General features: G+C 62.1%; 53 protein-coding genes and 1 pseudogene (1 of these 54 only partly in view). 24 read left to right on the forward strand and 30 right to left on the reverse strand.

The window, feature by feature from the left end; translation table 11 throughout:
* Nucleotides 1-68 precede the first annotated feature (68 nt).
* The 3 genes from F759_RS0115335 to F759_RS0115345 are packed head-to-tail and all read left to right on the forward strand — an operon-like array spanning nt 69 to nt 2,747.
* Nucleotides 69-1,490, forward strand: a complete 1,422-nt coding sequence (locus tag F759_RS0115335; protein WP_027800628.1) for a cache domain-containing protein — start codon at nt 69-71, stop codon at nt 1,488-1,490.
* The gene (locus F759_RS0115340; protein ID WP_027800629.1) at nt 1,487-2,134 is read left to right on the forward strand and encodes a response regulator; all 648 of its coding nucleotides are present in this window, start codon (nt 1,487-1,489) and stop codon (nt 2,132-2,134) included. The genes F759_RS0115335 and F759_RS0115340 overlap by 4 nt, the downstream gene beginning before the upstream one ends.
* Before the next feature lie 55 nt (nt 2,135-2,189).
* On the forward strand, nt 2,190-2,747 hold the full coding sequence (locus tag F759_RS0115345; RefSeq protein ID WP_027800630.1) for a hypothetical protein: 558 nt from the start codon (nt 2,190-2,192) through the stop codon (nt 2,745-2,747).
* A 56-nt stretch (nt 2,748-2,803) separates the two neighbouring features.
* Here the strand turns inward: F759_RS0115345 and F759_RS0115350 are convergent, their stop codons facing one another.
* The 6 genes from F759_RS0115350 to F759_RS0115375 all read right to left on the reverse strand — a co-directional run bounded on the left by F759_RS0115350 (nt 2,804) and on the right by F759_RS0115375 (nt 7,604).
* Entirely contained in the window at nt 2,804-3,289 is a 486-nt protein-coding gene (locus tag F759_RS0115350; RefSeq protein WP_027800631.1) for a hypothetical protein, read from the reverse strand.
* A 22-nt stretch (nt 3,290-3,311) separates the two neighbouring features.
* Nucleotides 3,312-4,187: an H-NS family nucleoid-associated regulatory protein gene (locus F759_RS0115355; RefSeq protein ID WP_027800632.1), complete on the reverse strand. Its 876-nt coding sequence runs from the start codon at nt 4,185-4,187 to the stop codon at nt 3,312-3,314.
* A 262-nt stretch (nt 4,188-4,449) separates the two neighbouring features.
* A complete protein-coding gene (locus F759_RS0115360) occupies nt 4,450-4,713 on the reverse strand; it encodes a hypothetical protein (RefSeq protein ID WP_244438834.1) in 264 nt (87 codons plus the stop codon).
* Nucleotides 4,714-5,009: 296 nt separating this feature from the next.
* On the reverse strand, nt 5,010-6,083 hold the full coding sequence (locus tag F759_RS0115365; RefSeq protein ID WP_027800634.1) for a DUF6765 family protein: 1,074 nt from the start codon (nt 6,081-6,083) through the stop codon (nt 5,010-5,012).
* Nucleotides 6,084-6,284: 201 nt separating this feature from the next.
* Nucleotides 6,285-6,686, reverse strand: a complete 402-nt coding sequence (locus F759_RS0115370; RefSeq protein WP_027800635.1) for an FKBP-type peptidyl-prolyl cis-trans isomerase — start codon at nt 6,684-6,686, stop codon at nt 6,285-6,287.
* Nucleotides 6,687-6,746: 60 nt separating this feature from the next.
* A complete protein-coding gene (locus F759_RS0115375; RefSeq protein ID WP_027800636.1) occupies nt 6,747-7,604 on the reverse strand; it encodes a carbon-nitrogen hydrolase family protein in 858 nt (285 codons plus the stop codon).
* 219 nt (nt 7,605-7,823) lie between these two features.
* Here F759_RS0115375 and F759_RS0115380 point away from each other — a divergent pair, with 219 nt between their 5' ends.
* The 5 genes from F759_RS0115380 (at nt 7,824) to F759_RS0115410 (ending at nt 15,397) form a co-directional block, all read left to right on the forward strand.
* A complete protein-coding gene (locus F759_RS0115380) occupies nt 7,824-10,505 on the forward strand; it encodes a ligase-associated DNA damage response DEXH box helicase (protein WP_027800637.1) in 2,682 nt (893 codons plus the stop codon).
* On the forward strand, nt 10,502-11,164 hold the full coding sequence (gene pdeM / locus F759_RS0115385; protein WP_027800638.1) for a ligase-associated DNA damage response endonuclease PdeM: 663 nt from the start codon (nt 10,502-10,504) through the stop codon (nt 11,162-11,164). Before F759_RS0115380 ends, pdeM begins: the two co-directional genes overlap by 4 nt.
* Before the next feature lie 329 nt (nt 11,165-11,493).
* Nucleotides 11,494-12,882 carry an FAD-binding oxidoreductase gene (locus F759_RS0115395; RefSeq protein WP_027800639.1) on the forward strand — a complete coding sequence of 463 codons (1,389 nt, stop codon included), beginning with the start codon at nt 11,494-11,496 and terminating at the stop codon, nt 12,880-12,882.
* A gap of 200 nt (nt 12,883-13,082) precedes the next feature.
* Entirely contained in the window at nt 13,083-13,673 is a 591-nt protein-coding gene (locus F759_RS0115400; RefSeq protein WP_027800640.1) for a BPSL1445 family SYLF domain-containing lipoprotein, read from the forward strand.
* 236 nt (nt 13,674-13,909) lie between these two features.
* Nucleotides 13,910-15,397 (forward strand): SulP family inorganic anion transporter, encoded by a 1,488-nt coding sequence (locus F759_RS0115410; RefSeq protein ID WP_027800641.1) that lies wholly within the window; start codon nt 13,910-13,912, stop codon nt 15,395-15,397.
* 69 nt (nt 15,398-15,466) lie between these two features.
* Here the strand turns inward: F759_RS0115410 and F759_RS0115415 are convergent, their stop codons facing one another.
* Nucleotides 15,467-16,006 carry a YbaK/EbsC family protein gene (locus F759_RS0115415; RefSeq protein WP_027800642.1) on the reverse strand — a complete coding sequence of 180 codons (540 nt, stop codon included), beginning with the start codon at nt 16,004-16,006 and terminating at the stop codon, nt 15,467-15,469.
* Nucleotides 16,007-16,208: 202 nt separating this feature from the next.
* Here F759_RS0115415 and F759_RS0115420 point away from each other — a divergent pair, with 202 nt between their 5' ends.
* Entirely contained in the window at nt 16,209-17,534 is a 1,326-nt protein-coding gene (locus F759_RS0115420) for a YihY/virulence factor BrkB family protein (RefSeq protein ID WP_027800643.1), read from the forward strand.
* Between the two features lie 402 nt (nt 17,535-17,936).
* Nucleotides 17,937-19,130 (forward strand): porin, encoded by a 1,194-nt coding sequence (locus F759_RS0115425; protein WP_027800644.1) that lies wholly within the window; start codon nt 17,937-17,939, stop codon nt 19,128-19,130.
* Nucleotides 19,131-19,370: 240 nt separating this feature from the next.
* Here the strand turns inward: F759_RS0115425 and F759_RS0115430 are convergent, their stop codons facing one another.
* A complete protein-coding gene (locus F759_RS0115430; RefSeq protein WP_027800645.1) occupies nt 19,371-20,243 on the reverse strand; it encodes a proteasome-type protease in 873 nt (290 codons plus the stop codon).
* 174 nt (nt 20,244-20,417) lie between these two features.
* On the opposite strand from F759_RS0115430, the gene F759_RS44085 reads away from it, so the two are divergent.
* From F759_RS44085 to F759_RS0115450, 4 genes are all read left to right on the forward strand, one after another.
* Complete coding sequence (locus F759_RS44085; RefSeq protein ID WP_244438835.1) at nt 20,418-20,669, forward strand: Arm DNA-binding domain-containing protein; 252 nt, start codon at nt 20,418-20,420, stop codon at nt 20,667-20,669.
* Nucleotides 20,670-20,871: 202 nt separating this feature from the next.
* Nucleotides 20,872-21,240 carry a hypothetical protein gene (locus F759_RS44090; RefSeq protein ID WP_244438836.1) on the forward strand — a complete coding sequence of 123 codons (369 nt, stop codon included), beginning with the start codon at nt 20,872-20,874 and terminating at the stop codon, nt 21,238-21,240.
* The gene (locus F759_RS44095; RefSeq protein WP_244438837.1) at nt 21,173-21,751 is read left to right on the forward strand and encodes a tyrosine-type recombinase/integrase; all 579 of its coding nucleotides are present in this window, start codon (nt 21,173-21,175) and stop codon (nt 21,749-21,751) included. Before F759_RS44090 ends, F759_RS44095 begins: the two co-directional genes overlap by 68 nt.
* A 922-nt stretch (nt 21,752-22,673) precedes the next feature.
* A complete protein-coding gene (locus F759_RS0115450) occupies nt 22,674-23,291 on the forward strand; it encodes a helix-turn-helix domain-containing protein (protein WP_036024491.1) in 618 nt (205 codons plus the stop codon).
* Between the two features lie 72 nt (nt 23,292-23,363).
* On the opposite strand, the gene F759_RS0115455 is transcribed toward F759_RS0115450, so the two are convergent.
* The 4 genes from F759_RS0115455 to F759_RS0115470 all read right to left on the reverse strand — a co-directional run bounded on the left by F759_RS0115455 (nt 23,364) and on the right by F759_RS0115470 (nt 28,018).
* Complete coding sequence (locus F759_RS0115455; RefSeq protein ID WP_152530649.1) at nt 23,364-24,503, reverse strand: branched-chain amino acid ABC transporter substrate-binding protein; 1,140 nt, start codon at nt 24,501-24,503, stop codon at nt 23,364-23,366.
* A gap of 95 nt (nt 24,504-24,598) precedes the next feature.
* Entirely contained in the window at nt 24,599-25,543 is a 945-nt protein-coding gene (lhpI, locus tag F759_RS0115460; protein WP_027800651.1) for a bifunctional Delta(1)-pyrroline-2-carboxylate/Delta(1)-piperideine-2-carboxylate reductase, read from the reverse strand.
* 28 nt (nt 25,544-25,571) lie between these two features.
* The gene (locus tag F759_RS37825) at nt 25,572-26,855 is read right to left on the reverse strand and encodes an NAD(P)/FAD-dependent oxidoreductase (RefSeq protein ID WP_051377290.1); all 1,284 of its coding nucleotides are present in this window, start codon (nt 26,853-26,855) and stop codon (nt 25,572-25,574) included.
* Between the two features lie 449 nt (nt 26,856-27,304).
* Nucleotides 27,305-28,018, reverse strand: a complete 714-nt coding sequence (locus tag F759_RS0115470) for a TonB family protein (RefSeq protein WP_027800652.1) — start codon at nt 28,016-28,018, stop codon at nt 27,305-27,307.
* 390 nt (nt 28,019-28,408) lie between these two features.
* Here F759_RS0115470 and F759_RS0115475 point away from each other — a divergent pair, with 390 nt between their 5' ends.
* From F759_RS0115475 to F759_RS0115485, 3 genes are all read left to right on the forward strand, one after another.
* Nucleotides 28,409-29,005 (forward strand): hypothetical protein, encoded by a 597-nt coding sequence (locus tag F759_RS0115475; RefSeq protein WP_027800653.1) that lies wholly within the window; start codon nt 28,409-28,411, stop codon nt 29,003-29,005.
* Complete coding sequence (locus F759_RS0115480; protein WP_027800654.1) at nt 29,005-29,874, forward strand: hypothetical protein; 870 nt, start codon at nt 29,005-29,007, stop codon at nt 29,872-29,874. The genes F759_RS0115475 and F759_RS0115480 overlap by 1 nt, the downstream gene beginning before the upstream one ends.
* 157 nt (nt 29,875-30,031) lie before the next feature.
* The gene (locus F759_RS0115485; protein WP_244438838.1) at nt 30,032-30,895 is read left to right on the forward strand and encodes a CAP domain-containing protein; all 864 of its coding nucleotides are present in this window, start codon (nt 30,032-30,034) and stop codon (nt 30,893-30,895) included.
* A gap of 241 nt (nt 30,896-31,136) precedes the next feature.
* Here the strand turns inward: F759_RS0115485 and F759_RS0115495 are convergent.
* The 12 genes and pseudogenes from F759_RS0115495 to F759_RS0115550 all read right to left on the reverse strand — a co-directional run.
* Nucleotides 31,137-31,364, reverse strand: a pseudogene (locus tag F759_RS0115495) (NAD(P)(+) transhydrogenase (Re/Si-specific) subunit beta); the annotation flags it as partial.
* Nucleotides 31,365-31,592: 228 nt separating this feature from the next.
* A complete protein-coding gene (locus F759_RS0115500) occupies nt 31,593-32,297 on the reverse strand; it encodes a transcriptional regulator NanR (RefSeq protein WP_027800657.1) in 705 nt (234 codons plus the stop codon).
* Nucleotides 32,298-32,379: 82 nt separating this feature from the next.
* Nucleotides 32,380-33,768, reverse strand: coding sequence for a 3-oxo-isoapionate kinase OiaK (gene oiaK, locus F759_RS0115505; RefSeq protein WP_027800658.1), 1,389 nt, complete (start codon nt 33,766-33,768; stop codon nt 32,380-32,382).
* Between the two features lie 8 nt (nt 33,769-33,776).
* A complete protein-coding gene (locus F759_RS0115510) occupies nt 33,777-35,021 on the reverse strand; it encodes a ribulose-bisphosphate carboxylase large subunit family protein (RefSeq protein ID WP_027800659.1) in 1,245 nt (414 codons plus the stop codon).
* Nucleotides 35,022-35,064: 43 nt separating this feature from the next.
* A complete protein-coding gene (locus F759_RS0115515; RefSeq protein ID WP_027800660.1) occupies nt 35,065-35,895 on the reverse strand; it encodes a phosphogluconate dehydrogenase C-terminal domain-containing protein in 831 nt (276 codons plus the stop codon).
* Nucleotides 35,896-35,978: 83 nt separating this feature from the next.
* The gene (locus F759_RS0115520; RefSeq protein ID WP_027800661.1) at nt 35,979-37,352 is read right to left on the reverse strand and encodes an MFS transporter; all 1,374 of its coding nucleotides are present in this window, start codon (nt 37,350-37,352) and stop codon (nt 35,979-35,981) included.
* 136 nt (nt 37,353-37,488) lie between these two features.
* Nucleotides 37,489-39,495, reverse strand: a complete 2,007-nt coding sequence (apnL, locus tag F759_RS37835; RefSeq protein ID WP_051377292.1) for a D-apionate lactonase — start codon at nt 39,493-39,495, stop codon at nt 37,489-37,491.
* Nucleotides 39,492-40,601: a Gfo/Idh/MocA family protein gene (locus F759_RS0115530; RefSeq protein ID WP_027800662.1), complete on the reverse strand. Its 1,110-nt coding sequence runs from the start codon at nt 40,599-40,601 to the stop codon at nt 39,492-39,494. The genes apnL and F759_RS0115530 overlap by 4 nt, the downstream gene beginning before the upstream one ends.
* 3 nt (nt 40,602-40,604) lie before the next feature.
* Complete coding sequence (locus F759_RS0115535) at nt 40,605-41,672, reverse strand: ABC transporter permease (protein ID WP_027800663.1); 1,068 nt, start codon at nt 41,670-41,672, stop codon at nt 40,605-40,607.
* Between the two features lie 75 nt (nt 41,673-41,747).
* A complete protein-coding gene (locus tag F759_RS0115540; protein WP_051377293.1) occupies nt 41,748-43,340 on the reverse strand; it encodes a sugar ABC transporter ATP-binding protein in 1,593 nt (530 codons plus the stop codon).
* On the reverse strand, nt 43,337-43,996 hold the full coding sequence (locus F759_RS0115545; protein ID WP_027800665.1) for a DUF2291 family protein: 660 nt from the start codon (nt 43,994-43,996) through the stop codon (nt 43,337-43,339). Before F759_RS0115545 ends, F759_RS0115540 begins: the two co-directional genes overlap by 4 nt.
* 99 nt (nt 43,997-44,095) lie before the next feature.
* A complete protein-coding gene (locus F759_RS0115550) occupies nt 44,096-45,034 on the reverse strand; it encodes a D-ribose ABC transporter substrate-binding protein (protein WP_027800666.1) in 939 nt (312 codons plus the stop codon).
* Between the two features lie 446 nt (nt 45,035-45,480).
* Here F759_RS0115550 and F759_RS40140 point away from each other — a divergent pair, with 446 nt between their 5' ends.
* A complete protein-coding gene (locus F759_RS40140; protein ID WP_152530643.1) occupies nt 45,481-45,939 on the forward strand; it encodes a hypothetical protein in 459 nt (152 codons plus the stop codon).
* A 706-nt stretch (nt 45,940-46,645) separates the two neighbouring features.
* On the opposite strand, the gene ccmI is transcribed toward F759_RS40140, so the two are convergent.
* The 5 genes from ccmI to F759_RS37850 form a co-directional block, all read right to left on the reverse strand.
* The gene (gene ccmI / locus F759_RS0115560) at nt 46,646-47,917 is read right to left on the reverse strand and encodes a c-type cytochrome biogenesis protein CcmI (protein ID WP_027800668.1); all 1,272 of its coding nucleotides are present in this window, start codon (nt 47,915-47,917) and stop codon (nt 46,646-46,648) included.
* The gene (locus F759_RS0115565) at nt 47,914-48,396 is read right to left on the reverse strand and encodes a cytochrome c-type biogenesis protein (RefSeq protein WP_051377295.1); all 483 of its coding nucleotides are present in this window, start codon (nt 48,394-48,396) and stop codon (nt 47,914-47,916) included. The genes ccmI and F759_RS0115565 overlap by 4 nt, the downstream gene beginning before the upstream one ends.
* Nucleotides 48,389-48,928, reverse strand: coding sequence for a DsbE family thiol:disulfide interchange protein (locus F759_RS0115570; RefSeq protein WP_027800670.1), 540 nt, complete (start codon nt 48,926-48,928; stop codon nt 48,389-48,391). Before F759_RS0115570 ends, F759_RS0115565 begins: the two co-directional genes overlap by 8 nt.
* A complete protein-coding gene (locus F759_RS37845) occupies nt 48,925-50,595 on the reverse strand; it encodes a heme lyase CcmF/NrfE family subunit (RefSeq protein ID WP_244438839.1) in 1,671 nt (556 codons plus the stop codon). Before F759_RS37845 ends, F759_RS0115570 begins: the two co-directional genes overlap by 4 nt.
* A gap of 209 nt (nt 50,596-50,804) precedes the next feature.
* Entirely contained in the window at nt 50,805-51,725 is a 921-nt protein-coding gene (locus F759_RS37850) for a carbohydrate porin (protein WP_274533478.1), read from the reverse strand.
* Between F759_RS37850 and F759_RS0115585 the strand changes: the two genes are divergently transcribed.
* The 6 genes from F759_RS0115585 (at nt 51,675) to F759_RS0115610 (ending at nt 56,773) form a co-directional block, all read left to right on the forward strand.
* On the forward strand, nt 51,675-52,562 hold the full coding sequence (locus tag F759_RS0115585) for a VOC family protein (protein ID WP_051377299.1): 888 nt from the start codon (nt 51,675-51,677) through the stop codon (nt 52,560-52,562). The genes F759_RS37850 and F759_RS0115585 overlap by 51 nt on opposite strands.
* A 12-nt stretch (nt 52,563-52,574) precedes the next feature.
* Nucleotides 52,575-52,928, forward strand: coding sequence for a Rieske (2Fe-2S) protein (locus tag F759_RS0115590; RefSeq protein WP_027800671.1), 354 nt, complete (start codon nt 52,575-52,577; stop codon nt 52,926-52,928).
* Nucleotides 52,929-52,974: 46 nt separating this feature from the next.
* A complete protein-coding gene (locus tag F759_RS0115595) occupies nt 52,975-54,138 on the forward strand; it encodes an alpha/beta hydrolase family protein (protein ID WP_027800672.1) in 1,164 nt (387 codons plus the stop codon).
* Nucleotides 54,139-54,172: 34 nt separating this feature from the next.
* Nucleotides 54,173-55,306, forward strand: a complete 1,134-nt coding sequence (locus F759_RS0115600) for an FAD-dependent oxidoreductase (RefSeq protein ID WP_027800673.1) — start codon at nt 54,173-54,175, stop codon at nt 55,304-55,306.
* Between the two features lie 37 nt (nt 55,307-55,343).
* A complete protein-coding gene (locus tag F759_RS0115605; RefSeq protein ID WP_027800674.1) occupies nt 55,344-56,096 on the forward strand; it encodes an SDR family NAD(P)-dependent oxidoreductase in 753 nt (250 codons plus the stop codon).
* Between the two features lie 494 nt (nt 56,097-56,590).
* Complete coding sequence (locus F759_RS0115610; RefSeq protein ID WP_027800675.1) at nt 56,591-56,773, forward strand: hypothetical protein; 183 nt, start codon at nt 56,591-56,593, stop codon at nt 56,771-56,773.
* 60 nt (nt 56,774-56,833) lie between these two features.
* Here the strand turns inward: F759_RS0115610 and F759_RS0115615 are convergent, their stop codons facing one another.
* On the reverse strand, nt 56,834-57,671 hold the 3' portion of the coding sequence (locus F759_RS0115615; protein WP_027800676.1) for an ATP-binding protein. Its footprint extends 410 nt past the window's final position; the window shows 838 of its 1,248 coding nt (coding positions 411-1,248); its start codon lies off the right edge, out of view — the gene reads right to left on this strand; the stop codon is at nt 56,834-56,836.

Consider the following 57,671-nt stretch of genomic DNA (forward strand, 5'->3'; position numbering starts at 1 on the left):
CTCACAAGCGCGCAACTACGTAAGTCGGCTACGTATTACTACGTAGCCGACCGGCCGTCTTTTCAACGATGAAACTCAAAGCCAAGATTGTTTTGCTGGCAATCGTGCCATTTCTCGCGGCTATCGCCAGCATCGAAATCGGTGTGCGCAGGGAAGCGACTGCACTCGCGCAAACGCAGCACGCAACCACTCAGGCTGCGTACCTGGCGAGCAAGGAAATCGAACTCAAGCATTACGTCGAACTGGCTACTTCAGCGATCGCACCGCTTTACGAAGCGGGCCACGACAACGCACGCGACGATGCGCTGCGCCGCACGCGCGCGCTCGACGTCCTCGAAAAGATGGATTTTGGCAAGGACGGTTATTTCTTTGTCTACGATATGCACGGCCGCTCGCTGATGCATCCGCGCGAGCCGGATCTGGTGGGGCGCGATCTGTCGGAGTTGCGCGATCCGCAGGGCGTGCCGACCATCCAGAGGCTGCTCGCCGCAGCCTCACGAGGCGGCGGCTATGTGCGTTACCTATGGCATCGGCCGTCAACGGGCAAGGTCGCTTCGAAGCTTGGCTACGTGGTGCCGCTCGAACGCTGGGGCTGGATGATTGGCACAGGCATTTATCTGGACGACGTCGACACGACGCTCGCGCATATCGACGAACGGGCGGCGATCAATATCGACCGCACGATGATGTGGATCGACGCGATTGCGCTGGCGGGGCTCGCCGCGATTGCATTGTGCGCGCTCGTGCTCAACGTCACCGAGTATCGCAGTGCGGATGCGAAACTGAAGCGGCTCGCGCAGCAGGTAGTCGAGTCGCAGGAGAACGAACGCGCGCGGCTGTCGCGAGAATTGCATGACGGCATCAGTCAGATGATGGTGTCCGTAAAACTGCTGCTCGAATCGGCGCTCGCGCGCTTCGAGCACAGCGAAACACGTGTGCCCGCCGCCGAGGCGGCGCTCGCCACGAGCCTTACGCGTCTCAGCGATACGTTGCGCGAAGTGCGCCGCATTTCTCATGCACTGCGCCCGTCGATGCTCGACGACCTCGGTGTTGCGGCGGCAATCGAACAGCTCACGCGCGAACTGAGTGAGCAGTCGGGTATTGAAATCGGCTTCACGCAGATCGCGCATACTCATGCCGCGTCTTTGCCCGATGCGGTCAACACAGTGCTGTTTCGCATTGCGCAGGAAGCGCTGACGAACATCGTGCGCCACGCGCACGCGTCGAACGCTGCGCTCGCACTTGAAGTCTCCAACGATGCAGTCACGCTGACAATCGCGGACAACGGTTCGGGTTTCGACGTCACGCACGCCTTTGTCGGCCGCCGCTCGGGCGTGGGCCTGCGCAACATGCGCGAGCGCGTGGAAGCGCTAGGCGGTACCCTCGCGCTCAATTCGCAGCCCGGCCATACGCTCGTCACGGCGCGCGTGCCGCTCGGCTTCGGCACAACGGAGCTCAACACGCAGGGTTTGCAGGAAACCTCTTCATGAACGACATATCGCACGCAACTGCCCGCCTGATTCTAGTCGACGACCACCCGCTCGTTCGCGACGGTTTGCGTGCGCGGCTCGAAGCTGTGCGCAATATCGAGGTTGTCGGTGAAGCAGGCAATGCACAGGAAGCGCTTGCGCTCGCGGCAAGCCATGAACCCCACCTGGTGTTGATGGATGTCGGCATGAACGGAATGAACGGCATTGCGCTCGCCGGCATGTTCCATGAGCGCTTTCCGGCAATCCGAGTACTGATGCTGTCGATGCACGACAATCTCGAATACGTCACTCAGGCGGTGCGCGCAGGCGCCAGCGGCTACATACTGAAGGATTCACCGGCAACGGAAATCATTCAGGCCATTGGCGCAGTGCTCGACGGCAGGACGTATTTCAGCGCGGGACTCGGCGCGCGGCTGATTCATGCGTCGGCCATGCAATCGCCGGTCGAACGGCTCACGCCGCGCGAACGAGATATTCTCGATGCGCTCGCCGAGGGCTTGTCGAGCAAGCAGATCGCTCAACGCAACGATCTGTCGGTGCGTACTGTGGAGACGCATCGCCTGAATCTGAAGCGCAAGCTCGATATCGAAGGCCAGGCTGAATTGATCAAGTTCGCGGTTGAGAACCGGCGCACGAGCCGCTAGTACGAAAGAACGTCTCGCTGCGCATCGAGTGGAGACAATGACAATGAAACTTTTAATGCGGCGGCCGGTAAGTGCATTGCAATGTGCCGCCATATGTTTAGCTGTGTCGTTGGCTTCAGCATCACCTCGCGCTCATAGCGAAGAACCGCGCATTAATCGTGGACATGATCCGTTCTTCCAGATATCCAAAGCGATCGAGGGATGCCCCGTACCGCTGGGGCCGCTCGAAACCGAACAGGAATGGCTGGCGGACAGCCATTACCGCATTGAACGCGGCAACAGTTGCTGGATAGAAGGCCGTTGCCGTTTATCGAACGCCTATTTGTACGACGCCGAGATCGCCGAGGCCGTGCAGCGCCGACTCGCCAATATCAATGCCACGACGCACTGGCGCGAACGGTCGACGCTGTGGCTCACGTTGCAACGCCGCTTTATCTATGTGCAGGGTTGCGTTGCGCGAGGCTTTGACAAACAGTCGTTCATCACGGAACTCGCGAAAACCGCAGACGTCGAACGTGTAATCGACGACACGACGACTAACCCACATGCCGCGCGACTGCCGTATAAAACGCTTGCGGAACCAGACCGGCCTGTCGTCGATCCGGGCAACTAGCGCGCTAGCAAAAAGTGAATGGCAGCAGCAGCGAAATGATGCCGCCGCTGATTGGCTTACCGCACCAATGCAAACGCTTCGCGGCTGGCGATCTCCGCTGCGCCATACACGCCGACCACGGTGTAATCGGACGCTACGCACTCAAAGGTCGATTCCTGAAACGTAATGACGAAATGGCGCCTCGCGACCTCCGGCAGTGAGATTGCGGAAAGCTCTTCGGCAAGAGACGAGTTGACGACTTCGTGGACCGAATAAGCCACGAGACCTTGTGTTGCAAGCGGATGAATTTCCATATCGCGCTCGCCTGGCGGCCCGAGTCGATGAAACAATGTGTCGGGAAATAGCACCGCGCAGAACGGGTCGTCGTCCGGATCGAATGGGCCGAACCGCTCGAAATCGGACTCCGCAATCGGATAAGCGAGAATCACGCGGCGGTCGCTTGCGACAATGAACGGTTCCGCAGCATCTGCTGCCGGTTGAGGAACTGAGTCCAGCAGAAGAACCTGGTCCTCCTGCTGGGATGATTCAAGTGCACTGGTCATGTACTTCGCTGTTCCAGTACGCTTACACGCCAGCTTGAACGGCCGAAGCGAGCGGTGCGGGCGTGCTCACTACTGCGGCATCGGCTTTTGCGGCCCTCTTGCGGCCCGGCGCCTTGCCGACGGCTTTCGTTACCGCTTTCGTTCCAGCCGTTTTCGCGGCTGCCTTTCGCGCGGTGACCTTCTTCGCAGCGGGTTTCGCCGCGGCTTTTTTAGCCACTACCGATTGCGCTCCCGTCTTTGCCTTTTTCGCCACAACTTTTTTCGCGGCGGCCTTTTTGCTTACCGCGCCACTCGTGGCTGCCGACTTCAGCTTGCCTGCCTTGCCCGCCGTTTTCTGACCGGCGCCGCTGGCCGCGGCTGTTGCACCGCTATCGATAAGGAACCTCGTGCGATCCTTCACCGATGCGAGCCATGCAGGCGCCGGGCCGCGTCCGCTCCACGTCGCGCCGGTGGTGGGGTGCCGATACTTGGGCGGTTGCGCGCCTTTCGGCTGACCTTTGCCTTGCGCGTGAGTAGCGCCAGTAGCAACGAGCCTGGGCGAGCCGACCGCTTCGCTTGCGCCGTCGATCAGAAACACACTCCGGTCTTTCGCACCGGCAATCCAGCCGGGCGCGCGGCCGTGTCCGGTCCAGGTCGCGCCTGTTTTATGGTCGCGGTACTTGGCTATTTTCTGACCGGGAGCGGCAAGCTTTGCCTTGCCGCTCCCGGCATAACCGTTAAGACCATTGGCTGCGCGCCGTGCTTTTGCTTTGGCTTCGATATCTGCGGTGGTCAGGCCGTGCTTGAGCATCAACTCGCGAATCTGGTCGATTGCGACTTGTGCTTTCCTTGCAATCAGGATGTCAGCTTGCGCCTGGAGCTTCTTGAGCTTTGCTTGGATCTGCTCTAACGTGGGCATTGAATTGCTCCTTATGTGGTAATCGATCGAACTATGCCATGAATAGCGTCAGAAAGGCATAGTCGAGTGGCCGTGAAAACCCCAGTCTATTTCCGCTACGCGTGCCGGAGTACGAAACTTTCTTTGATTCACTCCATAGACGCCTTTTGCGTGCCTTCGTTCTTGGCTTCCGACTTATTTTCGCCTTTGCTTATCCCGGCGCCCCCACTTCTCCCTGCTTTATTCGCCTTCTCTTTTATCTTTCCAATTGTTGCAGGACAGATCAGGTTGGTGTAAATACGACAACCTGGCGGTCGGCAATGTATCTCACACTGCGCAAAAAGCGGTACTGCTGGTCGTCCGCGGTGATCCGGTTAAGTCCTATTCTGGTCAACGCCAGGATCTCGTCGGCCTGCTGGGCAGGGATGACGCCTTCGTCGCGCAGATCCTCCAAAGCGCCTGACGGATCGCCGACATAAACGCTGCGCACGTGCGTGCCGATTCGCATCAGGACCACGCTTTCGCCCTCGTCGAGCGCCAGTTCCAAGTAGTCCGCCAGCGTTCGCAACGACTCGGGCGTAGAGGTCTGGGACTGATAGATCGCAGCATTCGATGGCGTCATGTCGGTTCCCCGTCACCCATATCAAGAAAAGGCCGCCGCCGCGCGTCGCAGCAATAGCCGCTTCTACTATAGGCAAGCATTCGAAGATTCAAAGGCTCCCAGTTCACTTTTTGACGCCGCTTTGGCCGGTAACCGTGCGTTACCGATCCTGAAGTGCTGTTTCATCTCTTTCCGGGACACCGGTCGACCAAGCGAATGCCACCAATTCGCACGCGAATGCGTCACGCAATCCGCAGGCCATAGGCCGGCAGCACTTCCTGGGTCGTCACGAAACGGTGTTGCTTTACCGCGTCGTGAAAGAGCCGGTAATCGCTCTTCTCAAATGCCTCGGTCCACATCGGTTTATCGCCAGAGTCGTCTTCGCCGCGAAGGCCGGTGGCTTTGTACTTCCATGAGCCGATTCCCTTCGGCACGTAGTCCGGAATCGACTCATTCAAGCCGGGAATGCCGCCGTTGTTCACCACTTCGCAAATAGCGCGCAACCGCTCGCCGTCGTCCATGATCCGATTCGTATCGAGCAATTCGGTGACCGCTTCTTTCACGTTTTCCGGCATCCCCGCTTCGTTTTCGAAATCTTCACGGCCGGCCAGATACGCGCGCACGGCGCGGCACGCCATTTCCGCGGCCTCCACGAACTCGGGCAAGTTGTGGCGCTGTATCAGCACGTTCCTGCCGTCGATGTAGTGCCACTTTGCCCAAGGCTGATCGGGATAGTGCAAGGCGGCGCCGTGTCCGACGGGTAGCGCGAGCGTAAGCACGTCTTCCTCGACGTGCTCGATCAGGTGCTGCATGGCGAGCGTCAGGTTGGCAAGCCAGCCAGTGCGCGTGCAATCTTGTGCCTCCAGGGAATGAACCCGGTTCCCCGGGCTTTCGATACCCGCGAATCCCTGGTGCGCCCACGTATCGACATACGTATGAAGCGTCACGCCGAGCCGATGCAAACCGGTCTCGGTGCCGCGCTGACGGATTGCACGCCGCACGATGTCGCGCGCGACTGCGCTGTCCGCACGGCATACTGCTTTCTCCTCGAGCGTTGCGCCCTCTCCTGCCGGCAGAAAATGAAACGGCGCCCACACGAGCCGGTTCTGGTCGTTCTCCGTGTTCGCGTAGTCGAACATCTTATGTGCAGTGGCGAAGCGCTCGAACGTTTCTCCGCCCTGGAAGCGGAGAATGCCCGGCGTCGTTGCGTCGTCGACATACTGACATGCGTGGGCGACTGTCAGCGCCTGGCTGGGCGTCATTCCGCCAACTCGCGCGACGATATAGACCACGCCATAGTGAAAGTCGATATTCATGCAGACGCTCCCCATGCACGATGAATGAGAACAACAGCATTGGTAAACGAGCGAGCGGCCGGGGACTTAAAAAGATGCCGCTATTTGCTGTTATTTTTCCTCTTTCGTCGGCCCGACTGCCATTGGGCCAATGCCACGCCAATAAAAAAACCCCGCTGCGTTATCCGTAGCGGGGCTGGTTTCAGCGCATTTTGCGCCGCCCTATTTGACGATGTCGACCAGTTCGACTTCGAACGTCAAGTCGCTGTTCGGCGGAATGGTGCCCACGCCCCGGCTACCGTAAGCGGTGGCGGCCGGGCACGTCAGCTTGGCCTTGCCGCCCACTTTCATGGTCTGAACGCCCTGGGTCCAGCACGGAATCACGCGATTGAGCGGGAATGTTGCGGGACCGCCGTGCTTCGCGGACGCGTCGAATTCAGTGCCGTTGGCAAGCGTGCCGCGATAGTTGACCTTGACGACATCGGTGGCCGCGGGCTGCGCGCCGGTACCCTGCACGAGGTGCTCGACGATCACGCCTGAAGGCAGCTTCTCCGTAGTGGGAGCGGCAGCCATTGCCGTGGACGAAAGTACAGAGGCAGCGAGCAGAGCAACGATAGCTTTCAAAACGAATCTCCAGATGGGTAGTACAGCGGTTCATTCTAGCGCAACGATCCTTGTGCGCCGCTAATCTATCCGCCGTATCGCATGGTCGCCGGCCGGCGCATCGCCATGCGCGACGAAGTCCGCGAGTGCTGTTTCGCATTCGCGGACGTTAGCGAGCGTTGCGGGATCGAGCAGCGCGGTGATCACTTCTTCGCGTTCGCGGCTGGCTTCTGCAATCACGTCGCCATACGGACTCCAGATCGCGCTCGCGCCGCAGGTGTTCCAGCCGCCGGTCGTGCCGATATGATTGGACAGAAGCACGTACAGCGTGTTGTCGAACGCGCGTGCTGGGAACCAGATACGCGACTGGTGATAGCCGGACTTGACGCTGAATAGCCCGCTCACCAGATAGGCATGCGCACCGTTCACAGCCGCGAGACGCGCATGCTCGGGAAAGCCCGAGTCGTAGCACACGCCGAGCGCGAGCCGCCAACCGTCGAGTTCCAGCATGCAGCCCTGCGTGCCTGGCCGGTAGATCCCGGCTTCGCTTCTATATAGGTATTGCTTGTGGTACGGCTCGCCATCTTCGCCGCGACGATCGAACACGAGCGACGAAATATGCAGACCGTCTGCACCGCGCGTGGCCGCACCGACAATGGCCGCAATGGCGCGCCGGCTGCACACTTCGCGAATCGGATCGAGCCGCGAATCCGCTGGATCGAACGCGTACTGTGCGGGGTCGCCGGCAATCAGGCCAGGCTCGTAGCCGCTCAGGAACTTCTCGGGAAAAACCACCAGTCTTGCTCCGCGATCAGCGGCAAGACCGGTCAATTCGACCGTCTTCGCGATGTTCGCCGCCACATCTGCGCAAACCGGTTGCGTCTGAGCAGCCGCGATTTGCAATGGCACTCTCGGCAACGACGCCAGCTTGTTATCCACCGTAAACTCCGTTATGAATCGAACCGCAGGTTGAGCGCCGGCGCGATTGCCGGCGGGGTTGGGACAAGGCGCGTGTAGAGCCCCGGCATTTAAACACGGACGGTTGCGGCGTGTCAGTGCGAGGATGTCGTGAACCAGCGCAGTGCGCGCGCGGTCCACATAGGACATGCATTGCGAGCAATCGCCGCGATGCGAACCTGATGCTACTGAGCGCTTTCGATGAACGAACCCGTCGATCCCGACAACCATGACCTTCCGTCGCCTTCGGTTGTACCGGAGCGGCGCCGCGCGCCGCGGCCGCGGCGCATTCCGCGCAGCCGCGAGCAGCAGGCGCGGCTCGATGCGCGCGAGCCGGCATTCGAGCCGCTGCCGTTCGCCATCGACGAAGATGCGATGCGCCGGCCTTTCGCCGACAAGCTTCAGGCGTGGTTCGAAGCGCGCCGCTGGCTGCCATTCGATTTTCAGCGCGAGGTCTGGCGCGAAATGGAACGAGGCGCGAGCGGCTTGCTGCACGCAACCACCGGGGCAGGTAAGACGTGGGCCGTATGGTTCGGCGCCCTCGCCGCATCGGCGGCAGGCTCGAGGTCAACGTCTGCATCCACGTCCACGCCCACATCTGCACTCACCAGCAAGCGCGCGGCACGCACGCAACCCGAGCCGCTCACCCTCCTCTGGATCACGCCGATGCGCGCACTCGCGGCCGATACCGCACGCGCATTGCAAGGCTCGGCGAACGAGCTGGCCGTGCCGTGGACAGTAGGCTTGCGAACCGGCGACACATCCAGTGCCGAACGCGCGCGGCAAAACCGGCGCATGCCGTCCGCGCTGATCACCACGCCCGAGAGCCTGTCGCTCGTCCTCACAAGGCCGGACGCACGCGAAGTACTGTCGCATGTGAGATTTGCAATCGTCGACGAATGGCATGAACTGCTTGGCAACAAGCGCGGCACGCAGACGCAACTCGCACTTGCGCGGCTCGCGCATTGGCGCCCGGAATTGCAGGTGTGGGGTTTGTCGGCGACGCTCGGCAACCTTGCGTTCGCGGCCGATGTACTGCTCGCAGCGGTCAGCACGCCGCGCGTGAGCGTTCATGGCAACCTGCCGAAAGCATTGATCGTGGATACGGTCATTCCAGAGACCATCGAGCGATTTCCGTGGGGCGGCCATATGGGAATGCGGCAGGTCGAAGCAGTGGCCGATGCAATCGGACAAGCGCGTACATCGCTCGTATTTACGAACACGCGCTCGCAATGCGAGGTCTGGTATCAGGCATTGCTCGAAGTGCGGCCCGAATGGGCCGGCGCGATCGCACTGCATCACGGTTCGCTCGACCAGGAAGTCCGCGAGTGGGTCGAGCGCGGCTTGAAGAGCGGCCTGTTGAAAGTGGTTGTATGCACATCGAGCTTGGACCTCGGCGTCGACTTTCTGCCGGTGGAGCGTGTATTCCAGATCGGCTCGCCCAAAGGCGTCGCGCGTTTGATGCAGCGAGCAGGACGCTCCGGCCATGCGCCGGGGCGTCCATCACGCGTGACGATCGTACCCACGCATGCACTCGAACTCGTCGAAGCAGCAGCGGCGCGCGAAGCGGTTGAAAAGCGGCAAATAGAAGGCCGCGAAACGCCGGAGAAACCGTTCGATGTTCTGGTTCAGCACCTGGTGACAGTGGCGATAGGCGGCGGCTTCAACGCGCACGACCTGTACGACGAAATTCGCAGCGCGTACGCGTACCGGTATCTCGCGCAGAATGAATTTGATTGGGCATTAGGCTTCGTGGAAGGCGGCGGCACCGCGCTGCGCGCGTATCCGGACTACCATCGCGTGGTGCGCGAAAGCGACGGTCTATACCGTGTGTCACGTGAGGATCTGGTGCGGCGGCATCGCAATAACGTCGGCACGATCGTCGCGAACGGCACGCTGAATGTCGCTTATCTGGCGGGTGGACGCATTGGCGCAATAGAAGAGTCGTTTATTTCGCGGCTCAAACCGGGCGATATCTTCACGTTCGGCGGACGCGCGCTGGAATTGATTCGCGTGCAGGACATGACTGCATGGGTCAAGCGCGCGACGTCCGTGCGCGGTGCCATGCCGCAATGGGCGGGCAGCCGCATGCCGCTCTCATCAGAACTCGCCGACGCGACATTGACGATGCTCGCGCGCGCCGCCGGCGGCATTTACAACGAACCGGAAATGCGCGCGGTTCGGCCGCTGCTCGAATTGCAGCAGAAGTGGTCGGCGTTGCCGCAGCCTGGTGTCCTGGTCGCGGAAGTACTCAAATCGCGCGAGGGTCACCATTTCTTCTGCTATCCATTTGCAGGGCGTACTGCGCATATCGGTCTGGGCGCATTGCTCGCATGGCGGGTCGCGCGTGAAAAGCCGGGCACTTTTTCTATTTCGATGAACGACTATGGTTTTGAGCTGTTGTCCGCGCAACCATTCGACTGGGCCGCGGAACTGGAGACCGGTTTGCTGTCGCCCGAAGAACTGGATCACGACATTCTCGCGAGCCTTAATTCGTCGGAGTTGTCGAGACGACGTTTCCGCGAGATCGCGCGTGTGTCGGGACTCGTGTTCCAGGGACATCCCGGCCAGCAGAAAAGCGCGCGGCAATTGCAGGCCTCCAGCGGCCTCTTTTACGAGATTTTCCGCAACCATGACAGCAGCAATCTGTTGCTAAACCAGGCAGACGCCGAAGTGCTATTGCAGGAACTCGACGCCAAACGCATTCGCTCGGCACTCGAACGGATGAATGAGAGCCGCCTGGTTCTCACGCGCCCCAAAAAGCCTACGCCATTCGCGTTTCCGCTCATCGTCGGGCGCTTGCGCGAAAAAGTCAGCACGGAGAAGCTCGCGGATCGTGTCGAGCGGATGCTAGCGGAACTGGAAAAGGCGGCCCGCACATGAAGCCTGCTTCGTTGCGTGTCGAAATCGCCGGACACGCACTCGTGCTGTCCAGCTTGCGCGCGGCGTTCGATCCCGCGCTCCGTTGTCTTTTCGTCGCCGATGCGCATCTCGGCAAGGACGCGGTATTTCGTGCGCGCGGTGTTCCCGTGCCGGTCGGCTCGACTGCCGACAACCTGATGCGCCTCGACATTCTGATTGCCGAATTCGAGCCGGCCACGCTCGTGTTTCTCGGCGATCTACTGCATGCGCGCGAGGCGCATAGCGACGAAACGCTAAATGCGTTGCACGTCTGGCGCGCGCGTCATGCAAGTTTGCAGGTCGTGCTCGTTGAAGGCAATCACGATCGGCATGCGGGCGCCCTACCCAGTACGCTCAACGTCGACTATGTGCAGGAGCCGTGGCGCATCGGACCGTGGGCCTTGTGTCATCACCCGCAGACGGTCGACGGTGCTTATGCACTGGCCGGCCATTTACATCCCGTCTATCGAATCGCAACCCACAACGACTCCGTTCGCGTGCCGTGCTTTCGTTTCGGCACAGAATATGGCGTACTGCCCGCGTTCGGCGGCTTTACCGGAGGTGCGCGCGACGACGGCCGTGCCAATGGTGAAAGAGTTTTTGTGGTGACGCACGAGAAGATCATCGAGGTGCCGCGCTAGGCGTTCATGCAACGCATTGCCGCCTTGTCGTATCTGTCGCGGCCAGGCGCTCGGACAGCGCGATAAACCAACACTTTCGCGCGCGTTTTTTTTGCAAGCACATGCACCATACGCAACGCGCGCCCTGCTCACGTCCCCTTCGATGCCGGCACACGCCCGCCCTGCGGGCTTCGCCGGAAGCAGGAAGTCGCACGCGGGTTTACGTGTGTTTGCCGAAGCCGAACAGCCCCGTTTACTGGACGCTGAACCAACCTGCCAAGATGCTTTCGATCTGCGTGGTCAGTCAACGGTGCTGCAAGAGCGCCCTCACAAAACCCTGGAGACAAGCCATGACTCAAGTGTCGAGCAGCGCCATCGAAGAACTGAAAACCGCTGTACGAGGGCAACTCGTGCTGCCCGACGATTCCGGCTTCGACGAAGCACGCAGCATCTGGAATGCAATGATCGACCGCCGCCCTGCGATGATCCTGCGCTGCGCCGGTGTCGCCGACGTGCGCCGCGGCATGGCCTTCGCGCGCGATAACGAATTGCCGCTGGCGATTCGCGGCGGCGGTCATAACATAGCCGGCAGCGCGCTATGCGACGACGGCCTCGTAATGGACTTCTCGCTGATGAAATCGGTGCGAATCGATCCTCTCGCGAGACGCGCGTATGTCGAACCGGGCGCGACGCTCGCGGACTTCGATCATGAAGCGCAGGCTTTCGGGCTTGCGACGCCGCTCGGCATCAACTCGACTACCGGCGTCGCGGGCTTGACGCTCGGCGGCGGTTTCGGCTGGCTCAGCCGTAAATACGGCATGACGGTGGACAACCTGATTTCCGCCGACGTCGTCACCGCCGGCGGTGAGTTGCTTCGCGCCAGCGCGGAATCGAATGAAGATATGTTCTGGGCGATTCGCGGCGGCGGCGGCAATTTCGGCGTGGTTACTTCATTCGAGTTTGCTCTGCATCCGGTAGGACCGATGGTGTACGGCGGACTCGTCGTATTGCCGCTCGATCAGGCGAGGGACGCGCTCGTCAAATATCGCGCGGCGGCCACGGACATGCCCGATGATCTGAGTGTATGGGCCGTTCTGCGACTCGCGCCGCCGCTCCCGTTTTTACCCTCCGACGTGCATGGCCAGCCGGTCATCATCTTCGCGATGTGCTACACGGGACCAACTGCGAACGGACCTTCGGCGGTGGCGCAAGTGAAGACTTTCGGCACGCCGGTCGGCGAACATCTCGGTGAAATGCCGTATGCAATGTGGCAACAGGCGTTCGACCCACTGCTCGCGCCGGGATCGCGCAATTACTGGAAGTCGCACAACCTCGCCGGCATCGACGATGGCCTGATCGAAGCACTGCTTCAGTCGATCCGGAATCTGCCGTCTCCCCAGTGCGAGATTTTCTTTGGACAGATCGGCGGGCAAACGCAGCGCGTGCCTGTTACCGCGACCGCCTATTCGAGCCGCGATACGCAATACGCGATGAACGTGCACGGCCGCTGGGAAGATCCCGCCGACGACGAGCGTTGCATCGCGTGGGCTCGCGCCTTCTTCGACGCCGCAGCGCCTTTCTCGCTCGGCAGTGTCTATGTCAACTTCATGACGCAGGAAGAAGCCGGCCGGGTCGCCGACGCGTACGGTCCGAACTACGAGCGGCTGGTCGCCGTGAAAAGCCGCTACGACCCGCACAACCTGTTCTGTCACAACCAGAACATTCGCCCAGCCATGTAGCGCCGAACAACGCGAGTCGCCAGGCGTGGCGGCGTGAATGCCTCGCTGCGCGGTCCACCGTGTCGCCTTTGCGCGGGCGACATGAGCAGGCACGGCAAATGCTACCTTATCATTGACACCGGTCTCACGGCCGGCGTCACGGCATTACCGTTTCATCGATAAAGAAAAACCACTTCGATAACGTAAAAGGACAAACAGACATGCGCAGACGACAATTCATCACGACGGCCGGCGCGGCTTTCGCTACCGCAGGCCTCGGCCTGGCCGGTTGCACCACCACGTCCCAGTCTTCGAACGCGTCGGCGTCCGCCAACGCCAGCAAGCGCGATACGATCAACGCGGGTGTCGACTCCACGCTTTCGCGGCTGTACGCGAACGTCGGCGGCTCGCGCGAACTCGTGGCGAAAGCGCGCGGGGTGCTGGTGTTTCCATCGGTGATCTCGGCGGGCTTCTGGGTCGGTGGACAATACGGCGAAGGAGCGCTGCGTGTCGGCGGCCGCACGACCGGCTACTACAGCACGGTGGCCGGCTCGTTCGGCTTGCAGATCGGCGCGCAGTCCAAAGCGCTCATCTTCCTTTTCATGACGCAGGAAGCACTCGACAAATTCCTCAATAGCCAGGGCTGGGCAGCCGGCGCGGACGCGACCGTCGCCGTGCTGAAGGTCGGCGCGAACGGTGCGATCGATACCTCCACCGCGACGAGTCCCGTCGAAGCATTCGTTCTGACGAACGGCGGCCTGATGGCCGGCGTGTCGCTCGAAGGCACCAAGGTCTCGCGCCTCATCATCTGATAGATGTCAGAAGCCACGCGGCCGCCTCGCGGTCCGCGTGGCGGCCGTTGATCGCCTCCTTGCCCGGATGGGCGAACACGCTCATGAGCGTCGCCGGTCAAAAAGGCCGGCCTGCTGTAAAATCCACCCCTTTCGCAAACGCCCGGCCACCGAAGCACCTCAGGCCGGGACGCTCATGTTGCCCGGCATATGCATCCCAAGATGCAGCGCTCGCGCGGCAAACCACCTCACTCAAGATGAATACCGCTAGCCCTACTCACGGTTGGCCCGCCAGGCTTTCCGGTATCCGCAGCAATGTGCTCGCGGGTCTGACTTCGTCGTTCGCACTCGTGCCCGAATGCATCGCGTTCGCGCTCGTCGCACATCTCAATCCGCTAATGGGCCTGTATGGCGCATTCTTCATCTGCACAATCACCGCGCTATTCGGCGGCCGCCCAGGGATGATATCGGGCGCAGCCGGCTCGATGGCGGTTGTCATCGTGGCGCTGGTCGTTCAGCACGGCGCGCAGTATCTGCTCGCCACCGTGATACTAAGCGGCGTACTGATGGTGCTGTTCGGCGCATTGCGGCTCGGCAAGCTGATCCGCATGGTCCCGCATCCGGTGATGCTCGGCTTCGTCAACGGACTTGCAATCGTGATTGCGACGGCGCAGCTCGCGCATTTCAGGCAAAGCACGTCGCAAGGCGAAGCATGGCTGCACGGCAGCGACCTCGCGATGATGTGCGGCCTCGTCGCGCTGACCATGCTGATCGTTTATGTGCTGCCGCGTGTCACGCGGGCCGCGCCGCCCGCGCTAGTGGCGATTGTGGGCGTCGGCGTGTTCGCACAACTGCTGCATCTGCCCACGCGCACGCTCGGCGATATGGCGCACATCGCGGGCGGGCTGCCGAGCTTCAATATCCCCGATGTCCCGCTGAACTTGCAGACGCTGCAAGTCGTGCTGCCGTATGCGGTGTTGATTGCGATTGTCGGGCTGCTTGAGACGCTGCTGACATTCAATCTGACCGATGAAATCACCGAAACTCGCGGCCAGCCGAACCGCGAGTGTCTCGCGTTGGGCGCCGCGAATATCGCCTCCGGTCTGTTCGGCGGCATGGGCGGTTGCGCGATGATCGGCCAGACGATGATCAATCTGAATTCGGGCGGCCGCTCTCGGCTGTCGGGCATCGTCAGCGGCGTGATGATTCTGATGTACATCCTGTTCCTGTCGCCGCTCATCGAACGCATTCCTCTTGCAGCGCTAGTCGGCGTCATGTTCGTGGTTGCACAGCAGACTTTCGCGTGGGGCTCGCTGCGCGTGCTCGGCAAGGTGCCGCGCAACGACGCACTGGTGATCGTCGCGGTCACGATCATCACGGTGTTTTCAGATCTGGCGATTGCCGTGTTGTGCGGCATCGTGATTGCGGCGCTCAACTTCGCGTGGCAGCACGCGCGCGAAATTCACGCACATGTCGAAGATCGTTCCGGCGACAAAACCTATGTGCCGCGCGGCACGCTGTTTTTTGCCTCCACCACGCGTTTTCATGAGCTTTTCGATCCGCAGCAGGACCCGGCGGATGTCACGATCGACTGTAGTCATCTGCTGCTCGCGGATCATTCCGCGCTTGCGGCATTGCAAGGTCTTTACGAGCGTTATCGCAAGGCCGGCAAGCAGTTGCGCGTGAAGAACCTCTCCGAGCGCAACCAGCGCTTGCTGAGCCGCGCGGGTGTCGGGTTCGCCTAAGCGATGCGCTGAGGCTTTGACGGCGCTCGCGTTTTTGCGGTGTGCTCTGAGCGAGCACGCCAACGACGTTCACTCCGCGGCCAGCGTCATGTCGAACACTTCGCAACGCGGCCACTGGCGCAACACGTCCGGTGCGAGCAGCAGCTTCGCCGCGCGGATACCCGCTCCCATCACGATCTGCGCGCGCTCCATCACGGCGGCATCGACGAGAACGCGCCAGTCCGCCGGCAAACCGAAAGCCGTAATGCCGCCGAACTCCATTGCGCTCAGTTCGACCGCGACCTCACGCTTCGCGAACGACAGCCGCTGCGCGCCGAGCGCCGCCTTCACCGCACCGTTGACGTCGAGCCGCAACGACCCGAGCGAAACCAGCGCAGCGTAATGTTCGCCACCGTCTTTCCTGTAGCGCATCACGATCGTATTCGCGCAGTCTTCAAGACCGAAGCCGTAGCGCGCGCTGAAGGCGGCGGTGTCGGAAGCGTCGTCGGCCACGGAGAAAACTGTTACGCCTTGCGGCGGCAACTCCGCGAGAACATGTGGGGGCAAACGCGCGGCGAGTTCTTCCGCGGGAATCACGTCCAACTGCTTTAAGGCTTCGTGCGAGTGCATGGTGGTCGATAGATGTGGATGGGCGAGCCATCGCATTCTAGCGGCACACGCGCGGCGGCGCACCGGCGCATGGCGCGCGGCGCGACCGCGCTTGCTATAGTCACAGGCACAAGGTTTGCGAAAGACAGCGATACGAGGCTGCACAGCGCTGGCTGAGTGGATCGCCTGCCGTCCAGCGCCCGTACCTATCGAGACTTCGACTATGGACATCGACACGCTTTCCGCCGAGCACCTCCAGCACGTGGCTCGCACGCAGGCGAACTGGGCGCTCGGAGCGCTCAAGCAGTTTTCCGAAGACCGCTGCACGGCAATGGCAGCCAGCATCGCGTTCTACGCCGCGTTTTCTCTCGCGCCGACACTCGTCATGGTGATCGCAGTGGCCGGCTGGTTTTTCGGCGCGGAGGCCGCGCGCGGCGAACTGTTCGATCACATTCACGGACTGCTCGGCGACCAGGCCGCGGCAGGCGTGCAGACCATCGTCGAGAACGCGCATCACAGCGGCAGCGCGGGCGGCGTCGCGGCCATCATTTCGTTTTCGATGCTCGCGATCGGCGCCTCAGCCACTTTCTCGTCGCTCAATAGCGCGCTCAATGTCGTGTGGCCGTACACCGGTCCGCGCACATCGAGCGTGATCGCGCTGGTGCGCGTGCGGCTGATCTCATTCGGGCTCGTGCTCGGCGTCGCCTTTCTGCTGATCGTCTCTCTCGTGCTCGATACGGTAATCACGTTTATCGGCAAGTGGCTGTGGGGCGACTCGCCGTATGTCGCGATCGGCAATCTGCTGCAACTCGGCGTCGGCTTGCTCGTGCTCGCGTTTGCGTTCGCCGGCTTGCTCAAATTCCTGCCCGATGCAAAGGTGCGTTGGCGCGATGCGCTGGTCGGCGGAATCGTCGCGGCGGTGCTGTTTACGGCCGGCAAGAAGCTGTTCGCGCTGTATCTGGCGCACGCGGGCATGGCGAGCTCGTTCGGCGCGGCCGGCTCCCTCGCCGTGCTGCTGATGTGGCTGTACTTCTCGGCTGCCGTGCTACTGCTCGGCGCGGAGTTTTCGGCTGCGCGCGGCCGTCTTCACGATCCACGTGGCGGCTGGGCCATGCAAGGCGATTCGCCGCCGGGAAGCCGCGCGAAACTCGCGTCGGTGCTGGCAGCGTCGACGGTCCCAGCGAACGCGGCGTTCCACGCGCATGAGCAGGCGTTCGATCGCAGCCCGCTGCCCGCTGAAGCCGGCGGCGCGTTCGCGGAAGCGGGAACCGCCGCGTCGGCGGCTTCGGTCCCACGACGCTTGCAACTGCGCAAAAAACCGTCGGCGCGGGCCACGGCGCTCACCGTCGGACGCTCGGTGATCTCGGCGGAAGCCCAAGCGACGCATCTCGCGGCGGTTACCCTGGTTGGCGCAAGCCGCAAAGCCGTTGCGGCGAATCGCTACGTGCGCCAGCATCCGTGGAGATCGGTCGCATTGGCCGCGGCCGCCGGGCTCGCGGCGGCCACCATCGCGCGTCATAAGCGTGACGACGACGTCGCGCCAAAATAGCGCAGCAACTGCGGCCACGTGGCGCGCCCCGCGATGGTGCAGACAGTGATCACAATCGGCGGGGCCTGTCTAGCCCGCTTTCCAGCTAATGCTCAGCGTGCTGACTGGACACCCTCCAAAACCCGAATGCGGCGTTTAGACGACTTCATTACATTTACATTACAAATAAATGCCAGACAGCATGGGAGCGATGCCATCACTGTCAACAAAACAACAATAATGCGAATGCAACGAAACAATATTGCCGAAAAGGAAACAATCGCTAACTGGCTTTAAATACAAGGCTTTGCGCGAGTTGTCGGTTTTTGGCGACACTCTTTTTTTTCCAGTTCTTACCGATTGACGGCGTGAGCTATTCTCCTTTCCGCAACAAGTAAACTAATCATCTGCGTGGAGAAATGGATGAAACGAATCGCACTGTCTACCCTCTCGCTGGCGCTGCTCGGCGCTACCGGCGCTGCACACGCTCAAAGCAGCGTGACCCTGTATGGCTTGATCGATGAATCGATCCAGTTTGCGCATAACACGACCGACGCAGCGACAGGCACCCGCAACACCAACCAGGTTGGCCTGGTTGCCGGCAACCTGCAAGGTAGCCGCTGGGGCTTGAAGGGCACAGAAGATCTGGGCGGCGGTCTGAAGGCGATTTTCCAGTTGGAAAACGGCTTTGATCCGAACAGCGGCCGTCTCGGCCAAGGCGGCCGCATGTTCGGTCGTCAGGCGTATGTCGGCTTGACCGGCGATCAGTGGGGTACGGTCACGCTGGGTCGCCAGTACGACCCGCTGGTCGATCTGGTTCAACCGCTCACGGGTGACAACTACTTCGGTTCGACGTTCACGACGCCGGGCGACGTGGACAACAACGACAACTCGTCGCGCACGAACAACGCTGTCAAGTACACCTCGCCGGTGTGGGGTGGCTTCCAGTTCGAAGGCATGTACGCGTTTGGCGGCGTCGCCGGCCAAGCGGGTTCGGGCCAATCCTGGGCGGGCGCCGCAACGTATGCAACGGGTCCGTTCAGCGTTGCAGCCGGCTACTTCCGCCTGAACAACGGCAATACGCTGGCTAGCCGCACGGCCGGCACGCCGCCGTCGACCGGCTGGAACGGCAGCACGTCGGATGGTACGTTCGACAACCAGGTCAACGGCGCATACGCCGCGGCCAAGTCGGTCGGTATCGCTTCGGTTGCTGTTCAATACGTGGCAGGTCCGTTCACGGCCAACCTGCGCTATAGCAACGCGCAGTACAAGCCGGATGCGTTCTCGGGCTTCGGCTCGACCCAGAAGTACAACGTCGGCGGCGCATACCTGGGCTACCAGGCAACGCCGGCACTGCTGGTCGGTGTGGGCTACATCTACACGAAGGCTAGCGGCGACGCGAGCGCAACGTATCACCAGGTTTCCCTGGGCGGCGACTACAACCTGTCGAAGCGCACGGATATCTACCTGGTCGGCGCATACCAGCACGCGAATGGCGATCAACGCGCTTCGAACGGTGCCCTGGTCAGCGCAGGCGCAGCAATCGGTTCGTACGGTTACAACTCGGCTTCGAGCTCGCAAGAAATCGTTAGCCTGGGCATCCGCCACAAGTTCTAATCGAGCTTGACGGACTGCTGAAGCTTACGCAGTTCAAACCAGCCACCGGCTTCCGCCGGTGGCTGTTTTTTTTCGTCCCCCGCTTTTGACTACCGTCATCAAAAGTTCGGCTGGGCACAAAAAGAAAAGGCCGCCGACGCACCCGCACAGCGAGCTTGTGGCGACCTTTCCTCTGACTAGATTGCACTTCCCGATGCGCTGCGTCGATTCCTGCACGCAGCGTCGAGCACTGCGGAACCGTTATCTGCGCTGCGCCTTGCCTTTCTCCGCCTGCGCGAGAGTCTGCGCGGGCTTTGCATCGTGTTCATGTTCGATGCCATCCGCGCCCACCGGCGCGCGATGCAGCACCAGTGCCCGCTCGCGCTGCAACATCGGCACATTGGGCGATTCCTGCCAGTCGGGATCGGGAATCTCGCCGAACACCTGACGCAGCCGCTCGCCCCACGTGCGATGGATCATCTCGAAGTAATCGTTGTCGTGATCGATGGACACAAAACGTGTGACGCGCAGCGCGTCCTTCTCGTACACCAGCAGATCGAGCGGCATCCCGACCGACAGGTTGGAACGCAACGTCGAATCCATTGAAATGAGCGCGCACTTTGCGGCTTCGTCCAGTGGCGTGGAAGGCGTCAGCACGCGGTCGATAATCGGCTTGCCGTACTTGGCCTCACCGATCTGAAAATACGGGTTGACGGCCGACGCCTCGATGAAGTTGCCCGCCGCATAGATCATGAAGAGGCTCGGCCGGTTGCCAGCAATCTGGCCGCCGAGAATGAAGCTGCAATTGAACTCGACGCCGAATTCCTGCAACGCTCCCGCCTCCCGCTGATGCACCGAGCGCACTGCGCGGCCGATCACACGTGCCGCGTCGGCCATTGTCGGCGCGCTCCATAGCGTGGGCTGTGACGGATCCGTCGGCTCGGACAGTTCGTGCAGCACCGCCTGCGTAAGCGACAGGTTGCCTGCGCCCAGCAGCACGAGCATGCGCTCGCCCGGCTGTTCGAACACCGACATCTTGCGCGCGGTGCTGATGTGGTCGACGCCCGCATTGGTCCGCGTGTCCGAAAGGAACACGAGGCCTTCGTCGACGGACATCGCTACACAATAAGTCATATGCTGTATCTCGGTAGCCCGCCCTGTCTTACCAGAGAGAACAATTATTTAAAAATCAATGTTTTACCGTCCACCACACCCCAAGACATCCTCGAGAAGCGCATCGTTTTTGGGTAGCTACGTGGGTAACCAGAGACTTATAATCAATAAGCCCCATCTCCCTAGGTCTCTCACATGCCGCGCCTGCATCACGCGTTGGATGACGTTCAGATCCGTCACTGGATCGCCCACAAAAAACCCGTCGCCAAGGCAGACGGCGACGGGCTCACGTTCGCGCTTTCCCAGAATGGTACTGCATCCTGGATGCTTCGCTACCGCAGAGGTACCCGCCGACGCGAGCTCACGCTCGGCAACTACCCCGACCTCACACTCGCGAGCGCGCGCAGGCTGACGGGCGCATCGCGTTGCCATCGACAACGGTGCTGACCCAGCCGCGGACAAGAAGACCGAAAAGGCACGAACGGCAGCATCGCGAACGGTCAACCAACTCTGCGACGAGTACGCGGAGAAAGCTCTGCTCCCGCCGCTCGCGCAGGCAACGATCCGCGAGCACCTCTGGAACATCAATACGTTCATCCGGCCCAAGCTCGGCTCCCTTGAGGTAGACAAGGTCAAGCCGTCCGACATCGTGTTCATGCTCGAAACGGCCGCACTTACCTGGCAGATCACAAAGAAAATACTGGCCACGACGAAACAAGTTTTCGGCGGAGGCGTCGGCAAGCGCCTGATTGGATACAATCCGGCGGTCGGCATTGACTTGAAGGCAGTCATCGGACCCAAACCACAAGCCCGCAAGCGTGTCATGCTCAGCGAGAAAGAACTGAGCGTAATACTGCCAGACATCGACGACAAGATCGGACGTGAAAACGGGCTGATGTTACGCATACTGTTAGCTACATGCAGCTACATGCGTGCGCACTGGCGAACTCGTGACGGCGCGCAAGGAACTGATAGGTCTGAAGCGCGGAACGTGGGTGATTCCCGACCACAATACTAAGACCCGTCAAGGATTCCTTGTACCGCTTGCACCCGCAGTAAGTAAGTGGATTCGTGAGTTGTGGGCGCTGTCCACCGATTCGCAATGGCTACTGCGCACGCGCCACGCTGCCCGTAGAAAGAGGTACGGCGATATCCACATCGACCGACGCACACTGCTTCATGCGCTGAGAAATGCGTTTAAAGATAACCGATTGACCGTCCGGCGATTTACGCCGCATGACACCCGTAGTACAGCGAAAGGTCATATGCGCAACATGGGGGTATCGCGCGAAATTAGCGAACTCGCGCTTAATCATAAAATGCGTGGGCTTGATGCCATATACGATGTGCGGGATGACATTCCTGAACGCCGCAAGGCACTGGACATCTGGGCTCGCTTTGTCGCAAATTGCTGCGAGGCAAAGGGCGCGCTTGTAGTCGGAAAAACGCCTGCCGCGGCGAAGACCGCAGACAGGAATAACTTGCGCACACGAAAAGAAAAGCATCACGCAGGCTCTCCGGAAACGTGACGCCGCGATCACAGGGCAACGATTGCAGACCAACGCGTGTGCACGATATATGGGCGGTCGTGCGCAGCGATAACCATGTAGGGATCGCCACTTCAACGCGTGCGTTTTCGTTCCTGCCTCATGTCAGCGAACGTACTAATCCCGGATCGCGCTCAGTTGTCTTTACGGATACCAAAATGGGGCAAACACAGCGTCCGGCCAAGCCGCGGCGGCGCGCGCCTTCCATAGCCCGTCGACCGCGGTCGCGCGAGGCCCTCTGCGCTCGCGAGGGCAACGATGCGTGATATACATACCAATTCGGTGTGCTCGAACGAGCGCTTGCGGCTAAGGGGTGGGCATGCTCGCGCATTTTTGACAGCTGTACCGATACCAGCCAGTCGGTCTTGATTGAACTCCAAGTCGCCCCACAGTCACGCCAAACTGGCGTCGACACGCTGTTGACTTGTTGATCTCGGCGCACGTGTCGCCGTTACGGGAGCAAGCATCAGTTCAAAGTTGAGTGAAGCACCTTTGGCTGCGTCAGGCCGGGGCCGGCCACAAGCGGTCAGCTATACGCTCACTCACCGGCCACCCCGGTGGCCGTTTTGTCGTCGCATGCGGTCGCGCGGTCGTCCGTTGGGCCGGTTGTCAGTTGGTATTGCCGGAATACCGCCAGAGCTAGTCTCGCTAACGCACGCATGGAGTCCCTCGCCCCGTCACGACTCTACCGACACTTAGTGGCGTGACCACACGCCAGCCCTTGGACCGATCACATCGAGCCCGGCTTTCACCGGTCAGGCCGCGTCATTAGACTTCCGCGGCAAGGACCCCCTGTCACGAAACGGTACAGGAGTCGGCCCGATTCTCGTATCAGAAAATAACTTTCGCTTTGATACAATGCCAAGAGGTAAACGCATCGGCCCGCCTGCGAGCGGCGACATAAGTGAACAGTCAAAGCGATACAGTGGTACTAAAGCGCACAAGCAGCGACGGACAACCGGGAACGCTCGGCGAAACGCTACGGCGATTGCGAACGAGTGCGCGGCTGACGTTGCAGCAGTTGAGCAAACGGTCGTCGATCGCTATCTCGACGCTTTCCAAGATCGAGAACGGGCAGCTCTCGCCCACCTACGAGAAGATCGCTGCGCTTGCTATCGGTCTGGGTGTCGATGTAAGCGAGTTGTTCAGTCAGGCGCCCAAGCCGATTCCGTTGGGACGCCGCAGCATTACGAAGGCTGGCGACGGAATCGTGCACGAGACGGCTCAATACGTCTATGAGGTGCTGAACGGCGATCTGGCGGACAAGCGATTCGTTCCGCTCTTCACGACGATCAAGGCGCACAGCATCGGGGAATTCCGAAGCCTGCTCCGGCACGATGGCGAAGAGTTCATTTATGTCCTGGAAGGGACGATTATCGTGAACACCGAGTTCTATGCGCCGTGTGTACTCGATAAAGGAGATGCGATGTATTTCGATAGCGCGATGGGGCACGCTTGCGTCTCCGGCGGCGACGCGGACGCGAAAGTCCTGTGGGTGTGCTCACACATCACGCTGGCCTAGCCGATGTACAGCCGCCGGAGCGCGACGGCCCCGGCGACATCGCAATGGCACCGTGTAAATTGCCGGTTCAGCTTATCTGACGGTCTTAACTGGCACCCATTTCCCGTTCGCGACCTGGTACAGCGTAGTCGACGGGTGCGTCAACGCGCCGGATGCAGTGAACTGAATATCGCCAGTGATGCCCGCGTATTCCTGCGCATGGAGCTTCGCCAGAAAATCAGCCGGCTTCGTGGAATTGGCCGCTTGCATCGCCTTGATGGCAGACCACGTTGCATCATAGGCGAACGGCGCATACGAGAGCATGGCAGAACCGAACTTCTGCTGATACTTGGCCTCGAATTCCTTGCCGCGGGGAAGCGAAGCGATCGGCGAACCGTACTCCCAGGCCATCGCGCCCTCCGCATCCGCGCCGGCAATCTCCAGGAAGGTCGGCTCGACCACACCGCCACCGCCCACAAATTGCGCGCGGATGCCGAGCTGCTTCATCTTCTTCTTCACCATGCCAGCCTGAGGATTCAGCCCGGCAAAAAACACCAGATCAGCGTTCTGGCCTTTGATGTGGGTCAGTTGCGCGCTGAAGTCGACGGCCTTGTCATTCGTATATTGTCGATCGACGATGCCGCCCTGCGCAGCGGTCACTGCTTTGACAAACTCGTCGGCCTCGCCCTGACCGAACGCGGTGCGATCGTCGATGACCGCGATGCGCTTAGCCTTCGTGACTTCGACCGCGTAACGGCCTGCCGCGCCAGCATTCTGTGCGTCGGTCGCGATGATGCTGAAGACGTACGCGCTACCTTGCTCGGTGATCGTTGGATTCGTGGCAGCAGGCGTGATCATCGGAACATGGGCGTTCGAGTAAATTTTTGAAGCGGGGATTGTCGTCCCGGAGTTGAAGTGTCCGATCACGACCGCCACGCCCTTGTCCACCAGTTGCTGCGCGATCTGCACGCCGGTTCTGGGATCGGCCTGGTCGTCTCCCGCTTCGACTACCAACTTGAGCGGCGTGCCCCCAATCGTAAGGTTCGACGCGTTCGCCTCCGAGACCGCCAGCTTCACGGCGTTTTCGATGTCTTTGCCGTATGCTGCATTGTTCCCGGTCAGTGGTACGGCCACACCGATGCGCGTGACGTCATCGGCGCTCGCGACTCCGCTCAGCAGAAGGCCCGTAGCGGCCACGACTGCGCTAATCCGGATTTTCTTAAGAACACACATGTACATCTCCCGTTTTGAGTTGGGTGGTTTCGAAACTGCAGCCTGGCCGACCCGACAGACTTCGCCCGATCGTGCAAGTAGATGAATGGGGTGACTCACGCACCTGTGGGTGCGTCGTAAGCGAGGGATGCGGCTGCCAGGTCCTCGAGCGCTGTCCCGACCGCCTTGAAGACCGTGATCTCGTCGCGCACCTGCCGTCCAGGATGTTCGCGGCGGCAAAGCTGCTCAAGGGTCGCTCGTACCATCGCTTTGTCGAAGGCGCCCGATTGCATCGGCGAAAGCAGATCGCCTGCTTTCATCAGCGCCTCCTCGGTATCGACGAATACTGACGTGTCAACAAAGCAGTCGTCGTCCGATTCGCGCATCGTCGGTGTGAAGCCACCGATCAGGTCCAGGTGAGTGCCAGGCCGCAACCACGCGCCTTTCACGAGCGGCTCCGTGGACAAGGTCGCACACGAGACGATGTCAGCGTCTGCGACCGCGCGCTCGAGATCAACGGCGACCGCTGCGGAGAAGCCGCGCGCGTTCAGACTGCTGACGAGCTCCTCGGCACTGCTCGCATTGATGTCCCAGACGGCGACCTTCCGGATCGGGCGCACCGCCGCATAAGCGTCGGGGATCAGTGAGGCGACACGGCCGGAGCCGGCCAGGAGGAGGCTCGCTGAGTCAGGCCGACTGAGCATGCGCGCAGCGAGGGCGGATGCAGCAGCGGTGCGTCTGGACGTGATCACATCACCATCGAGCATCGACAGAGGGACGCCGGTCGTCGCATCAAGGAGGACAAAGGTGGAGTGGAGGCCCGGAAGCGACCGGCGGCGGTTCGACGGAAACACCGCGACGGTCTTAATACCGATGCGTCCGCCTTTTTCCCACGCCGGCATAAGCAGCAGTGTTGCCGGCAGGTCGTCACCAGCGCCCTCAATCGAATGACTGTGACGAAGAGGCACTGAGCAGCCGTTGACAAACATTGCGCCGATTGCGTCGATGAGGCGGTCAAACGGCAGCCGCTGTGCGGTCTGGGATGAGTCGAGGATGAGCATGGAGAAAGCTCCGGCGAAAACTTGGGCCTCAGACTACGGTGGCGTCGCTCGACGACCGTGACGCAAATCTTGAGGATGAAAACGGTGCGAGATCGATGTCGGTCCTGGCGCCTCGAATGGCCTGGGCGATGAGACGTCCGGTCTGCGGACCGAGCGTCAGGCCAAGATGGCCGTGCCCAAACGCAAGGAAACAGTTCGGTTGGTGGGCAGAGCGCCCTATCACCGGGACGGAGTCGGGCATCGACGGCCGGAATCCGAGCCATCGGGATTCGACCGGCAGTTCAGCGAGCGCCGGCGCGATACCTTTGATGACGCTCAGGGTACGATCGATATTCTGGTATCGGGGCGGGGCGTTCAGTCCTGCGAATTCGACACTGCTCGTCATCCGAAGTCCGTAATCGAGCTGGGAGAAGACCACGGATTTCTCATGCCAGAAAAGCGGGGACCGAAGCAACATACGATTTCGCGTGTCGAGCATGACGTGATAACCGCGCTCGGTGTCGAGGGGGACTTTATCGCCAATGTCGGCGGCGAGTCGTTTGGACCAGGCGCCGCAGGCGATCACGAAGATGTCACCCTCGATTACGCGCTCCGTCGCCTGCACTCTTGTTACCCGGTCGTCCGCGAAATGAAAGTGCCGAACCGTGTCCTCCATGAACTCGACGCCGTGTTCCACGCATGCACCTTGGATGCGGGCGATGTATCGTCCAGGATTCTTGACCTGCTGACAGTCGGGGAACAGTGTGGCTTTTGCGAACACGCCTTTGAAACCCGGGGCGAGCTCGTTGACGTCCGCGCGTGACAGAGACTGCATCGCGACACCCCAGTCAGCGAGCGCAGCGCGTTCCGCCGACTGGCTTGCAAAGGCCTCTTCGGACTGATAGGCCTTGATCCAGCCCGTCGGCGCCAGAAATTCCACGGCCGAGCAGGCCGTGGCGAGTTCGGCATGTGCGTCGAGCGCGGTTTGCAGGATCGAATTAAGGGCGAGCGCCGAGCGAAGCGACGGACCGCGTGCACCGGATCGCGCGAACTGAACGAGCCAGGGAGCAAGCGCAGGAAGATACCGCCAGCGGACATGCAGGGGACTGTCGCGCGACAGGAGCAGGGAGGGCAACTGGCGCAGCAGCGAGGGAGTAGCGAGCGGGAGCGTTTCGCACACGGCCAAAATGCCGGCGTTGCCAAAGCTGGCGCGCCGGTCATTGATGTTCGGATCGATCACGCGCACCCGATACCCCGCGCGGCGCGCGAAAAAAGCGCAACTGAGGCCAACGATGCCGCTTCCGATTACCACTACGGTCTTCTGGTCTTGCATCACGTCGGTCCATGAAAGAGCGGGGTTGGAACGTGAGCGAGAATGTACCTCAAAACATTTTCGTTTTATACTGGTGTTTTTCCTATACGAAAACAACGGGTGCGGGCTCATCGCCGTCGATTGAGGGATAAGGCGGGCGACGGGAGCTCGTCAATTGCGCTACAAATGGGGCGGAGACGGAAGCTTTGTGCGGGAATGGCCGCTGTGCCTTGAATGGTGTCTTTCCAGCGGTGCTACCGTAAGCGACGGCAACGGGTCGACCGGAGCAGGTCCGGCGCCGACCGGCTCCGGCCATCAACGGGCATTGGACACGCCGTTCCGGGTGGCAGAAATTTGACCGGTAAGTGCCATTGAGACAAATGTGGTCTCAACGTTAGCGAGACTACCGGACAACATAAAAGCGAAACATCAGCCTCATCTGCGGCCGGCCGCCGCTGCGAATTTAAAGCTCAAGCAGGTCCGGGCTGCACCGTCACCCTGAAGTTTTTTGGCGTTTTCCCGTCGAGATCGGGCGGCATAGGGTCCGAATGCTGAACAGCGCTAAGCGCGACCGCATCCCATTCTGGATTTCCACTTGACCGGACGATTTTCGCTGCCAATAACTTGCCGTCAGAAGCGCAGCGAACTGAAATTGTTGTTCTCAGATGGTAGGTCTGTCCGTCCCATACGATCTTGGCTCGAACAAGACGCTCGACCTTTGCTGAAAACGTCTCGGATGCCGCGTCGGGCCTAAACTCAGCGGAGGTGACGGCGAACAGGAGGTTCGTCTCGACTGGGATAGCAGCCCCACGAACATCTAAAAATGGCTTGCAAACGGCCAGCCGTGCCTCGTGTACAGCGAGACGGTCAAATGTCAGATTGCCAGATGACTGCTCAAGCACAGCATCCTCCACCTTACCCCGTGCATTCAACGATACCCGGACAGCGGAGCGCAAGCTTTGCGGCGGCAGTTTCTCCAGAGCGCCGGGCGGCAGGCCATATTGGCACGGAATGGCATTGACCGGCACATAACGCGCGGATTGCTGCGCATGAGCGCTTCCAATGCTTACTGCTGCTATCGTCGCCAACCCGATGTGAAGTTTGCTTGTCATATTGATTTGATGGGTATCAGCGATGAGGACGAGTTTGCAATGCCTGTCAATGACGAGCGTGTAGACATTCACTCAGCCCGGGCCCCGCAAGCCAGACTTTGCCGAAGCATATCAAGAACGTGTTGCTCCGACGAAAAATTGCAGCGGCTGCAGGGTGGACTACGAACGTCTCATGGTTGTTGTCGAGCGGACACCTACCGCTCAAGTCTAATTGGCCGCTCAGGGTCGGGCTGCGTCAGTCCGCTCTTTCAACTTCATCGCTCGAAAGCGGCCAGTGGAATTCCGCTGCCTAGAAGCGGCCAGTCGGCAGTCCGTGCTCCCGACCTAATGCCGACGGTCGTTCCGTCACCAGTTCAGCGGCAAGTAACTGAGTAGTCCGGTCATCCAAGCCGGTTTCTGGGAAACAGCAGTTCGGCCTTTGCGGACATTAGGAAGCCTGAGCTCTTCCTCGCGATCATCTACGTGATCACACAGGCACTTGGGTTCTTCCAGGCCTTCGGCAGTTCGTTCATCGGTGACGGCAAGAACGCCTATCGGCAGACATTCGGCCACACCAGCTTTCAGAGCTACCAGGCGAAGCACATCAAGCCTGCCCTCGATCGCGGCAACATGCGGTTAACAGAGCTTCGTTCGCACCTCGGTCGTGAAGTGCCGAAATACCGCGAAAACGTATCGAAAGTCAGTTACAACGACTACTACAGACGCAAGGTGGAAGAGGAAGCAGCTCTCACGCCAGCCGCTCGCCACACGCAACAAACCGATGCCGCTCCTGTATCCCCTGCTTTCGGGCAGCCCGCGCAACAGTCCGTTCCCCGGGAATCCGTCAATGTCGCACAGGTGGCTGAAGCACTCCCGCTCTTCGGTGACGTCGCACGAATCGCGGAACGTATTCTCGATGAGCCCGATCCAGAGCGCCGCAAGGTGATTCTCGACATCGCAGCCGAGGATTCGGCCGCACGTCGTAGCTCGATCCTCGCCGCCGTCCAGGCCCTCAAGACGCACCGCAAGGCTGCCGCCGAACAGGCGCGTCTCGAAGACGACATCCTCGGAGACATCTGATGCGCCGATCGATCCAGGTACTGCGCTCCTTCGCCTTCACCTGCCTCGCGCTATCGGCTGCACTGCCCGCTCACGCGGGCCTGGCGAACGACGTACCCAGTTGCTATGCAGCCAACAAAATCGCGCCGCCGCAAGCCCCGTACGATCAACTCATCTATGTGCTGATCGACCAGACTGTGTTGCTCGACGCGACGTTGCAGAAATCCGTGCTCGACAACGTTCAGTCGATGCTGAAGCCCGGTACGAAGTTCGTCATCGCTGAATTTTCGGCATTCTCGCAAGGGCACTATCTGAACGTGCTGCATACAGGCGTCCTCGAGCGTCCGATTCCTCCGGCCGAGGAAGGCAATGTCGTGATGAGCCGCCTCCGGGACTTCCACACCTGCATGCTGCAGCAACTGGTGTACGGCCAGCGACTCGCGGGGGCAACGACCGCACAGGTACTGAAGTCAGGGACATCGAACCTGGATCAGTCGGACATTCTGATGGCGCTGAAGAGCGTGTCACCCGCCGTCGCCCAGGAAAAGGTCGCGCGCAAGCTGGTCTTCGTCGTCACGGACGGGCTGGAGAACTCAAGTGTGACCAGCTTCTATGCACGTAATGCCGTGCGACACATCAATCCCGACGTCGAACTGAAGAAGGCGCAGGACAACAACCTCTTTGGTGATTTCGGCTCGGCGCGAATCTATGTCCTGGGAGCCGGTGTCATGCAGCCGGCCGCCAACGGATCGACGTCCGAGCGTAACGGCTATCGCGACCCGAAGACATTGCTGGATCTGAAGCAGTTCTGGAGCGGGTATTTTTCGCGCTCGAACGCGCGGCTCGTCGAGTTCGGCGAGCCTGCGCTGCTTGAGCCACTGTCCTGGTAATTGCCGAGTGGTAAGCATAAAGAAACTATCGGCACATCAGATGCACAAAACAACAATCGCTGCATGGTTCGTCGCGCTAGCCGCACTCGCAGGTTGCGCAACCAGAACTACACTAGTCGAGAGGCCAGAGCCGCCGTATGATGGACCGGTCGTCCGGTTGCGCCACGCGCCCGGCCCCTCCAATACCATCCTGGTCGGCAAGACAACCGCACTCGATTACGTAAACGCGCGTCGTGAAGAAGTCGGCTTGCCGCTCATCGCACTAGACGACGGTTTGGCCGCAGCCGCTGCCGCCCATGCGAAGTACGTTGATCTGAACCACGTCGGAACACACGATGAAATCGCCGAGATGCCCGGGTTCACGGGCGTGGATGTGATCGCGCGAGTGCGACTTCACATGCCCGCTGATGGGGCCAGCGAAGTGCTAGCCGTGTTCGGCGGTCCTCGCCCGGTTGATACGCCCGTCGAGGATATTTTCGCGTCGCCCTATCACCGGGGCGCCATCCTGTTCGACTGGGCGCGGGCCGGCGAAGCATCGCTCGTCGGCTCCAGTTCAGTGACGGTCGTCGACTTTGCGGACATCGCACCCGCACTTTCAGAAACGGAACTGGTAGCGTGGCCCTATGATGGCCAGCGCCAGGTGCCCACGGCGTGGGTTAATAACGAACAGCCGGACCCGATGGGTGCTGATGCGCGCTATCGCGGCCAGGTGCTTGGTCTTCCGATCACCCTCTCGGGTGGACCGAATGCGCACATTGAACTGCGCAATGTCGACGTGCGGGATCATCGGGGCAAGAAAATCGCTTGCAGGATCGCCCCGCTTACCGCAGCAGATGCTGCGCGCAACACAGCGATCTGCACGCCTTATGAGCCGCTTCGCACTGGCACGCGCTATACCGTACATGCGCTCGGGCACGTCACCCAGTTGGGCAAGGTCGCGCCCTTTGATCTCACCTGGGCCTTCACCACGCGCGACAATGCCATGCTGGCGCCCTCAGTCCTCGTACAATCCCGAAACTGAATGGCCGGCTGCGAACCTATTCGAGCGCGAGATGAGGCACTCGGGGCGACCTATTAGCCACCCAAAGCCCATCGGGACAACGCCCCTGGTCAAGGGCTTGGAATACGACCGTGAGGTCATCTTCGATGCAGACGCTCTTGACGCCAAGGATCCGTATGTCGCATAACTCGGGGATCGAAGTCCCTCACCATCATTGGAACTGGCAGGCACTTCCCTACGAGTTAGATACGGCCAAGAAGCCCGGGTTTACGATGTCGTTCGCGCCGATGACCATCGAAACGTCCGCCTCGGGGAAGTCCGCGTTGATCTGGACCATCTCCATCACGATGTCGTAGGGCACCTTCGCCTCGGCCAGCAGTACGTTCATGTGGCCCGGCATCCGACCGGCCACCGGGTGGATCGCGAAGCGCACCTCGACGCCCTTTTCGCGCAGCAGCTTCGTGAGTTCGAAGACCGTGTGCCGGGACTGCCCGGTTCCTCCGCTGACAGACTCGGATAGATGCATCAATGTTGAGAAGAAGCGCTGTTGGCCAGCCTCAAGGGCTCCGGATCCGCTCACAGAACTGGAGCCGGAACAGACGCCAGAGCACACGCCTTCAGTTGCATGCGTCTCGGCTGAGCGCATGCCGGTCACTTGGCGTCGGTCCCTCAGGACGCCCTCCCGACGCACGGGACCCGAACTATCGTGGTTGTTCCGCTACTTGCTGAGCGTTCGATACAACTCGTTGGCGCGCGTGAGATGCGCTCGCATCGCTTCGGAAGCCGCGTCGCCGTCGCGCTTCGCGATGGCATCAACAATGCGCTGATGCTCCGCGAGCGTCAGCTCCTCAGCGCCCGGCGCACGCACGAGCGGCCGGTAGTACTCGCCGGCCCAACGAAACAGCGATTCGACGATGGAAGGGAATATCGGATTGCCGCTGATCTTTGCGATCTCGCGGTGAAACGCCATATCGCGCTCGATGAACTCTTCAAGATCGACCATCGACGCGCGATGCTGCGCCACGCTCAATTGCAGCCGCGCGACGTCTTCTTCGGTGGCGCGTTCGGCGGCCATGCGCGCCGTGCCGGTTTCGAGAAAGAGGCGCGCATGCTTGAGATGCTCGAGCATGTCGGGATGCGTGCGCAACAGATGCATCGCCCCGCCTGCAAGTTGCCCGATCAGACGATCCGCGGTGGGCACCACGACGCGGGCGCGCTCGCCGTGCACGATCTCGACGATGCCGGAGCGCTCCAGGGTTTGCAGCGCTTCGCGCACAGCCGGACGGCCGACGCCGTAGATTTCCATCAGTTCGCGCTCGGACGGCAACTGCGCGCCGGGCGCGATTTCGCCCGAGCGGATCCGCTCCATCAAACGATCCACGACTTCCTGGTACAGCTTGCGACGCGGGATGATCTCGCCCATTAGGTTTATGCAGAAGTTTCTGGTGTGATGACGACACCATACACCGGCGAACCCTTCCGAAACAACTGCAAGCCGCACCCCACTAGATCGCTCGCCCCGCTTTGGCCGCGCCGAAGAACGCGTCGCCGCCTATCTGCCCGCCCTTTAGCACTATCTCGAGTCCGTCACGCCGGGGCGACTTCGACAAGGCGCGGCACAGCGGCGCGCCTGGCGCAAGCCCGGCGATCACGCTGAGCGCGTCGATGCCGAGGCGGCTCGCAACTTCGCCGGAACTGTCGCCGCCAGCCACCACCACACGTTGCAGTTCGACGCAATCCAGCAACTGCCGCAGCACTTCGGCCAACGCCCCTCCAACGTTGCGTGCCGCATCGGTCCGGGGAAGTCCGGCATCGCGCGCGATGGCGTCGAATGTTTGGACGGCGGGATCGTCCGGGCCTTCCGCACTATGCACGATCACGCTGTCACCGCGCCGGACGGCGGCGGCCGCGACCTCGACAGCGCGCTGGATTTCTCCGCTCGCCGTGCGCGCGTCGAGCGCACGCGGCAAGTCAAGGCGCACGACACAAAAACCGTTCGCGCGCGCCCACGCAATCTGGGTCGCCGTAACGGGCGAGCAACTGCCGCTGACGGCGGCGATTTGCCCGACCGGCTGTGCAATTGGCAGCGACGCGCGGGCGGGCAGCCAGCCACGGCTGCGCCAATACGCGGCGAGCGCATACTGCAGCCCCGACGACGACGCGCTGAACAGGCCCGCTCCGCGTTCTTCCCATACGAGCCGGCCTGCTTCGACGAGCGTCTCTTCGTCCAGCACGTCGATCATGACGACGGGCGATTCCGCCGCGTTCGCCGCGCCGAGTGTGCGCACGCGCGCCGCGCCCTTGCCGGCCCGCAGTTGCAGCATGTCGACGAGTTCTATGCGCCGCGTGGTCTGCCGGCCGAGATGAACCCGCAGGTCGGCCTCGTCCATCGGCGTGGCGGGATGGCGTGACATGGTCGGGTGACGGTCGAGCCGGTAGCCCACGCCATCCACGGCGGCGAAGAGATTGCCGAACATCTGGTAGCGCTTCAGGCGCGGCGCGCCGATCACCATCGGCGACCAATGTCCCGGCATTGTCTTGACGCCGATGTCGATTGCCGCCCCAATCGAACCCAGCTCCGGCGACGAATCGAACGTCGAGCAAACTTTGTACTGGAGAAGCGGCGCGCCGAACGCGGCGAGGCTCGCGAACGCCGCAGGCAGCGCATCGCGCATCCACGCCGGACTGCGCCCGCGCGACGAGCCCGCGAGTCCCACGCAGCGCACGTCGGGAAAACGCGTGAGCAGGTCCGGCGTCGGTGTATCGAGGCAGAGGACGGTCGGCACGCCGGCGGCGGTCATCGCCTCCATGGCGTCGGTCGAGCCGGTGAAATCGTCGCCGTAATAGGCGAGCAGCAGGCCGTCGTCCAGGCCGTCTTTCGCTCGTTCGGTCATGGCCGCGCTCACTTCCAGAAGCCGAGCGCCGCGCGAAGCGAAGCGTGGCGTTCGGCGTGACGTTCGAGCGGCACGCCTTCGATGGCCGCGACCCACGCCTCGCGCAACGCCTCGACGCCCGCCGCGACGCCTTGCGGATGTCCGAAAATTCCGCCGCCCGCCGTATGAATCAGATCGGCGCAGCCGATCGCCGCATAGGTATCGGCGGCCTGCAGGCCGGTCTGGCCCGAACTGAACACGGGCATCGCGGTCATCGGCGCCTCCTGCATCACGGGCGCGAGCACCGCGCGCGCTGACGTGATGACGCTCTCGTCCGATTCGCTGAACTTGTTACGCAAGCCGTTCACGTGCATGTGGTCCGCGCCCGCGAGCCGCCACAGCATTTGCCACGGCGCATAGTCCCAGCCCAGTTCCGGACTGCGCGTCAGATAACCCCAGCCCGCGCGGTGCGCGTGAATCGGCAATTGCGAGTGGCGCCGCAGTTCATGCAGCCCGACGAGACCGACCGAATTGAGCACCGCCATCACACACGTGCCGCCCTGCGCGAGCACGAGATCGTGACGCCGGCGCATCTGATCGAGATTCCCCGTGACGTTAAAGGCGACCATCACCTTCTTGCCGGTGCGCTCGGCGTGCCCGTTCACGACGCGCATCACCGCTTTCACGCGCTCGTCGAATGGGCAATGCGAACCGTCGGCCTGCAGTTCGTCGTCCTTGACGAAGTCGATGCCACCCTCGACGAGTTCGCGCACCTGCTGCGCCGTTTCCTCCGGCGACAAACCCACGCTCGGCTTGATGATCGTGCCGATCAGCGGACCGTGCGAGACGCCGCTCAGACGCCGCGTGCCTTCGATGCCGAAGGCCGGTCCGGGATAAGCGGCGGCGAACGACGGCGGCAGCCGCAAGCCGGTCAGCCGCAGTCCCGACACCTGACGCAACTCGAACAGATTGCCCGCGATGGTCGACATCAGATTCGGCAGTGATGGCCCGAAGTTCTCGATCGGCCATGACAGTTCGAGCGTGCATCGCGTGTAACGGTTCGACGGCATGCCGCCCGCGAGACTCGCCCGCTCCACCGTTTCCAGAATGTCCAGCCGCTCGACCCGCGCGCCCGAGCGCGCCTTGAGTTCGGGCGTTTCCGTGGGCAGCGCGACGAAGGTGCCGCTCGACTGCTCCCCGGCGATGGTGTCGGCGGCGCGCGCCGGATCATCGCCCGTTTCGAGCCAGTAGGTCGCGTAAATCCGTTCGCTCACAAATGCAATCCTCGTTGAAGTCGACAGGGAACAGCCGCGCGCCTCAGGTAATGCGGCGAATGCTTTCGGCAATTTCTTCGCGCTCGAACACGCCTTTCCAGTCGTCGCGCATGAGGCGCGGTTTGCCGAACTCGATGGCCTTGTTGCAGGCATCGGAGAATGCGCCGGGAATCTCGTTGAAGATCACCGCGCTCAGAATGTTCATGTGTCCGAGCAGGAAATCGCGGGCGGCCTCTTTCGGCACGCCGCGTTTCACCGTTTCGTCCATGGCTTCGCGCATCACGTAGAGCAAGGTCGCGCAGATGGTCTCGGACAGACCGGGTTCGAGCAGCGCCATCTGGTCCACGCTCAGCCGGTACGAACGCAGAATCGGCTGATAGATCGTCTTGGCAACGTCTTCGCCGAGATCGAATGCCGATTCGGGGCCTTGCATCAACGCGCTCGTGATCGACTGCTTCGCATACGCACCGCCGAAGAAATCGCGCCGCGCTTGCGGATCGGACTCGTCGTTGAAAATCAGCGGATGGCACGGGTGCGCGACGAAATACGTGAGATCGGGCCGCTCCGGCAAATGGCCCGCGAACGGCGCGGCGGCGTCGAGCGTCATCACCATCGTGCCCGCGGGCAGCTTTGGCGCGATCTCGTGACTCAGCTTGCCGATCAGCGTGTCGGGCACGGCCAGAATGACGACCTGCGCGCCGTCGATTGCGGCATCCATCGACACGCAGTCCACGTCGAGTTCGTCTTTCAGACGCTGACGGCCCGCATCGCTGACCTCGACGTGCGCCACGCGGTAATCGGATTTCTTCAGGTTGCTGCTCAAGCGGAAGCCCATTTTTCCGCCCGCGCCGATCAGTGCGATTTTCTCTTTCATCGTCCTACTCCTTGAAGGGTTCGGTGTTGCTTCGATTCGGTTCAGTTCCGGTTCCGGTTCCGGTTCGGTGTCTCGTGCGCCTTTTAACCAGCGTGCGGGTCCAGCGCTGCAGAAGCGTGCTTATCGGACGCCCGCGGATTGCGCTCGCCGCAGAACGCAAAGGCCAGCACCGCGCTCAACAACATGAATGCGCCGACGACGAACATCGGCGCCTGATAGGAGCCTGTCGCATCCTTCATCGCGCCCGTGACATATGGCGCGACGAAGCCCGCGAGATTGCCGACCGTGTTGATCAACGCGATGCCTGCCGCAGCCGCCGCGCCTGAGAGAAAACGCGCCGGCAGCGCCCAGAAGTTGGGCAGCGCGGAGAAGATCGCGCAGGCCGTCACGGCGATCACCGCGATGCTCGTCGACGGCGACTTCATGAAGAGAGCGAGCGGAATGCTCAGTGCGCCGATCAATGCGGGGATGCCGATGTGCCAGTTGCGCACGCCGTGCTTCGTCGCGTTGCGGCTCCAGAGAAACAGCGCGATGGCGGCGGGCAAGTACGGAATCGCCGTGATCAGCCCTTTCTGGAACACATTGAAGTGCGTGCCGAACCGGCCTTCGAAACCGCCGATGATGGTCGGCAGAAAGAATGCGAGTGCATAGAGGCCATAGATCAGGCCGAAGTACATGAGCGCGAACATCCACACCCGGCCGCTCACGAGCGCGGCGCCCGCATTGTGACGGTGCGTCGCCCCACTCGCCTCGCGCAGACGCTGCTCGGCTTCGAGCTCGCTGGTCAGCCATTCCTGTTCGGCTGAAGTGAGCCAGCGCGCTTGCGACGGTTTGTCGGTCAGATAGAACCACGCCACGAAACCGATGACGATGGCGGGCAGCGCAACGCCGAGGAACATCACGCGCCAGCCCGCCAGGCCGAAGAACCCGTGCGCGCCGATCAGCAGCGCCGCGAACGGCGCGCCGATGACAATGGTGAGCGGCTGCGCCAGATAAAACAGCGCGAGGATATAGCTGCGATGACGCTCCGGCACCCACGTGCTAAGAAATAAAATCGCGCCGGGAAAGAAGCCCGCTTCCGCGACGCCCAGCAGAAAGCGCAACGTGTAGAGCCCCGGCACGCTGCTCACCCAGGTGAACAGCAACGCGACGATCCCCCACGTCACCATGATCCGGGCGAGCCAGCGGCGCGCGCCGAACTTATGCAACGCCAGGTTGCTGGGCACTTCCAGAAAGATATATCCGATGAAGAACACGCCTGCCGCAAAGCCGAACTGTGCAGCGTCGAGTCCGAGATCCTTCGTCATGCCGTTGGGACCGGCGAACGAGATGGCGGTGCGGTCCAGAAAATTGATAAAGAACATCAACGCCACGAAGGGCACGAGCCGCATCGACACTTTCCGTATGGTGGAGCGCTCCAGCTCGTTCGACTGAGCCATTGGCATTGCAGTGCGCATTGCGTTCTCCGAGGGAACTCGCAGATCACACATGTGATGTGCTGGTGTGATGAGTAGACCACGATGATTAAAAGATAGGCACTGGGTTAACTACCGATCCGTGGAGACGGCAATCACCCGTTGCTATACGGCCCGGTCAACTACCTGTATTCGCGAGTACATGTACGACGCCGAACGGTAGAAGCGTCACGGGCCGTGCGACCGAGAACGGCGTGTAGACCAGCGCGTCGGCGGCTATCGTGCACGGCACGGACTCTTCGTCGAGAAACGCCGCTTTCAAGCCGTCCTCCGAACCCTCCGGTCCGATCAAATCAAGCTTGAGCGTCTGCGCGACAGGCGTTGTGTTCGCAAGCAGCACGTGCAAGTTGCCGCGCGCGGCGCGCGCCGCTATGCACACGACCTCGCCTGCGTGCCCGGCGTCGCAATGCAGACGCGCGGCGCCGGCCATTCGTGCAAGCGCTTTTGCAATATGGAATATTGGATAGCGGCGAGCACCCGCTCCGATGTCGGCGAGCCCTCGCGCGCCCGTCAGCGCGCCCAAGGTCAGTGTGTCGAGCCGCGCGCCCGCCAGCGCCGCCGCATAACCCGCAAGCCACGCCGCTCCGAACAGGGCCGCTTGCCGTGGATCGGAGCCCGCCATGGCAATACGCTCGCCGTGAGGATTCGGCATCACGCGCGAACCGTATGGGTTCTGTCGCATGCCGATCGACACCGGTCCGATTGCGTATGGCCGTGGGCCGACCAGTGCGCGGCACGAGCGCGTGATGTGAGGAATCGCTTCGAGGGTCTGCATGACGCTGACATCGTCGGCGGCATGGACGATCGGGCACGTCGCATGAGTGACCCAATCGACGAGTTCGAGCGGCGGACGCTTGCGATTGAGTTCGGTGAAATAGCTCAGCGCGCCGCCGCCGATCCGCACGCCCGGCAATGCTCGGCGAGCTTCGCGATACACATCGTCGAGAGCGGGACACGGCGGACTGACGCTACCCGGCGGATTCGATTGCCGATGCACCGCCGGACTCACCACGACGCCGTTCAGCATGAGCCGCGCAGACGCAATCTGCGCAGCAAGCGTTTGCAGTTCAACGCGCGGCGCGTCGACACCGGGCAGCGCATATTCGAGCACGGCGGGCAAGCCGCTTTGCCGTTGCAACGCCGCGAAGCGTTCGAGTTCATGCAGGCCATGACCCGCTGTCGGGTCGAAGCTGAAAGTCAGTTGCTGCGGCGACAGTTCGGCAAGAAGCGCAAGCTGCGTCAGTGCGTCAGGGGTTTCGTCGACGGCGATCGCCACGCCGAGCATCGGCATCGTTTCGTCTGTGGGCGCATTGAGTTCGATCGAAAGCGCTCGAACAGCGTCCGCGGATTGGCACGGCGCGGCGTGTAACTCGCTGCCGCGCGTTTTCTCTTCGAAGTCTTCAATGTTTTCAGCGTTCTGAACGTCGTCAACGCTTAAGGTCACACTCTGTTCGAGCGCCGCGCCTGCTTGCAACGTGTAAGGCCAAGGCCATTCGAGCGGTCGGGAATACGTTTTGAACGACGCGTCCGACCAGTTGCGCTGATCTTCCATCTCGAACACGTCGCCCGCGAATTCGCAACGCACGGTGAGATGTGAAGACAGATCGTGCTCGATGGCACGAATGTCCTTGAACGGCTGCCACGGATCGATCGATACCGGGAACGCCGCGCTTTCCACCGTTCCGTCGCTGTGTTCGACACGTGCGGGCGCACCGGCCACGCCATCGATCGGATGCAGCACGCAAAAGCCGCAACGCGCGGTCAGGAACTCGCCGTGCGTCGTAACGCTCGCCCGGGCCGTCAACGCGCCGCCGGCAGTGCAATCGACGGACAGCGCATAGCTCAGTGACTGTCCGTCAGAGTTCTCGCAATGCGCCCGGTACGAGACCCGAAACCCGTCTTCCGATTCGTCGATCTCGGTGCCTTTGAGCTCGGGCCGGCACGTACCCCAATCCTTGTCACGCACGAGGAACGCGAGCGCGCGAATCACCTCGGCGTCGCGAAAGCGGATGTCGCTCAATGCGCCGTCGGCAAGCGATGCCGACCACGGTCCCGCCGACAGCTGCCGCGCCTGCGGCACGGCTTGCGCGGTGCCGTAATACAGCCGCGCGAGTTCCGGGCTCATCGCTCCACCACTTCGCGCTCGCCCAGTGCGGCCGCGTTGCGTTCCACTTCGGACATGTGAACGCTTCGGCCTTCGCGCGCGGACAGATACGTCGCCTCGACGAGTGCAAGCGTGCGCAGATTATCGCGTCCGCTCGTCGCTGGCTCAGCCCCACGGCGCAGGCAGTCGATCCAATGTTTCTGTATGTCGAGCACGCTATGCTGGATGGCTTCCCACGGCGAACTTGCCCAGGTGAGCGCGGGCGGCGCCGCGTCGCGCGTCTCGGTTCCGGCCGCCGTGTGAATCTGCAAGCGATAGTCAGCGAGAAGCCGCAACGTGCCTTCCGAACCGTCCACTTCGACTAGCGTCTGTGGAAAAAGCTCGTGCGGCAACCGCGTCGCGTAACTGCAATCCACCACGCTGCTCACTCCGTTTTCATGGCTGAGCAGGATGGTCGCGACATCCTCGCCGCGAATGGTCGGATTCACTCGGGCGATGTTCGCACTCAGACGCGACACGTCGCCAAATAGAAAGCGCGCGATGTCGAGAACGTGAATGCCGAGGTCTTCGACAATGAAGCGCTCGTTCTGCGCCAGATACGGCTGCCCACTGAACACGTCGAAGGCGGAGCGAAACGACACGCGTCCCCAGAACAGTTTGCCGATGGCCCCTTCGCGTAGCGCCGCACCGGCCGCCTGAAGCGCGTTTTGCCAGCGGAAGTTCTCGTGCACCATCAGCGGTACGCGGGCTTCGCGACAGGCATCGACCATCGCGCGGGCATCGTCGAGTGTCGGCGCAAACGGCTTCTGGCAGATCGCCGCCACGCGCGCGAAAGCCGCCATCTCGACGAGCGCGCGATGACTCGCCGCCGTCGTCGCAATGTCCACGAAATCGAGGCGCTCCGCTTGCAGCATCGTAGCGGCGTCCGTGTAGAGCCGCACTATGCCGAATTCGCGCCCCGCTGCCCGAAGGCGTGCTTCATCGGCATCGCACAACGCAACGATCCGTGCGCCCTCCACCTCGCGCCACGCATGCAGGTGATTGCGCGCGAAAAAACCGCAACCGATCAACGCGCCGTCGAACGTGCGCTGACCGCTTCGGGGTTGCTGCATATCGGATGCGCTCATCGCTCAGGCTCCGGTTGCGGCCTGCTTCTGCAACGCAAAGCGTTGCTGCACGCGGCGCTGGATCTGATCGACGACGACCGCGGCCACGATCACCACGCCCTTGATCACGGTCTGCCAGAACGCGCTCACGCCCATCATCACTAAGCCGTCCGACAGAATACCGATCACGAACGCGCCGATGATGGTGCCGCCGATCTTGCCGCGCCCGCCCGACATCGACGTGCCGCCGAGCACCGCCGCGGCGATGGCGTTCAGTTCGAAGGTTTCGCCGCTCATCGGATGGGACGCTACGAGTTCCGATGAAATGATCAGCCCGACGATCGCCGCACACAGTCCCGAGAACATGTAGACGAACATCTTCACGCGATTCACGCGCACGCCGGACAACTGCGCGGCTCGCTCGTTGCTGCCGATCGCATAGATCTGCCGCCCGAGCGGCGTGCGGCCGGCGATGTACGCCGCCACGATGCCGACCACGATCAGCAGCCAGATGGTGAGCGGCACGCCGAGAATCGTCGCGCCGCCGAGCGTCGGAAAGCCGGTGGTGCCGTAATCGGGATTGCCCGTGAGATTCGGGAAAGTTTCACCGCCCGAGGACAGCAATGCCGCGCCGCGCGCGATATACAACGTGCCCAGCGTCGCGATGAACGGCGCGACGTTCAGGCGCGTGATGAGCAGTCCGTTGATCGCGCCGACGGCCACGCCCGAGAGCAATGCGACCACGATCACTTCGGGCACGCTCAGATACAGCGTGTATGTATCGCCGAGCGGAATGCCGTGCAGGATCAGACCGCCCGCGACCATGCCCGATAATCCGACGATCGACCCGACAGAAAGATCGATGCCGCCTGCAACGATCACGAACGTCATGCCGATAGCGAGAAACGCGTTCAACGCAACGTGGCGCGACATGATGAGCAGGTTTTCAATGCTCAAAAAGTTGTGCGCCGCGAACGAGAAAAAGATCGCAACCGCAAACAGCGCAATGAAGGTGCGCAATTTGAGCAGCAACAGAAGCGGCGCCTCGCCGATACTCGCTCCCGGGGCCGCGCCTTTGATCGCCATCGTCATGGATAGTCTCCGCAGTAGTGCTGCTATGTGCTGCTACATGCTGCCGTGTGTGCTGCTATGCCGCTACACGCGACGTCAGGCAGCGGCGCGTTGCTGATCTGCCGTGCCGCCCGTCCGGTGTCCGACTGCCGAGGCGGCGACAAGCGCGCCTTGCGACGCAACGCTCGCCTCGAATTGCGCGGTCACGCGTCCGTTGGACATCACGAGAATGCGGTCGGACAAGGCCATCACTTCTTCGAGATCTGAGGTGACGAACAGAATGCCGAGCCCTTTCACCGCGAGATCGCGCATGACCTTGAAGATGTCCGCTTTGGCGCCGACGTCGATGCCGCGGCTCGGCTCGTCCATCAGCAACACTTTCGGCACGGTCATCAGTGCGCGCGCAATGATCACCTTCTGCTGATTGCCGCCCGATAGCGAGCTCACGGGCAAACGCCAGTCGGCCACCTTGATCGCGAGATCGCGGATGTAGCCGGTAATGGAGCGTCGCTCGCGCTGCGTGCTGATATGGAAGCCGCGCGCGAGATCCGTCAGGCTGGAGATCGTCATGTTTTCGCCGATGGAAAGAATAGGCAGCAGCGCGTCGGCCTTGCGGTCTTCGGGAATCAGCGCGAGGCCCTGCGCGACGCGCTTCGCAACGGGTTTGCCGGCGAGCGCTTTGCCGGCGAGCATGATTTCGCCGGTCGCATGCGGATGGCAGCCGAGAATGCATTCGAAGAGTTCGGAACGTCCCGCGCCCATCAAGCCATAGATGCCGACAATCTCGCCTGCGTGCAGCGACAGCGAGACGTCATCGACCACCATGCCCCTGCCCTTGCGCGGCAAACTCACGCCGCTCAAGCGCAACACTTCCGCGCCGCGCTCGTGACCGATGGGCCGCGAGAAGTCTTTCGTTTCGCGCCCAACCATCTGACGGACGATCCAGGGAACGTCGACCTGGCTCATCGGCTGATTGCCGGTAATGCGGCCATCGCGCAACACGGTGATGTGGTCGCCGATCCGGATCAGTTCCTCGAGCCGGTGCGAGATATAAACGATGGCGACGCCATGCGCCTTCAGGTCCGCGATGACCTGAAACAGCACGTCGACCTCGGCGGCGCTCAACGCGGACGTCGGTTCGTCGAGAATCAGGATGCGCGCATCGTGCGCCAGCGCTTTCGCAATCTCCACGAGTTGCTGCTGGCCGATGCGCAAGTCTTCCACGAGCGTGTCGGGACTCACGTCGAGTTCCAGCCGCTTGAGCAGTTCGCGCACTTTGCGGCGCTGCGCTTCTGCGTCTATGTCGATGCGGCCCCGCGTGATCTCGTGCGCGATGAACACGTTTTCCGCGATCGTCAGATTCGGGAACAGATTGAGTTCCTGAAACACGATGCCGATACCGTGGCGCAACGCATCGGCGCTGCTCGTGAGTTCGACCGGCTTGCCGTCGAGCAGGAGACGCCCCGTGCTCGGCTGCTCCGCGCCGGCGATGATCTTCATCAGCGTGGACTTGCCCGCGCCGTTCTCGCCGACCAGTACGTTGACGGCCGCGCGCCGCACCGCGAAGTTGACCTCCTTCAGCGCGATCGTGCCGGGATAAACCTTGGTCACGCCCTCCACATGCAGGATCACGTCGTCGCCGTGGCCGAGCTCGACATCGACATCGGCTCTGCTTTCTGCGGCGCTCATGGCTTGTCTCCGAGCGCCACTGCGAGCGGCACGACTTCAGGCTGCTCGGCCGACGAATCGTACGAGAACGCGCCCGTCACGGTCACCTGTTTGCCCTTCAGGGCGTCGCGCGGCAACGGCTTCATCACGTGCGTGGCGGCATAGCTGTTCAGCGCGGTGCCGAACTGCGCGTATTCGATCTGATTGCGGAAGCTCGTGAACGAGACGAAATCGAGCGTGTCGCGCAAGGTCGTGCCGAGCACCGTGGGTCCGATGTCCACGATCACGTCGGCCTTGCCGTCGCCGTCCGTGTCCACCCCCACCGTGCCCTGGCTCGATTGCGTATCCACCTCGACGATCGTGCCGTGCACCGTGGTCGGGAAATTCCACGGCGCGCCGTCGTCCTTGCCGCGATAACCGTATTTGCGTCCGGCGGCGTCGACGTCGGCGCCGATCGCGGCGCGCAGCGTTGCGTAGTCAGTCGCCCGCTTTTCGACGTCGGGCACGATCTTCGTGCTCCACATCGAACTGACCATTGCGTTGGCGTCGTAGCCTGCGGACGCGTACGCATCGCGTGAATTCTTCGACGCCTGTGCGTCATGCTTGACCAGCTTGCATCCGTGCAGCGCACCGCTCGCGACGACGATCAGCATCGCCGCATACATGCAACGTCTCATAAAGGTCCCCGCGCGAGGCAAGATGAGAAACGGTGATGGCGCGCCACGCAACGCGCAAGCGCTTGCGTGGCGCGGGCTCTCAGGTGAGCTGAGCAGGACTCAACGCAGCGCGAACATGTCGAGCTTCGCCGCGTTGGCCTTGGTGATGAGCGAGCAGTTGATCAACTGCTTTTCCGGCTTGCCGGTCGAGCCGGTTTTCAGATACTTGTCGGCCTGTTCGACGGCCTCGGTCGCGGCTTGTGCTGCCGGTTGCAGCACCGTCGCGCGGATTTCGTTGCGGGTGATCGCATCGCGAACGTCGTTGCTGCCGTCGAAGCCGACGACGATCACGTCAGGACGTTTGGCCGCCTTGAGCGCCGCCGATGCTCCCATCGCCATCGTGTCGTTGCCTGCAATGACACCCTTGATGTCCGGGTGGCTTTGCAGAATGGTTTCCATCACGCGGTAGGCTTCCGTCTGACTCCAGTTCGCCGATTGGCGCTCGACGAGCTTCATGTTCGGAAACTGGTCGATCACGTCGTGATAGCCCTTGGAACGAATGCCGGCATTGATGTCCGCCTCGCGCCCGACGAGTTCGACGTAATTGCCCTTCTCACTCAGCGCCTTGACGAAAGCGCGGCCGCCGAGCTGCGCGCCCTGATAGTTGTTCGACACGATCTGCGACACCGCGATGCCTGTCGCGTTGATCTCGCGGTCGATCAGAAACGACGGAATGCCCGCCGTTTTCGCTTTCTTTACGGCGGAGATGGAAGCTTCCGAGCCGGCATTGTCAAGAATGATCGCCTTCGCGCCGCGAGCGATAGCGGTATCGACCAGATTGGATTGCTTGTTGGCGTCGTCGTCGTGAACCAGGACGATCGTCTCGTAGCCGAGCGCCTTGGCGCGCGAGTTGGCCGTGTCGGCTTCGGCCTTGAAGAAGGGGTTGTCGTGCGAGGGGGTAATGATGGCGATCAGACTGGCCGCGTGCGCGGCTCCGCATGCGCCCGCGACCGTCAGTGTGGTCAACGCGAGCGCGAGCCACCGCTTCGATGCTTTCATCGTTCGTCTCCTGTCTCTTTCTGGTTAAACGCCTTTGTACTGCCTGAACCAGCCGACGGTCGGATCTGCCTTCTTCTCATCACTTATGCCGTCATGATGTCATCATACCAGCTAGCACGGAGGCTTCAAGGAGATCAGCGCCAGGGTTTTCGCGGGGGAAACGTTTAACGGGGGCATCTCAACCCTGCATGCACCCGCAATTTGTAGCGGTAGCGCTGGCCATAAACGCCAGATCGCTCTAATGAAGACTGGGCTCAGGACCGCGCGCAGCGCTCGCCACACGCGCGGTCACGTCCGGCGGCGCACCAGCCGTTCATGCGTTGCGAGCGACGCTAGCTGCTGGGGGGCGCTCGCGGTCATCTGGAGCCTGTTCCGCTACTGGCAGAAGACCGGCTATCTGGTGGTCAAGCCCCGCCGTCGAACTGTCGGGCGACGGCGCCGCGCGCATGACGTGGACACGGGCACGGATCCTCCCGGCCCGGCGCCCGATACTGTGCGATGCGGTGATGGCCGGCGAACGGCCGCCCGGAGTGTCGCCGCTCGTGTGGGCACGCCGCTGCGCGATCTGGTCGCTGTACCGTCTTGCCGGGGTGCGACTCGCCGAACTCGAATGGTCGGTGGAACAGGGGCTGCCGCACCTCAGCGTCGACGAAGACACCAACAAAGGTGCCGATATAGCGGCCGGCACAGCAACCCGCGCATCGCGCCCTGCCCGCCGCGCCTGGACCCTGCACGTACGGGGCAAAGGTGGCAAGCTCAGGGCGATCCCGCTGCCGTCGCGCTGTGCGCCGGTGCTCCGTGACTATCGCGTTTTACGGGGCCTGCCGGCTGAACCGGCGCCATTCGAATCCGTGCCGCTCATTCACAGCGAGAAGCGCGACGCTCGGCCACAGCGGCCTCTATGACGAGGTGAAGGCGGTGCTGCAGGCGGCGGTGCAGCGGACCCCCGCGCGGTGACGCGGCGTCGACACACTGGTTACGGCACGGCTATGCGCGCACGCTGGCGGTCGACCACGCGGTACCGCTGCCCGTCGCGCAGACGCTTCTGGGGCACGCGTCGGGGCAAACCGCGGCCGCGTATGCGCGCACCGACCTCACGCAGCTGCGGGAGTTTGTGGAGGGGAGTTTTCCAGCTTCAAACTGAGTTGAGTGTTCGAGTCCCGAGATACGATCGGGTGTCCGGGCCCTTGGTCGCTCGTCGGCCATTGCGGACGGTGGCCGCCGAAGAACGTGCGGCAGGTCGAGATCGCTTAGCCGACATTCGCGACCCGGTACCGGCGAATGTCAGCATTCGTTATTGGCGAATGAGTCTTGTCGACCCGTTTCTGACGTTCGACTACGTCCAATGAAGGTCTCACGTTTGGACAGAAGCTGACTGTCGGACTGTGAAGAGCGTTTTGCGGGAGGGATTCGTAGGACGCGATCCGTTACTCTCGCCGGCATTGCTCGAGCGCCTGGGCGTGTGGTGGCACATGGCCTGCGCCCCGGGGGCACGATGCTCGATGGCGGATCTGTTCCCAAAAATGGCGGGTGCGGTGTCTTAGTCACGATGCCAAATTGCGAGGGTCCGTAGTTGCGAGCCGGGAGCGAGAACGGTTGGCATTGGGCTCGTCAACGGACGACATCGTTGATCGTAACGTCGACGACCGCGTGCCCTGTTGCAACCGGTGCGCTCTTCCCCATAAGATCGCCCCTCATTGGTTGTGCATTGCCGGCCTGCGATACATGGGCCTCAACGATTACCCTGTTTAGGTCAGAAAGACGGCTGTTGGGTGTCATCGCCATTGAATCGTCCAGCCGCACCTTTGACGGCAACTGATCCGCCCGGATGCGTTTCACGGCCAAAGGCACGCGCGAGCCATTTGCTGCCAGCGCGTAGATGTACACCTGTTCATCCGGACGCGTGCGCGCCGACAGGGCCGGACTCAGCTGTACGTGCACTTCAAGTACGGTCGCCGTTCCGGCAGCGCGAGGTGCCTGCTGACCCAGTCCGTTCTTCGATGCATTGCCCAGGGACGAGAGATTCGCCGGATTCGCCGCCATTTTCTCGGCGCCGATATTCTCCCGCGCCTGAGCGGCCATCTCCGAGCCGGGTTCCGCTACATCTTCCAGACGCTCCCAGTACTGGATCGCAAGCGCGCTGTCCTGCCTCTCGTGCGCCGCGGACGCCGCCAATGCCAGCGCTTTCGGATGAACGGGATCCGCTGCGAGCGCGGCGTCAATGCTTTGCAACGCTGCGCCGTTCAGATCGCCATCGTGGGTCGTTGCTAATGCATCGGCGTAGTCGGCAAGCAGATCGGCGTCGCGCGGCTTTAACGCCAATGCACGGCGATATGCGGTCACGGCATCGTCGGCACGATCCAGAACGACATAGGAACGCGCGAGCATGCTCCACCCTTCGGCATCTTCGGGTTGTTGCCGAAGGCGCACCGCCAGTCTGCTGACGACAAACTCGAGCGAGCCTTGCATGGCGACGTGTGCATCCGCCTGCCCTGATGCGCCACGTTCGACGGCGACGGCGACGGGATCGCCAATCCGTATGTACAGCACCACGGCAGCTGACGGCAGCAACGCCAGCACCACCGCAGCCGTTCCAGATCGCTTCAGAACGCCGCTGAGCCTGGCCGCCGTGGCATCAGAGGCGCTGCTACCCGTTTCGCCCACGAGGCGGCGTTCGAGTTCGACGCGGGCATCGTCGTGACGATCTGCGGACAACTGCTGGTCCGCGACCTCACGCTCCAGCTCGTCGATTTCCGCCCGATAGATCGCCACCGCCAGGCCGTGATCCTCTCGCAATAGCGCGCCGCCGCATAGCAGCGGCAAGATTACCGATGCCACGCAAATCGCAATCATCGCTGCGGCGATCAGCCAGAAGGTCATCATCGCCCTGTGTCCTCTTTCCGGTCGACGAGCAGCGCGTTGGCATGCCGGCGCTCATCCGGACTGAGTATGCGGGGACGTACGTTTCGCGCGTGCCGGATGCTGAGAGCCAGCGCGGCCGCCCCTGCAACAAGCGTAATGAACGGTCCGAACCAGAGCGCCCACGTGACGGCCTTGACGGGTGGCCGGTAGAGCACGAAGTCTCCATAACGGTGCACCATATAAGCCTGAATCTGCTCATCACTCGCGCCTTTGCTGATCTGGTCGCGGATCTGGTTGCGCAGATCCGCAGCCAGCTCGGCGTTCGAATCCGCGAGGCTTTGGTTCTGGCAAACCAGACACCGGAAGCTGTCGGCCAGATGCCGCACACGGGCGTTGTACAGTGCATCGTCGGCGGGCTGTGCCATTGCACATGTCATCGACACAGCGAGCATCAGCGCGGCTGCAAGCTTACCCACCAGCAGATAAAGTCCGCTAGTCATGGTCCGCCTCGCGTTGCAGCTGCCCGACGAGCGGAACGATGACCGTGTCGACCAATGCGTGTGTGAGCGGACCCGCCAACCGATAACGCACGATCCCCGACCGGTCGATCACGAACGTTTCCGGAACGCCATAGACGCCGTAGTCGATGGCTGTCTCTCCCTTGCGGTCGACAATCGATGCCGTGTACGGATCGCCCGCTTCCCTGAGCCAACGAATCGCGTTCTGGCGATCGTCCTTGTAGTTCAACCCCAAAACGGGCGCGATGCGGCGCGCCGCGAAATCGGCGAGCACGGGCTGTTCGTCGCGGCACGGCTCGCACCAGGACGCCCATACGTTCAGAATCCAGACCTGACCGCGCATCGCGCGCGAGGACATGGGTTCAGCCGACGCATCGAGGCGCGGAAGATTGAAATCCGGAGCAGGCTTGCCGAGCAACGCGGACGGCAGCGTTCGCGGATCGTGCCGCAGCCCGGCAGCCAATACCGCCAGCAGGCCTGCAAGAACAGCGAGGGGAACCAGAAAGCGCTTCATCGTTCGGCCTCGCCGACGGTGCCATTCGCGTTACGTGCCGTATCCAGAGCGCCCGTGACTGCGGATAGAAGCGCTGGTTGTGGATGGTCTGCCGGCTGCTTTTCCTTTCTGGTCCGCCGCCCGGCAACCAGACGGTACCGGCGGTCGGTGGCCGCGAGCAGGCCACCGAGCGCCATCAGCATGCAGCCCCCCCAAATCCGGCGGACGAAAGGCTTGATCTGAATGCGCATCGTCCACGCATGGCCGCCGACCGGTTGATCCATCGCGACGTACAGGTCTCGCAGCATGCCGTGATCGATGGCTGCTTCCGTCATCGGCATGTTCTGCACGAGGAAAAGACGCTTCTCAGGGTGCAGCGCCGCTACCGGGCGGCCATCCTCGCTGACGCTGACCGTCGCGCGCTTCGCCTGATAGTTCGGTCCGTCGATATCGCGCACGCTGTCAAGACGGAACACATAGCCGCCAATGGCGACGCTTTCGCCGTATCGCATCATCAGGTCCTGCTCGGTCTGGTAACCCTTGACCAGCGTGACGCCAACAATGAACACGCCGATTCCGGCATGCGCGAACCACATGCCATACGTCGAGCGGGGCAAATGTCTCAACCGGGCGACCATTGGACCTTGCTGGCCACGCAGCCGATCGCGCATGCTCGTTGCAACAGTCGTGAAACTCCACGCGGCGAGCAGGAGCCCTAGGCTCACAAGCGGTCGCCAGCTTCCGAGCAGCAGCGGCAGCACGATTGCGGTCGCCACGCTGACGAGCGCCGCCCAACGCAGGCGCACAGCCAGCTCGGGCACGTGCGCCGCCTTCCATCGTGCGATGGGTCCAACTCCCATGAGAAAAACGACGGGCGTCATCAGCGGCACGAACACGCTGTCGAAATACGGCGGTCCAACGGAAATCTTCTCAAGCCCCAAAGCGTCGAGGACCATCGGGTAGAGGGTGCCCAGCAGCACTGATGCAGCCGCCACCATGAACAGAAGATTGTTCGACAGCAGCAATGCCTCGCGAGAAACGAGTTCAAACCCGGCGCCTTTTTCGATCTTCGGCGCGCGCCACGCGAACAGCATGAGCGCACCACCCGTCACCAGCGCGAGGAATGCGAGAATGAAAACGCCGCGCGCCGGATCGGATGCGAACGCATGCACTGACGTCACGACCCCGGAGCGCACGAGGAACGTACCCAGCAGACTCAGCGAGAACGCGCAGATTGCCAGCAGTGCCGTCCAGCTGCGAAATGCCCCGCGCTTCTCGGTCACGATCAGCGAATGGATCAGCGCAGTGCCTGCGAGCCATGGCATGAACGACGCGTTCTCGACCGGATCCCAGAACCACCATCCGCCCCAACCGAGCACGTAATAGGACCAGCCGCTGCCAAGCATGATGCCAAGCGTCAGGAACATCCACGCGGCGATCGTCCACGGACGCGACCAGCGCGCCCATGTCGTGTCGAGTCGACCGGACAACAACGCCGAAATCGCAAACGCGAAGGCCACCGAAAAGCCGACGTATCCCATGTAAAGGATCGGTGGATGCATCACCATGCCGGGATCCTGCAGCAACGGATTCAGGTCTCGACCTTCCATCGCGGGGGGCAGCAGGCGGATAAATGGGTTCGAGGCGAACAGCAGGAACGACAGGAACCCCGCGTCGATCAGGCTCATCACGCCGAGCACGCGCGCGACCAGCGCCACGGGCAATTGGCGACTCCTACCATCGAACGACCGAAGTGCTCTCTTGGCTGTGAGCGTCGGGGCACAGCCCGATCACAACGGTTGTCCGGCGCTTCGCAGCACGTGAGTACACTCAAGCCCGCTCCTGCCTCGCCGTAATCGCACAGCCAATGCCGGTCACGGCCAGTCGAGGAAGCCGATCAGTGGTCGGTCAGCCCCAGCATCTTGTCGAAGAACACGCTCGCGAGAATGCCCGCTACATAGCCGTTCTTCGGCGTACCCGCATACGCAGGATTGCCCCACGTACTTGTATTCCACGTCCGCATTACATACGGACTGAGAACGATGCTTCGGCTCACCGCAATATTGGCGTCCAGCTTGAGTCCAAACTGCGTACGTCCGACTGTATAGCCGGTGCCGCCTGCCGCCAGGTTCTGCTGCTTAAGATAGGCCTGCTCGTTCGGCGTGAGCGTCGCCCAGTTAAAGCTCAACGCGTAGCTGTCATGCGGCCTGCTGCGAAACGGTGCCTCTACCATCACGCCCGCGATGCCGGTCATCGCAAGACCCGTGCTCGCGTGCGCGTCGAAGCTCGTCGTCAGGCTGCCGAATACCGAGAATGCGGTTGGATCGCTCGCGCCACTTCTGCCGCCATCCGGGCGAAACACGACCTGTCTGCCGCCCGCGTACATGCCTGATGTCCCCTTGTGCGTCGCGAGCGTGAACGGGTCGGTCTGCGCCGCGGTATTGTGATAGAAGAGGAGTTCGTAGCTTTTCGGATACGGGTCGGTCTGATAAGTGGTCCGATAAACGATGTTGGCGAGCCACGTATTACTGTCCGGCACACTGTCGGTCCATTCCCAGCCGTTCGTGAACGGGAAAGCCGGGTTCGAGCGCCATACGCCTGCCTGCACCGACAACGCGGGCGTGATGTTATAGCGCACACGTCCCCCCCAGTTCGAATAGATGGGCGGATTCATGCCGGCGTTGTCCTGCAGGATCGCGCTCTGGCAGCCGAACCCCTGGTTGCACACCGGTGCCGCGAAATACAGACCCGGATTGCTCTTACCGACATGGCCGGCGCGCGCCAGTATCTGCTCGACTATGGCCTGGACGAAGCCCACTATGATCCGGAGAACGGCGGCGTCTTCACCGCGCTCGACGGTACGGGGCTCATCATGCGCCGCGCGGACGATCCGAGCCTGCCGCCGCTGCCGCCCAAAGCCGCGACGCCGAGCCTGCGCGAAACCGTCTACGGCGTGGACAACGCCGATACGCTCGCGACAATCCGTGCCAACCTCGAAGCCGACCGCGACGTGAGCGTGGATGCCGACGGCACCGTGCATTGCATCGACGACGCGGGCTTCGGCATCGCGTTCATGGTCACGCAACGCCGCGAATACGAAGCGCGCTATCTCGGCTTTAACGTGCCGGGACAGCCGCCCGGCCGCGCGCCGAACGACTGCGCGGCCAGTCCCGACGAAGCGATCAAGCCGCGCACGCTGTCGCACGTGGTCTATTTCGTGGAAGACGCGCACAAGGCCGAAGCGTTCTATGCACGCCTCGGCTTCATCGTCACGGACCGCTTCAATAACCTGGGCCCGTTCATGCGCCCTGGCGGCACGCAGGATCACCACACGCTCTTCATGATCAAAAGCCAGAACGATCACATGATCGGCTGCAACCACTTCACGTTCCACCTCGGTTCGGCCAACGAAGTGTTGCAGCACGGCTGGAACTTCGTCCGTAAGGGCTACAAGAGTTTCTGGGGGCCTGGGCGGCACATTCTCGGCAGCAACTACTTCTGGTACTTCAACAGCCCGTTCGGCGCGACGATCGAGTTCGACGCCGACATGGATCTGCACGACGACACGTGGACGCCGCGCGCCTGCGATCCCGGCTCGGATAACTCGCAGATATTTTTATTCGACGCCCGCGGCAAATGGGCGCCAGGCGAGTAACGCGAGCCAACGATGAGCGCTGAACGCATGCTGTGCGAACTGAGCGATCTGCCGGATGGCGGCTCGCGCGGCCTGTTGCGCAAGGGCCTCGACGACCAGCTGTGCGTCGTGCGCCAGGGCGACGAAGTATTCGTCTGGCTCAACGACTGTCCGCACGAGCATCGGCCGATGGAGTACCGGCAAGACCGTTTCCTCTCTGCCGACGGCAGTCACATCGTCTGTTACGCACACTCGGCGCATTTCGACATCCGCACAGGCCATTGCTTCGCCGGCCCGTGTACCGGCCAGCGCCTGACCAGAGTGCCGGCACGGATCGAGAACGGCAAGGTGTGGATTCCCGCCGAACTGCCTTCGATCTTCGACTGACAAGACTCATACGACTCATACGACTCATACCCGAGACCACTACATCATGTTCCAGTACTTCCCCACCAACTACGTCTGGAGCCTCTCGACGATGATCGCCCTCACGCACGGGGGCAACATCGGCGAGGTGGACGCGATGTGCGCGCCGCTTCTGGAAGCGTCCCGCGCCGGTGACGATCCCGGCACGCAAGCCTTCTACGAAGCATGGAAAAGCGGCGCGGACAATCTGATCGCGCTCGCCGACGAAGACCTCGCGCGCGGTCACAAACTCTCCGCCGGCGAGAAGCTGAGCCGCGCCGGCCTTTACTACGGCATCGCCGAGCGCATGCAGGCGCATGGCTTCGAGGCACGCCTCGCAATCTACAAGCGTTCGCTGGAACTCTTCGAGCAAGGCCGCAAGCTCGCGCGCGAGAACTGCGTGCGTGTGGAGATTCCCTATCGCAACGCGCATCTCGCCGCGCTATACGTGCGCGCCGAAGGACTCGAGCCCGGACAACGCGCACCGATTGTCGTCGTGATGAACGGCCTCGATTCGACCAAGGAAATGCTGCAAAAAAGCGTGATGGGCACGATGTTCGCGCGCCATGGATTGTCGGCGCTCTTCATCGATCAGCCCGGCACCGGCGAGGCGCTGCGGCTGCATGACATGCCCGCCGTGCACGACACCGAAACGTGGGCCGCGCCGATCGTCGACTGGCTCGAACAGCACGCTGAAGTGGACCGCAAGCGCATCGGCGCACTGGGCGTGTCGTTGGGCGGCTACTACTGTCCGCGCGCCGTGGCGTTCGAACCGCGCTTTGCGTGCGGCGCGGTGTGGGGCGCGAACCACGACTGGCGCGCGGTGCAGCAGGCGCGCCTGAAACGCGAAGGCGAAAATCCGGTGCCGCATTACTGGAAACACGTGCAGTGGGTGTTCGGCGCAAGTGACATGGGCGACTTTCTTGCGAAGGCTGAGCACATGCATCTGAACGGCGTGCTCGACCGCATTGGCGTGCCGTTCCTCATCACGCACGGCGAGAACGACAGGCAGATTCCGTTGAAGTATGCCCATCAGAGCTTCGAACAGCTAACGAATAGTCCGAAGAAGGATCTGTTCATTTTTACGGCACGCGAAGGCGGCGTCGAACACAGTTCGCTCGACAATCCGCTGAACGCCGGCAACCGGATCGCCGACTGGCTGGCCGTTCAACTCGGCGGCTCGGTCGTCTGAAGCGGCCGCCTCACATCGCACAGAGAAACTAACTATGGCACTGGTCAACAAGGTCCTCGTCATCGGCGGCGGCATCGGCGGCATGTGCGCTGCGATCATGCTGCGCAGGCAGGGCATCGAGGTCGATCTCGTCGAGGTCAATCCGCAATGGGCGCCCGACGGCGCCGGCATCACGATCAGCGGCCCGTCGCTGCGCAGCCTTCGCGAGATCGGCGTGGTGGACGAGGTGCTGCGCCGCGGCGGCTCATGGACCGCCGTCGATATCTGCGACGCAAACGGTCAACTGAGCATGACTGTCCCCACGGCGTCCGCCATCGGCGCAGAAGATCTCCCCGGGGGCGCGGGCATCATGCGCACGGTGCTCGCCGATATTCTCGGCAATGCCACGCAGAATGCCGGCGCGAATGTGAGATTAGGCGTGAGCTTCGAAAAGATCGAGCAGGATGAAAACGAAGTAGAGGTGCTGTTCACGGACGGCAGCCTCGGCCGCTACGATCTCGTGATCGGTGCGGACGGCGTCAACTCAGCCGTGCGCAAACTCGTGATGCCTGGATTCGAAGGCCCGAAGTTCACCGGCCAGGGATCGTGGCGCGCCGTGGTGCCGCGCCTTCGCGAGAACTCGACCATCTACATGGGCAAAACCACCAAGGCGGGAATGAACCCGATCAGCGCGACCGAGTGCTACCTGTTCGTGCTCGACAAGCGGGAAGGGATGGACTTTCTCGCACCGGAGCAATGGCCGCACATGCTCGCCGGTTTGCTGGAAGAATTCGGCGGCGCGATCGGCGAATTCCGCGCGGGCCTCATCGACGGCTCGCTCGGCAATCACCGCGTGCTTTATAGACCGCTCGCCGGTCACATGATTCCGGCGCCCTGGCACAAGGGACGTATCGTGCTGCTCGGCGACGCGGTGCATGCGACCACGCCGCACCTCGCGTCGGGCGCGGGTATCGCCGTCGAAGGCGCCATTGTGCTGGCAGAAGAACTGCAGCGGCGTCACTCTCTCGAAGGCGCACTGACCGCCTACGCCGGCCGTCACTACGACCGCGCGCGGCTCGTAGTCAGCGCGTCTAACCGCATGGGTCAACTGGAGCAGCAAGGGGGCTCGCGCGAAGAACATACGCGCGTGATGATCGAAGCGCAGCAGGCGCTACGTCTGCCGCTTTGACGGGCCACCGCTCACCGACGACAGGAGTTCTTACCGAATGAGCATTTCAATTAGTTCCAACCGCCGTGTGGCCGTCGTCACCGGCGCGGCTGGCGGACTCGGCGAGGCCTTCGCGCTGCGCCTCGCAACGGGCGGGCATGAACTCGTGCTGACCGATCGTGCACCGTGCCACGAGCTGGCTTCGCGGATCGAGTCCGCTGGCGGCCGCGCGACGACGTTAGCGTGCGACCTCGCCAATCCATCGAGCGTCGAGCGATTCGCAGCGCACGTGCTCGAACAGGTCGGGCGGGTCGACGTACTGGTCAACAATGCGGCTTTCATGCCGATGGCGCCGCTAGCATCGATCACGGCGGCGTTGTGGCGGCAGATCATGACCGTCAACGCGGACGCGCCGTTTCTACTCGCGCAGGCGTTCTCCGTCGGCATGATCGAGCGGCGCTGGGGACGCATCGTCAATCTCGCGTCCAGCACCGTGTGGGGTCCGCCTCCTGGCATGTCCGCCTACGCGAGCAGCAAGATGGCGGTGATCGGATTGACGCGCGCACTCGCGGCCGAACTCGGCGCGCATGGCATCACGGTCAATGCGATATCGCCCGGGCTGACGCGCCATGCGGGCAGCGCGGCCAATCTTCCCGGCGAAGCATTCGATGCGGTGCGCGCGCGCCAGTTTATTCCGCGCACGGAAGTGCCCGACGATCTGACCGGCGCACTGGCGTTCCTGGCGTCGGACGATGCGCGGTTTATCACGGGACAAGTGCTGAACGTCGACGGTGGGGGGTTCGGCTTCTGAGACTGATTTTGAGCTAGCTCGTGGCGCTGCATCGCCTCGCAAATGCCGAAGACCGTGCGCAAGCTGCGACGCTAGCCACAGCCGCCCTATCTCGCTCCTGGAGATGGGAACGGCAGCGGTCGTTTGGGAAAGCACCTGTATTGAAGCACCGTTTTGTGTGCGCGACGCAAAAGTGAGCCACCCCAGGAGATGCGTCACGATCAGGCGCGGCACGCCCGCGCGCTGCGAATCTCCTTACATCCGCTTCCATATTCAAACAAAGCGTGAACGCGCGAGTTCGGCTCATGCGGCGTTGAAAGTGCCATGTGCAGCGCATGTACAGCGCGTTAAGACGCTGATGCACTTTCGCGAAGTAGCGCTTTTCCCGCACTGGTTGTAACGGCTCGGTAAAACATGATTTTTCGTGGATTGATAACTTACGCGCAACACGCAGCGTTGCTGGGCGGCATCGAACGGCGGCACTGCGTGACCGTAAATCCATCGAAGGAGCAGGTATGAAAAAGCTGTTGGCAATTGCGGCGCTGGCCGCCTTGAGCGCAACCCTGAGCGGCTGCTGGTGGGGACCGCCTCCGGGTTGGGGTGGCGGCGGTGGTCACGGCGATGGTGGTCCGGGCGGCGGTCATGGTGATGGTCCGCATGGCGCGATCGTCCTTCCTGGCCACGTCGCGCAAGGCTGATTCGAGCCGGCGCACAGCGCGATGCAAAGGGCGGGCAAGTCTGCTGTCCTTTGTATTGCGTCAGGCCGGAAATCTCATCGACACCACAAACCCGCCATCGACCGCATTGTCCGCGTGAAAAACGCCACCGTTGTATCGCACGAGCCGTCGCACGATTGCGAGGCCGAGGCCGCAATGCGCGTCGCCTCCGCGCGCTTCGTCCAGTCGCACGAACGGTTGCAATGCGCGCTCCAGTTGGCTGCCCGGAATGCCGCCGCCGTGATCGCGAACGCTCAGCGTGTAATGTCCATTGTGCCGCGACGTCGCAATCTCGACCGGCGGCTCGCCATACGTCAGCGCATTCTCGATCAGGTTCGTCAGGATGCGGTCGAGGTCGACGAGCGGCAAGCCGAAGCCGCCGCCCGCCTGCAAGTCGAGACGGATTAACTCGTCGTCGGCGAGACTGTCGCCGTAATGGCGGCGGCAATGCGCATCGACGCTCGTGCACGGTGAGCTGTCCGCGCTTTCTCGCGCGAAATCCAGAAACTGCGTGACGATGCGCGACAACGACTCCGCGTCGCGCAAAAAGCCGCTGCGACTGGCTTCGTCGGGCAGCAGGTCCGCGCGCACCTGCATTCGCGTGATGGGCGCGCGCAAGTCATGCGCGACGCCCGCAAGCATCACCGCACGCTCCTGTTCGGCCTGCGCGAGCTCATGCACCATCTGGTTGAAATTGTCGATGAGTTCCTTCGTTTCGCGCGGACCGCTCGCCGGCACGACCGGCGCCCGATGACCAAGGCGAAACTCGCGCGCCGCAATCGCGAGGCGATGCAGCGGCCGTTGCAGATACCATGCGCCGATCAGCGCGAGAATCACGGCGAACACGAGCATCATGGCTGACGCGCCGAGAAAGCGGCGC

The sequence above is a fragment of the Paraburkholderia dilworthii genome, from assembly GCF_000472525.1.
GTDB classification, from domain to species: Bacteria; Pseudomonadota; Gammaproteobacteria; order Burkholderiales; family Burkholderiaceae; genus Paraburkholderia; species Paraburkholderia dilworthii.

Excerpts from the sequence above, each read along its gene's own strand:
- F759_RS0115335 (WP_027800628.1), top strand. The coding sequence starts at position 69 with ATGAAACTCAAAGCCAAGATTGTTTTGCTGGCAATCGTGCCATTTCTC.
- F759_RS0115340 (WP_027800629.1), top strand. The coding sequence starts at position 1,487 with ATGAACGACATATCGCACGCAACTGCCCGCCTGATTCTAGTCGACGAC.
- F759_RS0115345 (WP_027800630.1), top strand. The coding sequence starts at position 2,190 with ATGCGGCGGCCGGTAAGTGCATTGCAATGTGCCGCCATATGTTTAGCT.
- F759_RS0115350 (WP_027800631.1), bottom strand. The coding sequence starts at position 3,289 with ATGACCAGTGCACTTGAATCATCCCAGCAGGAGGACCAGGTTCTTCTG.
- F759_RS0115355 (WP_027800632.1), bottom strand. The coding sequence starts at position 4,187 with ATGCCCACGTTAGAGCAGATCCAAGCAAAGCTCAAGAAGCTCCAGGCG.
- F759_RS0115365 (WP_027800634.1), bottom strand. The coding sequence starts at position 6,083 with ATGAATATCGACTTTCACTATGGCGTGGTCTATATCGTCGCGCGAGTT.
- F759_RS0115380 (WP_027800637.1), top strand. The coding sequence starts at position 7,824 with ATGAACGAACCCGTCGATCCCGACAACCATGACCTTCCGTCGCCTTCG.
- pdeM (WP_027800638.1), top strand. The coding sequence starts at position 10,502 with ATGAAGCCTGCTTCGTTGCGTGTCGAAATCGCCGGACACGCACTCGTG.
- F759_RS0115395 (WP_027800639.1), top strand. The coding sequence starts at position 11,494 with ATGACTCAAGTGTCGAGCAGCGCCATCGAAGAACTGAAAACCGCTGTA.
- F759_RS0115400 (WP_027800640.1), top strand. The coding sequence starts at position 13,083 with ATGCGCAGACGACAATTCATCACGACGGCCGGCGCGGCTTTCGCTACC.
- F759_RS0115410 (WP_027800641.1), top strand. The coding sequence starts at position 13,910 with ATGAATACCGCTAGCCCTACTCACGGTTGGCCCGCCAGGCTTTCCGGT.
- F759_RS0115415 (WP_027800642.1), bottom strand. The coding sequence starts at position 16,006 with ATGCACTCGCACGAAGCCTTAAAGCAGTTGGACGTGATTCCCGCGGAA.
- F759_RS0115420 (WP_027800643.1), top strand. The coding sequence starts at position 16,209 with ATGGACATCGACACGCTTTCCGCCGAGCACCTCCAGCACGTGGCTCGC.
- F759_RS0115425 (WP_027800644.1), top strand. The coding sequence starts at position 17,937 with ATGAAACGAATCGCACTGTCTACCCTCTCGCTGGCGCTGCTCGGCGCT.
- F759_RS0115430 (WP_027800645.1), bottom strand. The coding sequence starts at position 20,243 with ATGACTTATTGTGTAGCGATGTCCGTCGACGAAGGCCTCGTGTTCCTT.
- F759_RS44085 (WP_244438835.1), top strand. The coding sequence starts at position 20,418 with ATGCCGCGCCTGCATCACGCGTTGGATGACGTTCAGATCCGTCACTGG.
- F759_RS0115455 (WP_152530649.1), bottom strand. The coding sequence starts at position 24,503 with ATGTGTGTTCTTAAGAAAATCCGGATTAGCGCAGTCGTGGCCGCTACG.
- lhpI (WP_027800651.1), bottom strand. The coding sequence starts at position 25,543 with ATGCTCATCCTCGACTCATCCCAGACCGCACAGCGGCTGCCGTTTGAC.
- F759_RS37825 (WP_051377290.1), bottom strand. The coding sequence starts at position 26,855 with ATGCAAGACCAGAAGACCGTAGTGGTAATCGGAAGCGGCATCGTTGGC.
- F759_RS0115480 (WP_027800654.1), top strand. The coding sequence starts at position 29,005 with ATGCGCCGATCGATCCAGGTACTGCGCTCCTTCGCCTTCACCTGCCTC.
- F759_RS0115500 (WP_027800657.1), bottom strand. The coding sequence starts at position 32,297 with ATGGGCGAGATCATCCCGCGTCGCAAGCTGTACCAGGAAGTCGTGGAT.
- oiaK (WP_027800658.1), bottom strand. The coding sequence starts at position 33,768 with ATGACCGAACGAGCGAAAGACGGCCTGGACGACGGCCTGCTGCTCGCC.
- F759_RS0115515 (WP_027800660.1), bottom strand. The coding sequence starts at position 35,895 with ATGAAAGAGAAAATCGCACTGATCGGCGCGGGCGGAAAAATGGGCTTC.
- F759_RS0115520 (WP_027800661.1), bottom strand. The coding sequence starts at position 37,352 with ATGCGCACTGCAATGCCAATGGCTCAGTCGAACGAGCTGGAGCGCTCC.
- apnL (WP_051377292.1), bottom strand. The coding sequence starts at position 39,495 with ATGAGCCCGGAACTCGCGCGGCTGTATTACGGCACCGCGCAAGCCGTG.
- F759_RS0115530 (WP_027800662.1), bottom strand. The coding sequence starts at position 40,601 with ATGAGCGCATCCGATATGCAGCAACCCCGAAGCGGTCAGCGCACGTTC.
- F759_RS0115535 (WP_027800663.1), bottom strand. The coding sequence starts at position 41,672 with ATGACGATGGCGATCAAAGGCGCGGCCCCGGGAGCGAGTATCGGCGAG.
- F759_RS0115540 (WP_051377293.1), bottom strand. The coding sequence starts at position 43,340 with ATGAGCGCCGCAGAAAGCAGAGCCGATGTCGATGTCGAGCTCGGCCAC.
- F759_RS0115545 (WP_027800665.1), bottom strand. The coding sequence starts at position 43,996 with ATGAGACGTTGCATGTATGCGGCGATGCTGATCGTCGTCGCGAGCGGT.
- F759_RS0115550 (WP_027800666.1), bottom strand. The coding sequence starts at position 45,034 with ATGAAAGCATCGAAGCGGTGGCTCGCGCTCGCGTTGACCACACTGACG.
- F759_RS40140 (WP_152530643.1), top strand. The coding sequence starts at position 45,481 with ATGACGTGGACACGGGCACGGATCCTCCCGGCCCGGCGCCCGATACTG.
- ccmI (WP_027800668.1), bottom strand. The coding sequence starts at position 47,917 with ATGATGACCTTCTGGCTGATCGCCGCAGCGATGATTGCGATTTGCGTG.
- F759_RS0115565 (WP_051377295.1), bottom strand. The coding sequence starts at position 48,396 with ATGACTAGCGGACTTTATCTGCTGGTGGGTAAGCTTGCAGCCGCGCTG.
- F759_RS0115570 (WP_027800670.1), bottom strand. The coding sequence starts at position 48,928 with ATGAAGCGCTTTCTGGTTCCCCTCGCTGTTCTTGCAGGCCTGCTGGCG.
- F759_RS37845 (WP_244438839.1), bottom strand. The coding sequence starts at position 50,595 with ATGAGCCTGATCGACGCGGGGTTCCTGTCGTTCCTGCTGTTCGCCTCG.
- F759_RS0115585 (WP_051377299.1), top strand. The coding sequence starts at position 51,675 with ATGGCCGGCGCGCGCCAGTATCTGCTCGACTATGGCCTGGACGAAGCC.
- F759_RS0115590 (WP_027800671.1), top strand. The coding sequence starts at position 52,575 with ATGAGCGCTGAACGCATGCTGTGCGAACTGAGCGATCTGCCGGATGGC.
- F759_RS0115595 (WP_027800672.1), top strand. The coding sequence starts at position 52,975 with ATGTTCCAGTACTTCCCCACCAACTACGTCTGGAGCCTCTCGACGATG.
- F759_RS0115600 (WP_027800673.1), top strand. The coding sequence starts at position 54,173 with ATGGCACTGGTCAACAAGGTCCTCGTCATCGGCGGCGGCATCGGCGGC.
- F759_RS0115605 (WP_027800674.1), top strand. The coding sequence starts at position 55,344 with ATGAGCATTTCAATTAGTTCCAACCGCCGTGTGGCCGTCGTCACCGGC.
- F759_RS0115610 (WP_027800675.1), top strand. The coding sequence starts at position 56,591 with ATGAAAAAGCTGTTGGCAATTGCGGCGCTGGCCGCCTTGAGCGCAACC.